General features: G+C 70.4%; 49 protein-coding genes (2 of these 49 running past the window's edge). 20 read left to right on the forward strand and 29 right to left on the reverse strand.

The window, feature by feature from the left end; genetic code table 11:
* The 8 genes from KY661_RS02450 to KY661_RS02485 all read right to left on the reverse strand — a co-directional run.
* Nucleotides 1–867: the 5' portion of a hypothetical protein gene (locus KY661_RS02450; protein ID WP_225408647.1), read on the reverse strand. Its footprint begins 1326 nt before the window's first position; the window shows 867 of its 2193 coding nt (coding positions 1–867); it begins with the start codon at nt 865–867; its stop codon lies off the left edge, out of view.
* Between the two features lie 99 nt (nt 868–966).
* On the reverse strand, nt 967–1782 hold the full coding sequence (locus tag KY661_RS02455; protein WP_225408648.1) for a glucodextranase DOMON-like domain-containing protein: 816 nt from the start codon (nt 1780–1782) through the stop codon (nt 967–969).
* Nucleotides 1783–1813: 31 nt separating this feature from the next.
* On the reverse strand, nt 1814–2692 hold the full coding sequence (locus KY661_RS02460) for a sugar ABC transporter permease (protein ID WP_075010259.1): 879 nt from the start codon (nt 2690–2692) through the stop codon (nt 1814–1816).
* On the reverse strand, nt 2692–4656 hold the full coding sequence (locus tag KY661_RS02465; protein WP_225408649.1) for a carbohydrate ABC transporter permease: 1965 nt from the start codon (nt 4654–4656) through the stop codon (nt 2692–2694). Before KY661_RS02465 ends, KY661_RS02460 begins: the two co-directional genes overlap by 1 nt.
* Before the next feature lie 74 nt (nt 4657–4730).
* Complete coding sequence (locus KY661_RS02470; RefSeq protein ID WP_075010257.1) at nt 4731–5954, reverse strand: extracellular solute-binding protein; 1224 nt, start codon at nt 5952–5954, stop codon at nt 4731–4733.
* Nucleotides 5955–5968: 14 nt separating this feature from the next.
* Entirely contained in the window at nt 5969–7063 is a 1095-nt protein-coding gene (locus KY661_RS02475; RefSeq protein ID WP_225408650.1) for an ABC transporter ATP-binding protein, read from the reverse strand.
* Between the two features lie 57 nt (nt 7064–7120).
* Nucleotides 7121–8638, reverse strand: coding sequence for an alpha-amylase family glycosyl hydrolase (locus tag KY661_RS02480; protein WP_225408651.1), 1518 nt, complete (start codon nt 8636–8638; stop codon nt 7121–7123).
* A 230-nt stretch (nt 8639–8868) separates the two neighbouring features.
* Nucleotides 8869–9306 (reverse strand): hypothetical protein, encoded by a 438-nt coding sequence (locus KY661_RS02485; protein WP_225408652.1) that lies wholly within the window; start codon nt 9304–9306, stop codon nt 8869–8871.
* Between the two features lie 342 nt (nt 9307–9648).
* Here KY661_RS02485 and pulA point away from each other — a divergent pair, with 342 nt between their 5' ends.
* The gene (gene pulA, locus KY661_RS02490; protein ID WP_225408653.1) at nt 9649–13047 is read left to right on the forward strand and encodes a pullulanase-type alpha-1,6-glucosidase; all 3399 of its coding nucleotides are present in this window, start codon (nt 9649–9651) and stop codon (nt 13045–13047) included.
* Between the two features lie 127 nt (nt 13048–13174).
* Entirely contained in the window at nt 13175–14464 is a 1290-nt protein-coding gene (gene fliB, locus KY661_RS02495; protein ID WP_225408654.1) for a flagellin lysine-N-methylase, read from the forward strand.
* Between the two features lie 16 nt (nt 14465–14480).
* On the opposite strand, the gene KY661_RS02500 is transcribed toward fliB, so the two are convergent.
* The gene (locus KY661_RS02500) at nt 14481–15263 is read right to left on the reverse strand and encodes an alpha/beta fold hydrolase (protein ID WP_225408655.1); all 783 of its coding nucleotides are present in this window, start codon (nt 15261–15263) and stop codon (nt 14481–14483) included.
* Between the two features lie 86 nt (nt 15264–15349).
* Between KY661_RS02500 and KY661_RS02505 the strand changes: the two genes are divergently transcribed.
* The 6 genes from KY661_RS02505 (at nt 15350) to queD (ending at nt 21587) form a co-directional block, all read left to right on the forward strand.
* Nucleotides 15350–15832, forward strand: coding sequence for a nuclear transport factor 2 family protein (locus tag KY661_RS02505; RefSeq protein ID WP_225408656.1), 483 nt, complete (start codon nt 15350–15352; stop codon nt 15830–15832).
* A gap of 322 nt (nt 15833–16154) precedes the next feature.
* Entirely contained in the window at nt 16155–16703 is a 549-nt protein-coding gene (locus KY661_RS02510; protein ID WP_225408657.1) for a chalcone isomerase family protein, read from the forward strand.
* A 102-nt stretch (nt 16704–16805) separates the two neighbouring features.
* Complete coding sequence (locus KY661_RS02515; protein ID WP_075010250.1) at nt 16806–17627, forward strand: OmpA/MotB family protein; 822 nt, start codon at nt 16806–16808, stop codon at nt 17625–17627.
* Nucleotides 17628–17660: 33 nt separating this feature from the next.
* Nucleotides 17661–20276: a TonB-dependent receptor gene (locus tag KY661_RS02520; RefSeq protein WP_225408658.1), complete on the forward strand. Its 2616-nt coding sequence runs from the start codon at nt 17661–17663 to the stop codon at nt 20274–20276.
* 1 nt (nt 20277) lies between these two features.
* Entirely contained in the window at nt 20278–21144 is an 867-nt protein-coding gene (locus KY661_RS02525; protein ID WP_225408659.1) for a hypothetical protein, read from the forward strand.
* Between the two features lie 59 nt (nt 21145–21203).
* Nucleotides 21204–21587, forward strand: a complete 384-nt coding sequence (queD, locus tag KY661_RS02530) for a 6-carboxytetrahydropterin synthase QueD (RefSeq protein WP_075010247.1) — start codon at nt 21204–21206, stop codon at nt 21585–21587.
* Between the two features lie 7 nt (nt 21588–21594).
* Here queD and KY661_RS02535 read toward each other — a convergent pair whose 3' ends face one another.
* The 4 genes from KY661_RS02535 to KY661_RS02550 all read right to left on the reverse strand — a co-directional run bounded on the left by KY661_RS02535 (nt 21595) and on the right by KY661_RS02550 (nt 24264).
* Nucleotides 21595–22302, reverse strand: coding sequence for an SDR family NAD(P)-dependent oxidoreductase (locus KY661_RS02535; protein WP_225408660.1), 708 nt, complete (start codon nt 22300–22302; stop codon nt 21595–21597).
* Nucleotides 22295–22792: a 6-pyruvoyl trahydropterin synthase family protein gene (locus KY661_RS02540; protein ID WP_225408661.1), complete on the reverse strand. Its 498-nt coding sequence runs from the start codon at nt 22790–22792 to the stop codon at nt 22295–22297. The genes KY661_RS02535 and KY661_RS02540 overlap by 8 nt, the downstream gene beginning before the upstream one ends.
* 73 nt (nt 22793–22865) lie before the next feature.
* Nucleotides 22866–23663, reverse strand: coding sequence for a methyltransferase domain-containing protein (locus KY661_RS02545; protein ID WP_075010244.1), 798 nt, complete (start codon nt 23661–23663; stop codon nt 22866–22868).
* Between the two features lie 16 nt (nt 23664–23679).
* Complete coding sequence (locus KY661_RS02550) at nt 23680–24264, reverse strand: hypothetical protein (protein ID WP_225408662.1); 585 nt, start codon at nt 24262–24264, stop codon at nt 23680–23682.
* Nucleotides 24265–24408: 144 nt separating this feature from the next.
* On the opposite strand from KY661_RS02550, the gene KY661_RS02555 reads away from it, so the two are divergent.
* Nucleotides 24409–26010, forward strand: a complete 1602-nt coding sequence (locus tag KY661_RS02555; protein WP_317987203.1) for a DEAD/DEAH box helicase — start codon at nt 24409–24411, stop codon at nt 26008–26010.
* Between the two features lie 111 nt (nt 26011–26121).
* A complete protein-coding gene (locus tag KY661_RS02560; protein WP_225408663.1) occupies nt 26122–27192 on the forward strand; it encodes an RCC1 domain-containing protein in 1071 nt (356 codons plus the stop codon).
* Nucleotides 27193–27207: 15 nt separating this feature from the next.
* Here KY661_RS02560 and KY661_RS02565 read toward each other — a convergent pair whose 3' ends face one another.
* From KY661_RS02565 to KY661_RS02580, 4 genes are all read right to left on the reverse strand, one after another.
* The gene (locus KY661_RS02565) at nt 27208–29598 is read right to left on the reverse strand and encodes a sensor histidine kinase (RefSeq protein WP_225408664.1); all 2391 of its coding nucleotides are present in this window, start codon (nt 29596–29598) and stop codon (nt 27208–27210) included.
* Between the two features lie 135 nt (nt 29599–29733).
* Nucleotides 29734–31170 (reverse strand): hypothetical protein, encoded by a 1437-nt coding sequence (locus tag KY661_RS02570; RefSeq protein WP_225408665.1) that lies wholly within the window; start codon nt 31168–31170, stop codon nt 29734–29736.
* Between the two features lie 29 nt (nt 31171–31199).
* Nucleotides 31200–33029, reverse strand: coding sequence for a hypothetical protein (locus tag KY661_RS02575; RefSeq protein ID WP_225408666.1), 1830 nt, complete (start codon nt 33027–33029; stop codon nt 31200–31202).
* Complete coding sequence (locus KY661_RS02580) at nt 33026–34288, reverse strand: Hsp70 family protein (RefSeq protein ID WP_225408667.1); 1263 nt, start codon at nt 34286–34288, stop codon at nt 33026–33028. Before KY661_RS02580 ends, KY661_RS02575 begins: the two co-directional genes overlap by 4 nt.
* Before the next feature lie 156 nt (nt 34289–34444).
* Between KY661_RS02580 and KY661_RS02585 the strand changes: the two genes are divergently transcribed.
* Nucleotides 34445–35167: a hypothetical protein gene (locus KY661_RS02585; protein ID WP_225408668.1), complete on the forward strand. Its 723-nt coding sequence runs from the start codon at nt 34445–34447 to the stop codon at nt 35165–35167.
* Between the two features lie 3 nt (nt 35168–35170).
* Here the strand turns inward: KY661_RS02585 and KY661_RS02590 are convergent, their stop codons facing one another.
* The 6 genes from KY661_RS02590 to KY661_RS02615 form a co-directional block, all read right to left on the reverse strand.
* Nucleotides 35171–36061 carry a CHAD domain-containing protein gene (locus KY661_RS02590; protein WP_225408669.1) on the reverse strand — a complete coding sequence of 297 codons (891 nt, stop codon included), beginning with the start codon at nt 36059–36061 and terminating at the stop codon, nt 35171–35173.
* A 6-nt stretch (nt 36062–36067) separates the two neighbouring features.
* Complete coding sequence (locus KY661_RS02595; protein WP_225408670.1) at nt 36068–36595, reverse strand: inorganic diphosphatase; 528 nt, start codon at nt 36593–36595, stop codon at nt 36068–36070.
* A gap of 108 nt (nt 36596–36703) precedes the next feature.
* Complete coding sequence (locus KY661_RS02600) at nt 36704–38170, reverse strand: protein adenylyltransferase SelO (RefSeq protein ID WP_225408671.1); 1467 nt, start codon at nt 38168–38170, stop codon at nt 36704–36706.
* A gap of 6 nt (nt 38171–38176) precedes the next feature.
* The gene (locus tag KY661_RS02605; protein ID WP_225408672.1) at nt 38177–38800 is read right to left on the reverse strand and encodes a glutathione S-transferase N-terminal domain-containing protein; all 624 of its coding nucleotides are present in this window, start codon (nt 38798–38800) and stop codon (nt 38177–38179) included.
* A 100-nt stretch (nt 38801–38900) separates the two neighbouring features.
* Nucleotides 38901–39440, reverse strand: a complete 540-nt coding sequence (gene dps / locus KY661_RS02610) for a DNA starvation/stationary phase protection protein Dps (protein WP_225408673.1) — start codon at nt 39438–39440, stop codon at nt 38901–38903.
* Nucleotides 39441–39573: 133 nt separating this feature from the next.
* Nucleotides 39574–40704: an esterase/lipase family protein gene (locus tag KY661_RS02615; RefSeq protein WP_075010231.1), complete on the reverse strand. Its 1131-nt coding sequence runs from the start codon at nt 40702–40704 to the stop codon at nt 39574–39576.
* Between the two features lie 290 nt (nt 40705–40994).
* Between KY661_RS02615 and KY661_RS02620 the strand changes: the two genes are divergently transcribed.
* Nucleotides 40995–41597, forward strand: coding sequence for an adenylate/guanylate cyclase domain-containing protein (locus KY661_RS02620; protein WP_225408674.1), 603 nt, complete (start codon nt 40995–40997; stop codon nt 41595–41597).
* 32 nt (nt 41598–41629) lie between these two features.
* Nucleotides 41630–42283: a glutathione S-transferase family protein gene (locus KY661_RS02625; RefSeq protein WP_225408675.1), complete on the forward strand. Its 654-nt coding sequence runs from the start codon at nt 41630–41632 to the stop codon at nt 42281–42283.
* Between the two features lie 3 nt (nt 42284–42286).
* On the opposite strand, the gene KY661_RS02630 is transcribed toward KY661_RS02625, so the two are convergent.
* From KY661_RS02630 to KY661_RS02640, 3 genes are all read right to left on the reverse strand, one after another.
* Complete coding sequence (locus KY661_RS02630) at nt 42287–42892, reverse strand: HAD family hydrolase (protein ID WP_398577127.1); 606 nt, start codon at nt 42890–42892, stop codon at nt 42287–42289.
* A 9-nt stretch (nt 42893–42901) separates the two neighbouring features.
* Nucleotides 42902–44803, reverse strand: a complete 1902-nt coding sequence (locus KY661_RS02635) for a methyl-accepting chemotaxis protein (protein WP_225408676.1) — start codon at nt 44801–44803, stop codon at nt 42902–42904.
* 118 nt (nt 44804–44921) lie between these two features.
* Complete coding sequence (locus KY661_RS02640; RefSeq protein WP_225408677.1) at nt 44922–45356, reverse strand: host attachment protein; 435 nt, start codon at nt 45354–45356, stop codon at nt 44922–44924.
* A gap of 214 nt (nt 45357–45570) precedes the next feature.
* Between KY661_RS02640 and KY661_RS02645 the strand changes: the two genes are divergently transcribed.
* The 5 genes from KY661_RS02645 to KY661_RS02665 all read left to right on the forward strand — a co-directional run bounded on the left by KY661_RS02645 (nt 45571) and on the right by KY661_RS02665 (nt 50641).
* Nucleotides 45571–46692, forward strand: coding sequence for a M20/M25/M40 family metallo-hydrolase (locus tag KY661_RS02645; RefSeq protein ID WP_225408678.1), 1122 nt, complete (start codon nt 45571–45573; stop codon nt 46690–46692).
* 39 nt (nt 46693–46731) lie between these two features.
* Nucleotides 46732–47952 (forward strand): PEGA domain-containing protein, encoded by a 1221-nt coding sequence (locus tag KY661_RS02650; RefSeq protein ID WP_225408679.1) that lies wholly within the window; start codon nt 46732–46734, stop codon nt 47950–47952.
* Between the two features lie 2 nt (nt 47953–47954).
* Nucleotides 47955–48215: a hypothetical protein gene (locus KY661_RS02655; RefSeq protein WP_075010224.1), complete on the forward strand. Its 261-nt coding sequence runs from the start codon at nt 47955–47957 to the stop codon at nt 48213–48215.
* A gap of 271 nt (nt 48216–48486) precedes the next feature.
* Nucleotides 48487–49932, forward strand: coding sequence for a serine/threonine-protein kinase (locus KY661_RS02660; RefSeq protein ID WP_225408680.1), 1446 nt, complete (start codon nt 48487–48489; stop codon nt 49930–49932).
* Nucleotides 49904–50641, forward strand: a complete 738-nt coding sequence (locus tag KY661_RS02665; protein ID WP_225408681.1) for a tetratricopeptide repeat protein — start codon at nt 49904–49906, stop codon at nt 50639–50641. The genes KY661_RS02660 and KY661_RS02665 overlap by 29 nt, the downstream gene beginning before the upstream one ends.
* Before the next feature lie 37 nt (nt 50642–50678).
* Here the strand turns inward: KY661_RS02665 and KY661_RS02670 are convergent, their stop codons facing one another.
* The 3 genes from KY661_RS02670 to KY661_RS02680 all read right to left on the reverse strand — a co-directional run bounded on the left by KY661_RS02670 (nt 50679) and on the right by KY661_RS02680 (nt 53825).
* On the reverse strand, nt 50679–51224 hold the full coding sequence (locus KY661_RS02670; RefSeq protein ID WP_225408682.1) for an FHA domain-containing protein: 546 nt from the start codon (nt 51222–51224) through the stop codon (nt 50679–50681).
* Nucleotides 51225–51334: 110 nt separating this feature from the next.
* On the reverse strand, nt 51335–52189 hold the full coding sequence (locus tag KY661_RS02675) for an ATP-grasp domain-containing protein (RefSeq protein ID WP_317987204.1): 855 nt from the start codon (nt 52187–52189) through the stop codon (nt 51335–51337).
* Nucleotides 52190–52211: 22 nt separating this feature from the next.
* The gene (locus KY661_RS02680; RefSeq protein ID WP_225408683.1) at nt 52212–53825 is read right to left on the reverse strand and encodes a serine/threonine-protein kinase; all 1614 of its coding nucleotides are present in this window, start codon (nt 53823–53825) and stop codon (nt 52212–52214) included.
* Between the two features lie 256 nt (nt 53826–54081).
* Here KY661_RS02680 and KY661_RS02685 point away from each other — a divergent pair, with 256 nt between their 5' ends.
* Nucleotides 54082–54675: a hypothetical protein gene (locus KY661_RS02685; RefSeq protein ID WP_225409175.1), complete on the forward strand. Its 594-nt coding sequence runs from the start codon at nt 54082–54084 to the stop codon at nt 54673–54675.
* A 165-nt stretch (nt 54676–54840) separates the two neighbouring features.
* On the forward strand, nt 54841–55947 hold the 5' portion of the coding sequence (locus tag KY661_RS02690; RefSeq protein WP_225408684.1) for a Gfo/Idh/MocA family protein. It continues 6 nt past the right edge of the window; the window shows 1107 of its 1113 coding nt (coding positions 1–1107); its start codon is at nt 54841–54843; its stop codon lies off the right edge, out of view.

Below are 55947 nucleotides of genomic sequence, written 5' to 3' on the forward strand. Positions count from 1 at the left end.
GTGGTAGAGCGCGCCGCGCACATCCAGCGTGTCGCCCACGCGCAGGTTCGCCTTCAGGCCACCCACGCCGTTGCGGAAGCGCGGCGTCAAATCCCTCCCATTGTCGATGTTGTTGTCCACCGACGGGGGGGCGACCTCCGCGTCATTCACGTAGTTGAAGATGCCGCCCACATCGAGCGCGTCCGACAGGGACCACTTCGTCTGGAAGCCGTACGCGGCGTCCGAGGCGTGGAACAGGCCGGTGCTGAACGAGGGGCCCGCCCACAGCCGGGGCAGGCTGATGCGCGTGGCATCCCAGGTGATCCTCCGGTCGAAGCCCGAGCCCTGGAGGAGGATGCCGTGCGCGTTGTCCCGGTCGATGTAGCGGATGCGGCCGATGACGAACGGATCGAACTGGCCGAAGTCGTTGGCGCCGATGGTGGCCGAGTCGATGAGGTAGCCGGGCGTGAGCGTCACCGCCATGCCGCGCAGCTTGATGTACTGGTTGGAGCGTGGATCAAACTCGCCGCAGTCTCCGTTCACGCACGGCTTGTTGGGGTCTCCGCCGAAGCCGCCGAAGTTCGTCCAGAAGTTCTGGCTGAAGCGGCTGTGGATGCGGCCGCGGATCTCCACCTGGTTGGAGAGCCGGGCGTTGAGCAGCAGTTCCAGCTCCGTGCCCTGGCCGTTGTCGCCATAGCCTTCACCGGGAATCGTGGTGAAGTTGTACAGGGCGCCCTGGTCGCGCAGGTTGCCCCAGAGCCACTTCGTATAGGTGGTTCCGCCAATCTGCAGCCGGGGGCCGTCCTGGGCCTCCGCGGGCAGTGCGGGCAAAAGGGTAGCGGTCGCGGTGAGCGCCAGCGCGCCCCGCAGTAGGAACTTCTTCGGCATGATGTGAAACCCTCCTCCAGGGCCAGACGGGCGCCGCGGGATGGGGGCCCGCGGCGGTCCAGCCGTGTCCTCGTGAGACAGGTGTTACATGAGACGGTGTTACTTGCCCTGACGAATCATTGTCAGGGTTGCGGGCGATTTGGTGCTGCCGTCCTCGGCGCACTCGTACTTCAGCATGTCGTGCTGGGCCTTCGCCTCGGAGGCGTCGCCCTTGGCGCTGCCCGCCAGGGTGTCGAGGACGTGCGGATCACACTCCCCGTCGTGGCCGCCGCCGAAGCGGTGCTGGCCCTCGTACTCGTTGACCTTGCGCGTCATCAGGTCATTGCCGGCGGGGAAGCCCTCGTTGGACTGCACCACCACCTGGAAGCCCCACTGGCTGGGGTCGCCCTCGCCCAGCTCCGAGGCCTTCACGGAGCCGGTGAGCTTGCGGCCCGAGCCCTTGGTGCGCGAGGGCACCACGACGTCGTCCTTCAGCGAGGCGGCCTTGTTGCCAACCTCGGACTTCAGGCGGGGGGCGGCCTGCGGCGAGAGGAGGACGACCTTCTCCCAGGCGGCCTCAGGGGCGAACTGGATGTTCAGGCCCGGCAGGCCCTCGGTGTGGCCGCTGCCCGCCTTGCCGTCCTTGTCGATGAAGATGAAAACCATCTGGAGGGAGAATCCGCTGCCCATCTTCCAGGGGTCTTCCAGGTTGGCGCCGAGGCTGGCGGTGAACTCCACGTTGTCACCCTTCTTCTCCACGGTGACTTCGGTGAGATCGAACGTGCCCTTCTTGTAGACGGTGTCCGTCGGGTAGACGTACTTGCCCGGGCCGTTGTCATCGCCCGTGGGGTCCTTGAAGGTGAGCTTGCCGGCAGCCGCGGCGGGGAGCCCCAGCAGCGAGGCGGCCAGGGTGAGGGTGGCGAGGCGGGTCTTCATGCGGCTTCTCCTATCGGGGGGGGGAAAGACGTCAGCCCTTGACGCCGCCGGCGGTGAGGCCGGAGACGAGGTACTTCTGGAGGAACAGGAACAGGAGCACCACGGGGATGGAGACGATGATGGAGCCCGCGGCGAAGTAGCCCCATTGCTGGGAGTAGCCGCCCACGAAGAAGCGCAGCCCCACGGGCGCCGTGTACATCGTGTCCTGCTCCATGAAGGTGGCCGCGAGGATGAACTCGTTCCACGACGTCATGAAGGAGAAGAGCGCCGTCACGGCCAGCGCGGGCTTGGCCAGCGGCAGCACGATGGTCCAGAACACGCGCCCCACCGAGGCGCCCTCCATGATGGCCGCCTCCTCCAGCTCCTTCGGGATGGTGTCGAAGTAGCCCTTGAGCATCCACACGCTGAAGGGGATGGAGGTGGTGGCGTAGACGATGATGAGGCCCAGGCGCGAGTTGCCCAGCTTCAGCCACTGCACCAGGATGATGAACAGCGGGATGAGCATCAGCGTGCCCGGGAACATCTGGGACACGAGGAAGGACATCAGCCCCGCGCGCCGGCCCGGGAACTCGAAGCGGCTGAAGGCGTACGCCGCCGTGCACGCCAGGAACATCCCCACCACGGTGGTGCCCATCGCGATGATGGCGCTGTTGAAGATCCACCGCGCGAACGGCTGATCCGTCATCACCGAGCTGAAGTTGGAGAAGGACCACACCTCGGGCCATGGGGTGACGGCGCGCAGCCGGTCCGCCCACGTGGCCTGCTCGGGCAGGGTGGTGATGGCCAGGCTCTGGCGTCCCGAGAAGGCAATCGAGATGACCCAGAGGATGGGGTAGAGGGTGAATACCGTGAAGCCCAGCAGCACCGCGTGCAGCGGCAGGTGCGAGAGGCCCTCGCGTTGCGTTGCCATCAGGTGGCCTCCGTGGCGCGGGTGATGCGGTTCTGCACCACGCTGTAGAGCAGCAGGATGCCGAAGATGACGGTGGAGTACGCGGCCGCGTAGCCGTAGCGGTAGCGCTGGAAGGCGTACTTGTACGCCTGGGTGACGAGGATCTCGGTGGAGTTGCCCGGCTCACCTTCCGTCACCAGGAAGATGATGTTGAACATGTTGAAGGTCCACACCACCGAGAGGATGACGGCGGGCATCAGCGCGGGCTTGAGCGAGGGCAGGGTGATGGCCCGGAACTGCTCCCAGCGCGAGGCCCCGTCCACGCGCGCCGCCTCGTAGAGCTCCGCGGGGATGGACTGCAGCGCGCCCAGCGACACCACCATCATGAACGGGAAGCTCAGCCAGCCGTTGGTGGCCAGCGCCGTGAAGAAGCTGGTGAAGGGCGACTCGAACCAGCTCAGTCCCTGCCCGCCGAACATGCGGATGACATGGTTCACCACGCCGAACTGCTGGTGGAACATGCCCTTCCAGATGAGCGCGGTGATGTAGTTGGGCATGGCCCACGGCAGGATGAGCAGCACCCGGTAGATGGGGCGCAGCGCCAGCTTGGGCGTGTTGAGGATAAGCGCCAGCGTGAGCCCCACCGTCACGCCGATGGTGACGTTGGTGACGGTCCACACCACCGTGAACATCAACGTCCAGTAGAAGTTCAGGTAGTTGAACACCCACTGGCCCTCCTCGCCCCGGTGGGCGATGGAGAAGTCCCCGAGGATGTCCTGGTAGTTGCGCAGGCCGATCCAGATGTCCGCCAGCGCCTGGTTGCTGTTGTAGAGGTTGGCGTCCGTGAAGGACAGCGTGATGCCGTAGAAGAATGGGAAGAAGATGAGCACCAGCATGCCCAGCATCGCCGGTGCGATGTACGCGTAGGCCTGGCGGTTCTCCTTCACGGTGTGGGCCAGGCGGTGCACGCCGCCCAGTCCAATGAGCAGCACCAGCGCTAGCCCCACCCCGCCCAGGCCGAACAAGGCCTGCTGGGCCTCGCCGCGCTGCCGCTCCACGCGCGCATCGACCATGGGCGTGTTCACCTGGCCCTGCGCGGTGAGCAGCCCCAGGGGCCGGCGAAACAGGTCCGCGTCCCAGGTGCCCGGGGTGAGCGGCGGCTCGGCCGGCAGGCCCTGCGCCTCCATCACCGTCCGGGCGCGGCCCGTCATCGCCTCCAGCTGATCCGCCACGGCCTGCTGCGAGCCGCGCACCGCGTCCTCCAGCGAGGTGATCGAGTGGGCAGCATAGGCCCCCATGCCGCCGAGGAACGCCACCGCCGCCACGGCGGTGAGCTGCCACTGGCGCCGCAGCGGGGCGAAGCCCACCGCCGCGACGAGCAGCAGCGGCAGCAGGAAGGCGAGCAGCGCGGGCACCAGGCCCGGTGGCTCGACCTTGGGCAGGGGCGGGGTGGCCAGCTCCACCATGCCCACCACGGTGCCCTCCACCTCCACCGGCGCGGAGATCAGCCGGCCGCCGCCGGGCAGTCCCTCGGCCTCCAGCTCCTGCTTGCGGGCGCCGCTCTCCTCGCGGTTGGTCTCCACCGAGGTGCGCAGCCGCTGTCCCCGGTCATAGAGAGGCTTCTCCTCGCGCGCGAGCCGGCGCGGGGCAGCCTTGTCGCCCTGGTCCTCCGGGAAGGTGGAGGCCTCCAGGCGGATGCCGGAGAAGGCCACCACCCGCACGGCGCTGCCCGCGGGCAGCTGGTCCTGCCAGGAGGCCACGGCCGCGCGCACCCCATCGCCACTGCCCCCCGCCCGCTGCACCAGCTCCGTGAGCGCGCGCAGGGAGATGAGGGCCCGGCGCTGCTCGCGTTCGAGCGAGGCATCCTCCCGCGCCCGGGCCAGCAGTCCATGGGCAACGAACAGCCCCAGCGCCAGCGCCAGCGCCAGTCCCACGAGCACGCGGGGCCGGCGCAGGCCGGAGGAAGTCTTCTCGGGAGGGTTCAAGTCGGGCCCTACGGCGTGGGGGGAAGCAGGAGAGCGGGGGGCCTGGGCGGGCCCCCCCTGGGGCGCGGCGGTGCTCACTTCTTCCGGAGCCCCGCGATGTCCTTGGCGACGGCCTTCTGCGCGGTGTCCAGCGCCGCCTTCGGCGTGGCCGTCTTCTTGAGGATGGAGTTCATCGCGGTGGTGGCCGGCGACCAGATCATCGTCATCTCGGGCGCGTTGGGCATGGGCACCGCGGTGTCCACCTGGTCACGGAAGGGCTTGAGCTGCGGATCCTTGGAGACCTGGGCGTCGGTGTACACCTGGGCGTTGCCCGGGCTCTGGCGGCCCTCGAGCGCCAGCACCTTGGCGGACGCGGTGTCGGTGAGGAACTTGGCGAAGTCGAAGGCGGCCTCCTTGTTCTGCGAGGGCGCCGTCACGTACACGCCCTCCACCGTCATCCACGGGCGCATGGGCTTGCCGTCCGCCTCATCCAGCGTGGGCAGCGGCGCCAGGCCGTACTCGATGCCCTTGGCGATCTCCCCCAGGAACCAGGGGCCGGAGATGACCATGCCCGTCTTGCCGTCGTTGAACAGCGAGGTGACGAGCGCCGTGGAGGGCTCGGCCGGGAGGATGCCGTCCTTGTCGATCCACTTCATCAGCAGGTCGATGGACTTCACGTTCGCCGGCGAGTTCATCGTGGGGGTGAACTTGGCGTCGAACACGCCGCCGCCGAAGCCGTTCATCAGCGCCGCGTGGTAGTAGAAGTCGCCGTAGGCGTATGCGAGGCCGAACTTGCCGGCGCCCTTGTTGGTGATCTTCTTGGCGATCTGCACCAGCTCCGCGGACGTCTTGGGCGGGGTGGGCACCAGCTTCTTGTTGTAGATGAGCGTGGTGACCTTGTAGTTCAGCGGCAGGCCGTAGAGCGTGCCCCGGTACGTCATCGCGTCCAGCGTGGTGGGGATGAAGCGCTTCTTGAGCGTGTCATCCACGAAGAAGTCGATGGGCTCGATGGTGTTGCCCGCTTCGATCCAGCCGCCCAGCCGGTCCTGCGCGAAGATGAAGAGGTCCGGCCCCTTGCCGCGCGGCACCGTGGCGGTGATCTTGTCGGCGAAGGCGTCATACGGCACCGGCAGCGCCTTCACCGTGATGCCCTTGGCGGCGTTGGCCGCGTTGTACTGGGCCACCAGCTTGTCCATCGCCGCCTTCTCCTCGGCGCGGTAGGAGTGCCAGAGGACCAGCTCGGCGGCGGAGGCGGACAGGGGCAGCAGGCCGAGGGCACAGAAGCACACGGCCGCGGTCAGCAATCTCAAGGTCTTCATGGAGGGCTCCGGAATCAGGCGGTGAGGCGTTGCTCGGTTTGGGCGTCGAAGAGGTGCAGCGAGTCCAGCTCCACGCCCACCGCCAGCAGCTGGCCCGGCTCGGGCGTCTGCGTCGGGGGGAGCCGGTAGACGAGGGCGTTGGAGCCCTGGCTGGAGTGGACGATGATTTCATTGCCCAGGGGCTCGACGATCTCCACCTTCGTCTGGAGCGGGGCCGTCTCGCCGCGCGTGGACAGGCCGGGGGCCAGCAGGTTGTCGGGGCGGATGCCCACCTTCACCTTGAGGTTGCCCTTGCCGGCGGTGACGGGGCGCAGGCTCTGGGGCACCGGCAGGGTGAAGCCTTCGCCCACCAGCGTGGTGGCCTGGGCATCCAGGGTGGCATCCAGGAAGTTCATCGGCGGGGTGCCGATGAACTGGGCCACGAAGACGTTGGCGGGGCGCTCGTACACCTCCAGCGGCGTGCCGAGCTGCTGCAGCCTGCCCTCCTTCATCACCGCGATGCGGTGGCCCATCGTCATGGCTTCGATCTGGTCGTGCGTCACGTAGACGCTCGTCACCCGGAGCCGCTGCTGGAGCTTTTTGATCTCCGCGCGCATGGCCACGCGCAGCTTGGCATCCAGGTTGGACAGCGGCTCGTCGAAGAGGAACACGGCCGGCTTGCGCACGATGGCGCGGCCCAGGGCCACGCGCTGGCGCTGGCCGCCGGAGAGCTGCTTGGGCTTGCGGTCCAGCAGGTGGGTGATGGCCAGCACCTCGGCCGCTTCGTTCACCAGCTTGTCCATCTCCGGGCGCGGCGTCTTGCGAATCTTGAGGCCGAACTCGAGGTTCTCCCGCACGGACATGTGCGGATAGAGCGCGTAGTTCTGGAACACCATCGCCACGTCGCGATCCTTGGGCGGCAGGCCATTCACCACGCGGCCGCCGATGGAGACGGTGCCGCCGGTGATCTCCTCCAGGCCGGCGATCATCCGCAGCGCGGTGGACTTGCCGCAGCCGGAGGGGCCCACGAGCACCAGGAACTCGTGGTCCTGGATGTCGAGGTTCAGCCCCTCGATGATGGACACCGCGCCGTACCGCTTCGCCACGTTCTTGAACGTTACCTCGGCCATCCAGCCCTCTTCCCTGTGAGCAGGGTGTCTGTGGGTTTGCGTATTTCCAGGGACGTCTTAGCCCGGTTTGCCCAGGATTCGCGCCGAGAGTGGCTCGACGGTGAGCTCCAGGGCAGGGCCTTCCAGCCTCCCCCCGTTCAGCAGGTCCTCCGCGGCCGTGGCCCCCCAGGGTTCCGGCCACGGCAGGGAGACGGTGGCCGGGGTCTGCCCGCGGTTGATGGCCACCATCACCACGTCCCCGGACGCCGCCTCGTGGCGCAAGAACACGTACAGGTCGCCGTCGGTGGACAGGCCCCGGTGCGTGCCGCGCGAGAGCGCCGGGTGCGCGCGGCGAATCGAGATGAGCTTCTGGTAAGTCTTGCGAAGCGCCTCGTCGCGAGGCTTGCCGGCCCCGGGCTTCACGTCTCTTGGACCCCAGGGCATGTCGTCCCGGTTGGCGGGCCAGTCACCGCCCGGCCGGGCCACCTCTTCCCCGTAATAAATGGTGGGGATGCCGCCGGTGGTGAGCTGGAGCACCGCCGCGAGCTGGAAGCGGACCTTGTCCCCGCCGAGCTGGAACAGGGCCCCGGGCACGTCGTGCGAGGACAGGAAGTGCGACAGGTGATAGCCGGGGCGAATCTTGCCGCGCGACTGGAGGTAGCGGTCGAAGGCCACCGTGCGCCCGCGCCCCATCAGGAACGCCAGGGTGCTGCCCTGGAAGCTGAAGTCGAATCCGGCATCCACCTCGTCGTTGACGAAGTACTTGTCGAGCGAGGCCAGCTCGCCGCCCCACAGCTCCCCCAGCAGGAAGAAGTCCGGGCCGAGCGCCGCGCGCGTCTGGCGGCGGTGCTCCTGCCAGAAGCCGTGCTCCAGGTGCTTGAGGGTGTCCAGCCGGAAGCCATCCACGCCGGAGCGCTTGGCCCAGGCGATCTGCGCGTCCAGCAGGTACTGGGCCACCTCGGGGCGCTCGGTCTTGAAGTCCGGCAGGCCCGCCACGCACGAGGTGATGTTGTTGTCCTGGCCGCAGTTGCCCAGCTCCTCCGAGCGCAGCCAGTCCTTCGTCTCCGCCATGCGCTGGTAGCGCGTGCCGTAGCCGGCGTGGTTGTAGACGACGTCCAGCAGCACGCGGATGCCCCGCGCGTGGGCCTCCCGCACCAGCGTCCGCAGTTGCTCCTCGGTGCCGAAGCGCGGATCCATCGTGTGGAAGTCATCCGCCCAGTACCCGTGGTAGGCCCAGTCCGGGAAGCCCGAGCCGGTGACGAAGCCCTCCACGTTCTTCACCACCGGGGTGATCCACAGCGCGGTGATGCCCAGCGACGTCAGCTCATCCAACTGCTGGATGAGCCCCTGGAGGTCCCCGCCATGGAAGGTCCCCGGCGCGGAGGTGTCCCCCGGGACGTTGTTCGTGGGGTCCCCATCCGCGAAGCGGTCCACGACGACGAAATAGAGGATCTCGTCGGCCCAGGGACGGGGCGCGGGGGCGGGTGCCTCAGGCGCCGGAGCGGGGGCCGAGGCCACCTCGGGCGCGGGGGGCGCGGCCGGGGGCGCGTGGGCACAACCGGCCAGGCAGAGCGTGGGGAGCAGCGCCCACGCCATGGCCCTGCGAAGCAGCGCGCGTGGAAGGTCACCAAGGCGGGGACGAAGAGGGGACTGCATTCGTGCGCGACTTTTTCACAGATTTACGATTCGGTGAACAGTGCAATCGTTCTCACGATTGACCTGTGTGGTCGGATTCACCTGCCGCAAAACCATGATGCGCCGCGTCGTTTCCCGAGGGAAAAGCGAGAAGAACGCAGAGCTTTTCTCGATTCTCCCTGAATCCTACTTCACGGGTCGCGGCGGTAGGGGGACGGGTCCTCGGGCCACGCGTTCGGTTCGGAGGGGGAGACGGTGTCCAGGATGATGACTTCCTGGGCGACGCGCTCCTTGTTGTTGTAGTCGAACGAGGCGCGGACCACGGCGCCCGGTGCCAGGTACTCGCGCGCGGTGAGCTCGCCGTCCTCCCCCATCCGGTAGACGGTGTCCTCCTGGATGCGCAAGGCGCGCTGGAGCCCATCGGGGTCCTCGATGAGGAGACTGTCCTGGGTGTCGGCCACCACGGTGCCTTCCACCAGCAAGCCGCCCTCACCGGCCGCGAGGTTGGGATTCTGGGCAATCCGCGCGGGCGAGGCGGTTTGAGAGGAATAGCCGGACACGGCTTTGTCTGTCTGGCACCCCATCCAGCACGCCGCACCCATCACCGCCAAGCCAAGCAAGCGCTTCATCCGTCACCCCGGGAAAGGACCGTGCCACGCCTCACCCAAGCAGGGTGGCGATGGCCCCGGTCCGCTCGCAACCCCAGACGGGCCCCGGGCCCTTTCCTCGCGGGGCAAGCAGGCAGATGCGGAGAAACATGTTTTACGGCGCGTGCTGGCATGTCTGGTGAGACACACTGGAGGGGAGGGGAACCCTGGACGCTTGCTCACCGTCCCCTGTTAGGCTGCGCGGGCCCGTATGCCGCGACGGGTTCGAAGGCCCTGGCCTGCGTCCGTCGCGAGTTGCGCGCACCACCGCGTCACAACTTCTGGAGGTGTGTTCTGAGAGTCCCCATTCTTTCTTCATTGGCCGTGCGCCCGCTCGTGCTCGGCGCGTGGCTGGCCGTGCCGGGCCTGGCCGCCGCGCAGGTGCCCACGAGCGTGACGGTCATCGGTGATTTCCAGAGCGAGGTGGGCTGTGCGAGCGATTGGGACCCGGCCTGTGCCGCCACCCAGATCACGCGCGGTCCGGGCGACGGCATCTGGCGAAAGGGCTTCGAGGTCCCCGCGGGCACCTGGAAGTACAAGGTGGCCCTCAACGGCTCCCTGTCGGAGACCTATGGCGGGCCGGGCGGGGCGGACATCACGCTCACCCTGGCGAGTGCTTCGCAGGTGAAGTTCTACTTTGATCCGGCCACCCAGTGGGTGACGAGCGACAAGAACACCACCATCGTGACGGCCGCGGGCTCCTTCCAGTCGGAGCTGGGCTGCCCCGGTGACTGGCAGCCGGACTGTCTCAAGACGTGGCTCCGTCCAGAGGGCAACGGCGTCTACACCTTGCGCACGACGGCGCTGCAGCCGGGCAACTATGAGATGAAGGCCGCCCTCAACGAGGGATGGACCGAGAGCTACGGCCAGGACGGAGGCTCGTCCAACGTGACCTTCTCCGTGCCGGCGGCGGGGACCGAGATGATCTTCACCTGGAACGCCACCACCAAGAAGCCCACCGTCCGCGCGGCGGGGGCTCCCACCGGGGACATCGTGCAGGCCCGCGCGCTGTGGGTGGCCCCGGACACGCTGGCCTGGAGCCCCGAGTCCGCCCCCGAGGGCTCCACTTTCCGGCTCCACCACCAGCCGGACGGGGCCATGCGGCTGACGGGCACCGGCATCCAGGGCGGCGCCTCCTTCACGCTCACCGTGGACCCGGCGGGCCTGAGCGCCGAGCTGAAGGAGCGCTTCCCCCTCGTGAAGAACGCGCTCGCCCTGAAGGTGCCGCAGGCGGAGCTGGCCCGCGTGCCCGAGTACCTCAAGGGGCAGCTCGTCGTCTCGGTCACGCCGCCCGGGGCCGCCGTCCTGGCGGATGCCACGGGCGTGCAGACGGCCGGGGCGCTGGATGCGCTCTTCGCGTACTCGGGGCCGCTGGGCGTCGCGTTCGAGACGGGCGTGGTGGGCCCCACGCTGCGGCTGTGGGCGCCCACGGCCCGGAAGGTGGACCTGCTCGTCTTCGACAGCTCTACGGCGGCCCAGCCCTCCGCCCGCGTCCCCATGCAGCCGGGCGCCCAGGGCGTTTGGAGCGTGTCGGGGGACGCCTCGTGGAAGGACAAGTTCTACCTCTACGAGGTAGAGGTCTACGTGCGCCGGGAGCAGGCGGTGAAGCTCAATCAGGTGACCGACCCGTACTCGGTGAGCCTGGCGATGAACAGCACCCGCAGCCAGATCGTCGACTTGAGGGACCTGGCGCTGGCGCCTACCGGCTGGGACACGCTGCAGAAGCCCGCGTTGGAGGCGCCCGAGGACATCGTCCTCTACGAGCTGCACGTGCGCGACTTCAGCATCTCCGACACCACGGTGCCGGAGGCCGAGCGCGGCACCTTCAAGGCCTTCACCCGGGACTCCAACGGCACCCGGCACCTGGCGCGCATCGCCAAGGCCGGCGTGACGCACGTGCACCTGCTGCCGGTGTTCGACATCGCCACCATCCAGGAGGACCGCGCCGCCCAGGCCCAGCCGGCCGGGGACCTATCCTCCTTCGCCCCGGACTCGGAAGAGCCGCAGGCCGCCATCAACGCGGTGCGCGACGCGGACGGCTTCAACTGGGGCTATGACCCGTACCACTACACCGTTCCCGAGGGCAGCTACTCCACCCAGCCGGACGGCCCCACCCGCATCGCCGAGTTCCGCGAGATGGTGCAGGCGCTCAACCAGCGCGGCCTGCGCGTGGTGATGGACGTGGTCTACAACCACACCACCGCCTCCGGGCAGTCGCCCCAGTCGGTGCTCGACCGGGTGGTTCCGGACTACTACCACCGGCTCAGCGGCACCGGCGGCGTGGAGACCTCCACGTGCTGCCAGAACACCGCCACCGAGAACGTGATGATGGAGAAGCTGATGGTGGACTCCATCGTCACCTGGGCGCGGGACTACAAGGTGGATGGCTTCCGGTTCGATCTGATGGGCCACCACCTGAAGGCCAACATGCTCAAGGTGCGCCAGGCCCTGGACGCGCTCACGCTGGAGAAGGACGGCGTGGACGGCAAGGCCATCTACGTCTACGGCGAGGGCTGGGACTTTGGCGAGGTGGCGGGCAACGCCCGGGGCGTGAACGCCACGCAGCTCAACATGCCGGGCACGGGCATCGGCACCTTCAGCGACCGGCTCCGCGACGCGGCGCGCGGCGGCGGCCCCTTCGACGACACGCGCTACCAGGGCTTCATCAGCGGCCTGGCCTATGACCCCAATGGGTTCCCCCAGGGCACGGACGACCCCCAGAAGCTGCTCCTGCAGCACATGGACCGCATCCGCGTGGGGCTGGCGGGCAACCTCCGGGACTACGCGTTCACCAGCGTCGAGGACAAGACCGTGAAGGGCTCGGAGGTGAGCTACAACGGCGCCCCGGCCGGCTACACGTTGGATCCGCAGGAAGTCATCACCTACGTCTCGGCGCACGACAACGAGACGCTGTTCGACGCCGTGCAGCTCAAGGCCCCACGTGAGGCCACGATGGACACGCGCGTGCGGATGCACAACATGGGCATCAGCCTGGTGGCACTGGCCCAGGGCATTCCCTTCTTCCACGCGGGCGACGAGCTGCTGCGCTCCAAGTCCCTGGACCGCAACAGCTACAACTCGGGCGACTGGTTCAACCGGCTGGACTTCACCTACCAGTCCAACAACTGGGGCGTGGGCCTGCCGCCGTACGACGACAACAAGGACAACTGGCCGTACTTCAAGACGCTGCTGGCCGACCCCGCGCTCAAGCCGGAGCCGGCCCACATCGCCCAGGCGCTCGCCCACTTCGAGGAGGTGGTGCGCATCCGCAAGAGCTCGCGCCTGTTTCGCCTCCGCACCGCGGAGGACATCCAGCAGCGCGTGCGCTTCGAGAACACCGGTTCGGAGCAGACGCCCGGCCTCATCGTCATGAGCATCCAAGGCGACTCGCCCGCGGCGGAGGGGGAGTTCGAGCGCGCGGTGGTGCTCTTCAACGCCACGGGCACGGAGCAGCGCTTCACGGCGGAGGCCTTCAAGGCGCAGCCGCTCGTGCTCCACCCGGTGCAGCGTGAGTCGGCGGACCCCACGGTGCGCACGGCCTCCTTCGACCGCGCGGCGGGCACGTTCGTTGTCCCGGCGCGCTCCACCGTGGTGTTCGTCAATGGAGAGGGGGAGGACGACGACGGGGGATGTGACTGCGCGAGCACCAACGGCACGGCGTTCGGCGCCCTGGGCCTGCTGCTGGGCCTGAGCCTGCTGCGGCGCCGTTCGCACGCCCGGTAGCCCTCCAGGGCTTCGGGGCGAGTCCCCGGCGTCCGCTCCTCCCCAGGGGGAGCGGACGCCTCCCCACGAGGGGACGTACAGGGGAGCCTCGGGCGCGCTATGCTCCGGGGGATTGAGGCCCACTGCCATGGATGCGCTTCCCCGTTTCGCCCGAAGCGTCTTGGAGTTTCAGTGCCTCGCCGACCGGTGCGAGGACACCTGCTGTATCGGGCTCCGGGTTCCCGTCAGCGAGGAGCGGTTGGCGCGGCTGCGTGAAGGGGTGGCGGGAACGCCCGATGCGCAGCGGGTGGAGGCGCTCGTAGTGTCCCAGCCGGAGGGGCCTCCCGCCGAGCGGGCCTTCATCCAGATGGGCACCGGCGGCGCCTGTCCTTTCCTCGATACGCAGAAGTTCTGCTCCCTGCACAGGAAGTATGGAGAGCGGGTGCTGCCCGATGGCTGCGCCACCTTTCCGCGCATCGTCTCGAAGGTGGGCGAGCAGGTGGAGGTGGCTGGCTCCCTGGCCTGTCCGGAGATGGCGCGGCGGCTCCTGCTGATGCCGGATGCCCTGGAGCAGGTGCCTGGCCCCTGGGAGGCGGTCCCCCGTCCGGAGGTGGCGCGGCCGTTTCCCGGTGCGCCCGGGGACGTGTACGTCGCCCACGCGGAGCGCATTCGCGCCACCGCGCTGGGGCTGCTGCGCCAGCAGGGGTTCCCGCTTGCCTCCCGGCTCGGGTTCCTGGGGCAGCTGGCGTTCCAGCTCGACTCCGTCTTCCGGGCCGAGGCGCCGTTCGCGGGGACGCCGGAGCAGGTGGAGCAGATTCTGGAGGCGTGGCTTCCCCCGTTCGAGGCGCAGGACCGGCTGGAGGCCATGCACCGGGACTTCTCCGCGCTGGAGGTGCCCGGCGGGGCCAGCGCGGAGCTGCTGGCCTCGATGCTCAAGGCCCGGCGGGCGGTGGCGCGGGGCGAGCGCTTCAAGCCCTTCTCCGATGGCGTGCTGGGCTCGCTGTGGGGCTCCGCGGAGGCGGAGGGCTCCTCCGATGCGGCCTGGCGCGAGGCCACCGCGCGCTGGGAGTGGCTGGAGGCCACGCACGGCGCCCGCGTGCAGCAGTACTTCGTGAACTACACGGTGAACCAGTGGCTGCGGGCCCCGTTCACGGAAGCGCCGAACCTGCTGGGCTATGTGTTCCGGCTGGCCGTGCGCGTGGCGATGATGCGGATGACGCTGGCGGGGCACCCGGCCGTGGCGGCGCTGCGCGCGCAGGCCCCGGGCCTCCCGCCCGAAGCGTCCCAGGCCGCGCTGGACCAGGCGGCGGTGGAGTGCTTCTACCTGGTGTCCCGGCACGTGGAGCAGGCGCCCGACATTCTCGCCATCGTGTGGAACATGGCGGGGGGGGGCGGGGCGGAGACCCTGGGCAAGCTCATCCTGTTCTCCAAGTTCTGAGCCGCCCGGCCGCGCCTCAGTGCGCCTGGAGCAGCCACTGGAGCAGCGCCGGGAGCGCCTCCACGTGGACGAAGTGGCCCGCCTCGGGCAGCGTGGCCACCGGGCAGCCCGCGCGCTCCATGCGCGCCAGGTCCTCGTCCGGCACATAGCGCGCGCGCCCGCCCCGGATGCAGCGGACCTTCGCTCCGGGGCGCTCCACCGCCGCCCAGAGGTCCCGTTGGTTGACGCGCCCGTGCAGCTCCGCGAGCGCCTTCCGGCCGAAGCGCCAGCGCACCCCGCCCTCGGGCGTGGACTCCAGGTTCATCACCAGCCAGTCCGCCAGCCCCGCCGAGAGCCCCCGGCCCATCAGGTCCGCGCGCATCTCCTTGCGGCTGGGGGCGGTGTCCGGCGCCTGCATCAGGAGGTTGAGCACCATGCCGCTCTCCAGGAGGTTCACCGGCACGGGGCTGGGCGTGATGTCCAGGAGCGTGACGCGGGCCACCTCCGAGGGGAACAGGAGGCTCGCCGCGAGCGACACGCGCCCGCCCAGCGAATGGCCCACCCAGTCCACAGGCCCCGTGAAGCCCTTGGCGCGGGCCGTCTCGTGGACATCCCGCGCCAGCGTGTCCAGGTCCGCCCCGGGGGGCAGGGCAGGCGAGGTGCCGTGGCCCGTCAGGTCCGGCAACAGGAAGCGGCGCTGGGGCTCCGCCTCGCTCCAGGCCACCGCCAGCGAGCGCAGGTTGCGCCCCGAGCCGAGGAAGCCGTGCAGCAACACCGTGGGCACCTCGCCCTCACCCACCTGGAAGCTTTCGAGCACCACGTGCACCGCCTTGTTCCGGGGACGCTTGACCCGCGCCCGCGCCGTCGCGCTTCATACCGCGAACCCTCGCGTTCTGGAGCCCTCCCGTGTTTCTCACCTCCCTGCTGTGCCTGTCGCTCGTGTCCGCCGCCCCGGAGGTACCGAAGAAGGCCGCCGCGCCCGCCGCCGTGCTCGATGACTGGCACAAGGCCGCCGCCGAGGCGGACGAGGCGCGCTACTTTGGCCACTTCACCGCCGATGCCGTGTTCCTGGGCACGGATGCCACCGAGCGGTGGAACCGGGACGCGTTCCGCGCCTGGGCCAAGCCCTACTTCTCGCAGGGCAAGGCGTGGAGCTTCCGCGTGGTGTCCCGCAACCTCTTCTTCTCCAAGGAGGGGACGGTGGCCTGGTTCGACGAGGTGCTCGACACGCCGAACATGGGCCCCGCTCGGGGCTCGGGGGTGCTCGTGAAGGAGGGCGGCCGCTGGAAGATTTCCCAGTACAACCTCTCGGTCTCCATCCCCAACGCGCTGCTGACGGACTTCAAGGACCGCATCGAGGCGCACCTGAAGGCGCCCCCGGCGAAGTAGGCCTACGGCCTTCGTGCCGCCACAAGGTGGGAAAGGCTCCGGGGGGATGCCACATGCCTCTGTCGGTAGGGCGACAGGCCGGCAGAGGAACCGCCTGTCCGCAGGGCAGGGAGTGCGTGCATCGCCCGCACTGCCCGTTATCCTTCGGACCATGAGCCGCCCTCCAGAGAGGCCCGGGATGTTGGATGCCGAGCACTGCGGTGATCCACGTGCTGGTGGCCCCGCGGGGGTGTGTCCAGGTTTCCTACCACTCGGGCAGTTCACGGCGGGGAACCCGGAACGGAGGGTGCCCGCCAGGGCTCAGGATGGTTGGGGGTGGCGGATGGTGCGAGGCGAATGGAAGGTGGGGGCGCGGTGCCTGGTGCTGAGTGCGATGCTCGCGGCGGGTCTCTCGGAGGCGAAGGAGGTGGGCGGCGTGAAGATGCCGGACACCCTTCAGCTCCAGGGCCGGCAGCTGGAGCTGGCCCACATGGCCCTCAAGGAGAAGCTCTTCTTCAATGTGTACGTGTGGGGGCTCTACATGGAGCAGGTCCCCCGGGTGGAGTCCGAGGCCATCGCGGCCAACTCCGTCAAGCAGCTGCACTTCCGCTTCCTGCGCAAGGTGCGCCGCGACCAGCTCCTGGATGCGTTCCGGCAGGGGCTCTCCAGCAACGCGGCCCTGCGCTCCGGCCCGCTGCAGCAGAACCTGGAGACGCTGCTGACGTCCTTGAAGGACGTGAGCAAGGGCGACAACCTGGTCATCACCTATGTGCCGGACACGGGGCTCCAGGTGTCCGGTGAGGCCTCCGGCGGCGTTGTCATCCCCGGCAAGCCCTTCGCGGATGCGCTCTTCTCCGCCTGGCTGCACCGGCACCCCGTCTTCTCGCGCTGAGCCGGAAGTTCCTTCTTTGTCGGAAGACTCCTGACGCGGGCGGTCTTGAGCGGTAGTCTCTGCTGCTCAAACTTTGACCCGATGTCAGGAGGATTCCTACACATGCGTTTCAAGTTGGCTCTGGCTGCGCTCACCGTTCTCACCACCACGTCTGGCTGCGTGGGCAAGGGCAAGTACAACGCGCTGGCCGCGGAGGCGGAGAACCTCGATACCCGGCTGAAGGAGGAGAAGAGCGCCCGGGAGGCCCAGGAAGCCAAGGTGAAGGAGCTGGAGGAGCAGCGGGCCACCCTGGAGCAGGAGAAGGAGGCGCTCTCCACGCGCCTGGCCACCTCCGAGTCCCGCCTCACCGCCTCCGCCGCCGAGCGCTCGGCGCTGGAGCGCAAGAACGAGGAGCTGAAGGCCCTCAATGACGAGCTGGCCAAGAACTCCCGCCGGCTCGCCGAGGCCAAGGAGGCCCTGGAGAAGCGCAGCTCCGAGTACGAGAACCTCGCCCAGAGCCTCAAGCAGGAGATCTCCGACGGCAAGATTCAGCTCTCCGAGCTGCAGGGCCGCATGACGGTGCAGCTCAAGGACAAGATCCTCTTCGCCTCGGGCTCCACCCGCGTGGGCAAGGAGGGCCAGGAGGCGCTCGTGAAGATCGCCGATGCCCTCAAGTCGGTGCAGGGCCGCATCATCCGCGTGGAAGGCCACACGGACGACGTCCCCACGGACAAGAACGGCCCGTTCCCCTCCAACTGGGAGCTGAGCCTGGCGCGCGCCATGGCCGTGGTGCGGGCCCTCCAGGATGCCGGGGTGGACCCCACGGTGCTCTCGGCCGCGGGCTATGGGCAGTACCAGCCGATCGCCGCCAATGACAGTGCGGAAAACCGCAGTCTGAACCGCCGCATCGAAATCGTGCTCGCGGCGAAGGCAGCCGCCCGCTAGACGGGAGGGGCGCGGGCCTCCCGCGCCCCTCTCATGCGAACCCTCGCCCCTGTTCTCGCCCTCCTGCTGGCCTCCGGCGCCGGGGCCCAGGCCCCGGATGCCGGGACGCCGCCCTCCGCCGATGCGGGCGCCCCCCCGGGCGTGCTCACCCGCCCCCCCGAGCTCAAGCGCCAGGTGGAGGCCCCGTACCCGCCGGAAGCCCTCGCCCAGCAGCTCGAGGGCACGGTGGTCATGCTCATCGACATCTCCGAGGCGGGGGCCGTCACGGACGTGCAGGTGACGGAGCCCGCGGGGCACGGCTTCGACGAGGCCGCCGTGGCGGCGGTGCGGCAGTTCGAGTTCGAGCCCGCCGAGGTGGACGGCGCCCCCGCCCCGGTGCGCATCCAGTACGCCTACCAGTTCGTCTGGCGCGCGCCGCCCCCGGCCGAGGGCAGCGCGGATGCGCCCATCGAAGCCCCGGTGAACTTCAGCGGCCGGGCGCTGCAGCGCGGCACCCGCGACCCCCTGGTGGGGGCAGAGGTGGCGCTGCCGGCGCTGGCGCTGTCCACCACCACCGACGCGCAGGGCCGCTTCTCGTTCCGGGGCGTGCCGCTGGGCTCGCACGAGGTGCTCGTCCTCCAGAGCGGCTACGAGCGCTTCCGCACCCAGGAGGCCTTCACCGAGGGCCAGCAGACGCAGGCCACCTATTACGTGCGCAAGCGCATCTTCGGCGCGTACGAGACGGTGGTGCGCAGCGAGCGCGAGCGCAAGGAAGTCACCCGCACCACGCTCCAGGCCGCGGAGATCCAGAAGGTTCCTGGCACGCAAGGTGACACGCTGAAGGTGGTGCAGAACCTGCCCGGCGTGGCCCGGCCCGCCTTCAACGGCGGACAGATCGTCATCCGCGGCACCAGCCCCAACGACTCGGGCATCTTCCTGGATGGGCAGCGGATTCCGCTGCTCTACCACTTTGGCGGGCTCACCTCCGTGTACAACTCGGAGCTGCTCGACTCGCTGGACTACTTGCCGGGCACCTTCTCCGCCTACTACGGCAACGTCACCGGCGGCGTCATCAACGTGCGCAGCCGCGCGCCGAGGATGGACCGCTTCCACGGCACCGTGGGCGTGAGCCTCATCGAGAGCAACGCCGTGCTGGAGGGGCCACTGACCGAGAACCTGGGCATCGTGGTGGCGGGCCGGCGCTCCTACATCGACCTGGTGCTCAAGGCCGTCCCCGAGAACGAGGACGGCCCCAGCATCCAGGTGGCCCCGCGCTACTACGATGCCCAGCTCAAGCTGCACTGGACGCCCAGCTCGCGGCACACGCTGACGCTCCAGGGGCTCGTCTCCAATGACGTGCTGGGGCTGGTGTTCGACCGGCCCGCGGACGACGACCCGAGCGTCAACGGCGCGTTCGAAATCACCACCGGCTTCAAGCAGGTGCGGCTGGGGCACCAGTACCGGGCGGGCCGCTTCACCCTGGACAGCCAGGCGCTCGTGGGCAACACCCTCATCGAGTTCCTCATCGGAGACCGCAACCTGCGCATCTCCTCCCTGGACTTGGGGCTGCGCTCCACCGCCGAGTACGTCCTCTCGGAGCCGCTCACCGTGGCGGGCGGCGTGGACATCGACTTCGCGCAGGCGGATGTGCGGGCGCGGATCCAGAGCCTGCCCCGCGAGGGCGAGCCGCCCTCCCCGCTGGTGCTGGAGGAGATCCTCGTCCTGGATGGGCAGTTCCTCCAGTACTTCCCGGGCGTGTGGGCGGAGCTTCGCTGGAAGCCGGTGAAGAACCTGCTGGTGGTGCCGGGCCTGCGCAGCGAGAGCTACGTGTTCGAGAGCCAGAAGGTGCGCAAGCGCTCGCTCAACCCCCGGCTGGCGGTCCGCTATGCGCTCACGGAGACGGTGGCCCTCAAGGGCGGCGCGGGGCTCTACCACTCCCCGCCCATTCAGGATGAGCCCAGCCTCACCTTCGGCAACCCGGAGCTGAAGGCCAAGCGCTCCCAGCAGTACAGCGTGGGCACCGAGTGGCAGCCCACGCCCGAGTACTTCCTGAGCGCCGAGGTCTTCTACAACCGCCTGAGCCGCCTCATCGTCCGCTCGGACCGGCAGGTGGAGCGCGACGGGGAGCAGGTGCCCGAGCGGCTCGCCAACCTGGGCACGGGCCGCATCTACGGCTTCGAGGTGCTGGCGCGGCGGCTGCTCACCGAGCGCCTCTTCGGGTGGGTGTCCTATACCTTCAGCCGCAGCGAGCGCCGGGACCGGCCGGGGGAGGCGCTGCGCCTGTTCGACAACGACCAGACCCACGTGCTGACGGCCATCGCCAGCTACAAGCTGCCGGCCGGGTGGGAGCTGGGCGCGCGCATGCGCTTTGCCACCGGCAACCCGCTCACCCCCATCACCGGCGCGGTGAGGGACGACGGCACGGATGTCTTCATCCCCACCTTCGGCCGGGTGAACTCCGAGCGGCTGCCCGCCTTCCACCAGCTGGACATCCGCGTGGACAAGAACTTCGTCTTCGAGCGGTGGAACCTGAACGTGTACCTGGACCTGACCAACGCCTACAACAACCCGGCCAAGGAAGGCGTCCTCTACAACTACAACTACACCGAGAGCGCGTACCTGGAGGGGCTGCCCCTGCTGCCCGTCCTCGGCGCCAAGGGGAGCTTCTGACATGCGGATGCCCATTCTCCTCGCGCTGGCCGGGGCCCTGGCGGCGTGTGGCCCGGAGTTCGAGCTGCAGAGCGAGCTTCGCCGCGTGCGCGTGCTGGCCATCAAGGCCGAGCCGGCCGAGCTGGCGCTGAGCCCGGATGCCTCCTCCGCGCCCCCGCCCGTGCAGCTCTCCACCCTGGCGGTGGCGCCCGGCGAGCGTCCCGTGAGCGTGGACCTGGCGCTGTGCCGCTCGGCCGATGCGTACAGCGGCGAGGTGCAGTGCCCCGGCGAGGACGGGGCGCCCCTGCCGGGGGGCTCGCTGTCCCTGGAGGACCCCAACGTGCAAGCGGTGCTGGCGTCCCTGGCGGGCGAGGCCACCGGGGGCCGGCCGGTGGATCCGAATGACCCGGCCCTGAGGGCCGTGCTGGAGAAGGGCCTTCCGCTGTTCATCGGCTACCTGGCTCAGGATGGGGGCGAGGCCCCGGAGAACCAGGAGCGCGGGGTGCGCCAGCTGACGCTGCGGCTCACGGACACGCCCAACCAGAACCCGCGCCTGACGGACCTGCTGCGGGACGATGCGCCCCTCGCGGGGCCCCTGCCGCTGGACACGGAGGTGGTGCTGCGCCCCGTGCTCGCAGACGGCAGCCTGGAGCGCTACGAGACGGACGAGGGCCCCCGCACGGAGCAGGTCTTCTACAGCTGGTTCGCCACCGGCGAGGGCGAGGTGAAGCAGCTGCGCTCCCTGGAGCCCGTGGATGGAAGGCCGGGAGACCCGACCATCACGTACCTCACGCCCGCCACGCCCGGCGAAGTCACCTTCTACGTGGTGGCGCGGGACGGGCGAGGGGGCGTGGACTGGCTTTCACGCACCGTGGCGGTGGGGCCCTGAGCGGGGGCGCGGGGGTTGGCTCGACGGGCGCGGCGGAATGAAGGTAGAAGGCCGCCTCCATGAGCAAGCCCGTCCTCATCACCGAGATCTCGAAGGAATTCACCTTCGAGGCCGCCCACCGCCTCCCCAACGTTCCCCCCGGGCACAAGTGCTCGCGGGTCCACGGCCACAGCTACCGCGTCGAGTTCACCCTGCGCGGCCCGGTGCACCCCACGTTCGGCTGGGTGGTGGACTTCGCGGACCTCACCGCGGCCTGGCAGCCCCTGCATGCTCAGCTCGACCACCGGCTGCTCAACGAGGTGCCGGGCCTGGAGAACCCCACGAGCGAGCTGCTGGCCGCGTGGCTCTTCGAGCGCATGAACGTGCCGGGCACGCAGGTGTCGAAGGTGCGCGTGGCCGAGACGTGCACGTCCTCGTGCACCGTGTTCGCCGCCGGGAGCTGACGGCCCGTCAGGTTTCGATCTGCCCCAGGTTCGCGTGGACGAGCGAGCCGTGCAGCACGGGCGTCAGGGCGCACTGGAAGAGCACGCCGGCGATTTCCTCGGGGGTGATGAGCCGGCCAAACGTCGTCCTCCCCGCCACGCCCGTGCGCACCTCCGTGGTGTCGCCGATGTGCTCGCGCAGCATCTCCGTGTCCGTGAAGCCCGGACAGACGCAGACGGTGTGCACCTGGGTGCCCACCAGGTCCTGGCAGGTGGCCCGCATCAGCCCGGCGATCGCGTGCTTGGAGGTGACGTAGGAGGCCGCGCCCCGGACGGCTTTTTCCGACAGGGTCGAGCCCACATAGAGGATGGAGGAGCCCGGGCTCAGGTAGCCCCGCACGAGCCGGTTGAGCTGCGCGGGGGCCACGATGTTGACCTCCAGGACCCGCCGCAGGTGCTCCGCGGAGAGCGACAGCGCGTCGTCATGCGCGTAGAGGGCCGCGTTGTGGATGAGGCAGACCCGGCCCGGTGCGGCGCCCAGCGTCTCCCGCAGGGTGCGCTCCACGCGCGGCTCCCAGCCCGGCTCGCCCAGGTCCACGCGCACGGGGAGCACCCCGGCCACGGGACAGTCCTGGCGCGACAGGCTGAGGACGCGCCAGCCCTCCTTCAGAAAGCGCGCGGCCGCCTCCCGGCCGATGCCCCGGCTGGCGCCCGTGACGATCGCCCAGTCAGACATGGTGGCCCCACTCCCACGAGGACCACTGGCCGGGCCCGGAGGCGCACTTCACCATCAGCCGCTGGATGTGCAGCTGCTCCATGAGGGAGCCATCGCCCACCAGCCCCTCGCCGAACAGCCGCGCCAGCTCCTCCAGCGTGATGTTCTCCGCGGGCAGCACCGTCACGTCCCGGGCGAGGAAGTGCAGCTCCTCTCCATTGAAATGCGCGAGGACGTTGCCCCGCGCGTCGCGCTCAATCCGCAGGTGCCGCGAGTTGCCCGGCAGCAGGAACGTCTCGTTCCAGGCGCGGCAGCGGTCGATGATGGCGGTCTTCAGGGGCCGGTAGTCCGAGAGGATGCCGTCCTCCAGCACCTCGCCCGTGAGCGCGACGTAGACGGTGAAGTTGTGGCCGTGCAGGTTCTCCCGGTGCGTGGCGGAGAAGATGGTGAAGTGCCCCGCGGAGAACTTCATCTCTTCCTTGTGCAGCTCGATTGTCGTCGTGCGCGCCATGAGAGAGGAAAGCCCTAGCACGAAGGCCCCCGCCTTCTCAACGAGGGCCCCCCCCCCTGGGCAACGCAGGGCCTCAGGCGGCGGGCTTCCGCGCCGTGAAGAGCAGCGCGAGGTTCGGCCCGCCCAGGTCCTCCACCACGAGGCCCGCCTGGGTGAGCCACTGCCGGAGCTCCTCCTCGTCGAAGGGGCGGACGCCGCCGTTGCGGGCGAAGGTCGACTGGAAGTACCCGTAGAGCGGCTCGCGGGTCCGGCGGTAGGTGAAGCAGGTGAAGACGCCCCCGGGCCGCAGGCAGCGGGCCACCTCGCGGAGGGCCTGCGGCGGATCTGGCAGGAGCTGGAGCGAGTTCCAGCAGCTCACCGCCCCCAGCGAGGCGTCCGCCAGCGGCAGTTGCTGGGCGTTGCCCCGGACGAAGAACGCGTTGGGCAGCGCCTCCTTCGCCGCATCGAGCATCGCGCGGCTGAGGTCCAGCGCGATGAGGCGCTCCAGGCCCACGAGCTCGGCCAGGGTGCGCGTCCAGCGGCCGGCGCCGCAGGCCAGGTCGAGCACGGGCCCGTCCACCGGGCGCAGGTGCTTCTGGAGGTAGGCGTCCTCGAGCTCGGGGGTGAGCGCGCCGTTGAAGTTGCGCGCCATCAGCCGCACGAAGTTGACGCGAATCAGCGGCTCGTAGAGGGCGACGAACATGGGGTTTTCCAGGATGGCCTGGCTGACGTTCGTCGAGGCGTTGAGCTCGGGTGCGAAGTCGACGACGCCGTCCTGCACCGGGAACGCGGTGCCACACTGGCTGCAGGTGGGCTCGGCACCCTCGCGCAGCTTCGCGCGGCAGCGCGGGCAGACGAAGGCAGGGGCATGGGCTTGAAGGGGGGAAGTCATGGGGGCGGTGTCCTTGCTATGACTCGAGGGTGTGGACCGCCTGGGCTCCGAGCAGGCCGTAGGCCGAGCGCGTCTCGGACGTGGGGGCCGGGGGACTCAGCGCGATGTCGATCATCCACTCCAACGCGGGCGTCATGAGGGGCCGGAGCAGGGGGGTGAGCGCCTCGCGGTCCTCATGCAGGTGGAAGACGAGGTAGATGAGCGTGGCGGCTTGCGCGGGGTTCCGCTCGGAGCGGCGCAGCAGCTCCAGGTAGACGGGCAGGCCCGCCCGCACCGCCGCGAACGAGGCCTGCGCCTGCGCCGCGGACTCAGGGGGGCCGTAGGTGACGGCCTCCGAGATGAGGCCGAGCAGCAGACAGAGGTCCGCCGCCACGGGAGACTCCGGGAGCAGTTCCACCAGGAAGGGGACCGCCTGCGCCGTGGCGTCGAAGACCTGGCCCTGGTGCCACAGGTGCTCGCGCAGCCGGGTCACGGCCGCCTTGCGCTCCGAGGCCGTGCCCGAGGCGGCCTGGCGAATCAGTGAGGGAAGCTCCGCTCCGCTGCGGGGCCCTTGGCGGCCGGTCAGTTCACTCCAGCGGACAGCATCGAGGCGTTCAAGCATGTCATCTCCCAGACTTCGTGGGCAGGACCGCATCCCTCCCGCCCCTGCGAAGACGATGGTACCAGCCAGGCTGACATGGCCTGGGCCCCTGCCAGGCGATGTTGTGGATCGCCCTGCGCGTCCGGGTGTGTTAGCCCCTGACCCGTGAGCACTTCCTTCAAGCACCTTGGCCTCTCCCCTGAAACCCTCGATGCGGTGCGGCGCGCCCGCTTCGCCTCGCCCACGCCCATTCAAGCCCAGGCCATTCCGCCGGCGCTCGCGGGGCGGGACGTGATTGGCTGCGCGGTCACCGGCACGGGCAAGACCGCGGCCTACCTGTTGCCGCTGGTGGAGCGCCTGGCCGGGGAGCGGGGCCCCGCGGGGCTGGTGCTCGCCCCCACGCGCGAGCTGGTGGTGCAGATTGCCCAGGAGGCCGCCTTCTTCGGGGAGCCGCGGGGGCTCACCCAGGCGGTGGTCACCGGGGGCACGGACATGGGCGCGCAGGTGGAGGCGCTCCGGCAGAAGCCCTCCCTGGTGCTCGCCACCCCGGGCCGGCTGGCCGACCTGCTGAAGGAGGGCGTGGCGAACCTCTCGGCGGTGCGCATGCTCGTGCTGGATGAGGCGGACCGGACGCTGGAGATGGGCTTCATGCCCGAGCTGCAGCAGATCCTCGCCGCCTTGCCCCGGGAGCGTCAGACGCTCCTGTTCTCCGCCACCCTGGGCCACAACGTGACGCGCTTCTCCCAGGAGGTGCTGCGCAAGCCCGTCAAGGTGGAGGTGACGCCGAGCGGGACGCCCGCCGCGCGCGCCGTGCAGCGGCTGTACGAGGTGGAGGGCAACGAGAAGTACCCGCTGCTGCTCAGCCTGCTCGCCAAGGACCAGTTGAGCGTGCTCGTCTTCACCCGCACCCGGGAGCGCGCCGAGAAGGTGCAGGAGGTCCTCAAGCGCGCGGGCCACAAGACTGCGGTCATCCACTCGGACCGGACCCAGGGCCAGCGGAGGCAGGCACTGGAGGGGTTCCGGCGGGGGCAGTACCGCTGCCTGGTGGCCACCGACATCGCGTCGCGCGGGCTGGACGTGGAGGACATTGGCCACGTCATCAACTTCGACCTGCCGCACTCGCCGGAGGATTACGTCCACCGGATTGGCCGCACGGCCCGGGCAGGGGCCAGTGGGCGTGCCTCGACGTTCGTCACCGAGCGGGATGAGGAGACGGTGCGCGCCATCGAGCGCATCACCCAGATGAGCCTGCCGCGCGCCGAGGTTCCCCGGGAGGACGCCGTCTTCCGCGAGGAACTGGAGGAGTTCCAGGCCCGGAAGGAGGAGTCGGGCCAGGACACGTTCCGCGAGCTGCCCCGTCCCGCCGGTGTGAGCGCGAAGGGCAAGGGCAAGGGCCGTGGGGAGGGCCGTCCCCGTGCGGCGGGCGAGCGCCCGGGCCCCCGTGCCCGGCCCGCGAAGGAGGGGAAGGGCGAGGCCCGGGGCAAGGGCCGCCCAGGGGAGCGTGAGGAGCGCCGGGGCGCGGGCCGCCCGGGGGAGCGTGAGGAGCGCCGGGGCAAGGGCACCCGCCGCGGTGAGGCGCCAAGCCGGGGGAGCGGTCTGCGCCGGGCCGCCAAGGACTCGCGGGGGAAGAAGTCTGGACCGGAGCGGGGCCCCCCTCGGGGGGCGAAGCGTCCGGGGAGCAAGGGCGCAGGACCGCGGGGCAAGCCCGCCCGTGGCCCGGGCCGCTCGCCGCGAGGCCCGGGCGGAGGAGGCCGGCGGGGCCGGTAGTCCCCCGGCGCCCAAGTAGCTCCAGGATTCTGGAGGTGCGCGGGGAAGAAACAGGCTCCGCCGCGTTGGAAGGGTGCCCAGTCCCGTGGACGCGGCGTCAGGAGCTGGAAGATGCACCGAGTCTTGGCAGTGTGCCTGTGTGTGTGGTTGGGGCTGGGCTGTGGGCCCTCGGACGAGGCGCCCACGGTGAGCATCGTGGCGGGCGACTCGCACGCCTTGACCCTTCGTGCCGACGGCACGGTCTGGGCCATGGGAGTCAATACCTCGGGCCAGCTGGGGGACGGAACCTACCGCTCCCGGAACGGTCAGGAGCGGGTGTCCGGGTTGAGTGGAGCCGTGGCCATCGCCGCGGGGGGCACGCAATCCATGGCCTTGCTGGAGGATGGCTCGCTCTGGGTCTGGGGCTACGACTTGTTCGGAGGCTCGCCGATCTACCAGCCGTCCCCCATTCGGATCGCGGGACTGACCCAGATCAAAACCCTGGTCATGGGGGCGACGCACGCGCTGGCGCTGCGCGAGGACGGCACGGTCTGGGCGTGGGGTCTCAACAACGTGGGCCAGCTCGGGAATGGGACGCGGGTCTCGCTGGGCACCTGGGTTCGGGTCTCCGGTTTGATGGACGTGACCGCCGTGGCCGCGGGCAACAGCTACTCGCTGGCGGTGCGAAGCGATGGCACCGTCTGGACCTGGGGCCTCATTGTCTATGACGCGTCTGGGGAGGTCTCGCTGGAGGAGGAGCTCGTTCCGGTGCAGGTGTCCGGGCTGACGGACGTGACCGCTGTGGCCGCGGGCAGCTATCACGCGTTGGCGCTGCGTGCCGACGGGACCGTCTGGGCCTGGGGCGGCAATCGCTATGGCGATCTCGGGGATGGAACGCTCCAGCGCCGGTCCGTCCCGAGGCAGGTGCCCGGGCTGATGGACGTCACCCAGGTGATCGCGGGCTACTATCACTCGCTGGCACAGCGCGCCGATGGCTCCCTCTGGGCCTGGGGCTACAACCAGTCCGGGCAGCTCGGAGATGGCACCGCTTTTCCGCAACAGGTGCCCGTGCAGGCCCACGGGGGGACGCATGCGTCCGCTCTGGCCGCGGGGGTCTTCCACACGGTGGTGGTGGACCGTGAGGGCCATGTCCTGCTCTGGGGAGAGATGAGGGACCCGAAGCTCCCTGGAGGGGATCGATAGCGCCGTCCAGGGGCCTCAGTGGCGGGGCAGCCGGACGGTGAAGGCCGTGCCCTCGCCCGCGCTGGAGCGGACCTCGATCCGTCCTCTGTGCGCCTGCACGATGTGATTCACGATGTAGAGCCCCAGGCCGATGCTGCGGCTGGCCGAGGTCACCTTGTCCGCTCCCCGCCTCAGGGGCTCGAACAGGCGCGGCATCAGCTCGGGCGGGATGGGCTCTCCCGCGTTGTGCACGGAGAGCAGGACGGCGTCCTCCTCTCCCTGGGTCTCGACGCGCACGGAGCTGTCCGGGGGGCTGTAGGCCAGGGCGTTGTTCACCAGGTTGGTGATGACCTGGGCCAGCCGGTCCGCATCCCACGCCCCCTGGCCCGGGCCGCTCGCGGTGAGGTGGACGTCCCGGTCGGGATGGGCGAGCCGCACCTCCTCCACCGCTTGCTGGGTGAGCAGATGAAAGTCGCAGGGCGCGCGCCGCACGGGGATGCCCTCGCCAAGCCGGGCCCGGGTGAAGTCGAGCAGGTCGCGGATCATCCGGGTGGCACGCTCCGCGGAGGCCTGGATGCGCGAGACGCCCTTGGCCTGCCGCTCGTTCAGGTCGTCGTTCCGCATGAGCGCCGCCACGGACAGGGTGATGGCGTTGAGGGGATTGCGCAGATCGTGGGAGACGATGCCGATGAGCTGCTCCTCGAACTCCGTCTGCGTGCGCGCCAGCGCTTCCTGGCGCTTCCGCTCCGAGATGTCCTGAAAGATGCCGATGAAGCGCACGGCCCGCGTCCCCTCGAAGAAGGCGCGGCCCGAGGAGCGGAGCCACCGCTCGCCCCGGGGACCCGGGGCCACCGTCCGGTACTCGGCGCGGTACTCGCCCTGGTTCTCCCCCGCGAGTGCGCGCTGCACCGCGACGTGGATCCGGTCCCGGTCCTCCGGGTGGATCCGCGCCAGGACGCGCTCGTAGCTCGGCTCGGTCTCCGGGGGCATGCCGAAGAGGCGCTTGGCCCGGTCATCCATGCGCATCGCCCCCGTGACCGGCCGCAAATCCCAGGTGCCCAGCTCCGCGGCCTCCGCCGCCACCCGGAGCCGGTCTTCGCTCTCCTGGAGCGCCGCGCCCGCCAGCTTCTTCGCGGTGATGTCCTGCATGGCCCCCACCATCCGCACCCCCTTGCCATCCGGGCCGCGCTCGACGCGCCCCTGGTCGATGACGTGGATGTAGCTGCCGTTCTGGTGGCGGAAACGGTACTCGGCCCTCCAGTGTGTTCCTTCCCCGTCGATGACCTCGTGGATGGAGTGGAGGACCTGCTCGCGCTCCTCGGGGTGGATGTTGCCGTACCAACTGGAGGCCGTCTCGCCCAGTTGCTTCGGGCCGTACCCGAAGAGCTTCTGGAGGCCCGGACTCCAGGAGACGGCGTTCGTCCGGAGGTCCCAGTCCCAGATGACGTCGCTGATGGCCTCGGCCGCCATCCGGTAGAGCGTCTCGGAGGCGCGCAGCCGCTGGAGCAGGAGCGCCTTGTCGATGATGCCGGAGAGGTACTCCACCAGCGTCTCGAGGTAGCGCTTGGTCTGGGGGTCGAAGATCCGCGTTTCTTGGACGCCGATGTACAGCACCCCGAGCAGCCTGCCGTGGGGCCACAGCCGCAGGCCGAGCAGGGAGCGCAGGCCGCTGCGGCGGATGCCCTCGGCCACCCGGGCGTGCGGATCCGTCGCGTCCGGCAGGGTGAGGGGCTCCTCCGACCGGCTGAGCTGGCTCACGAAGGAGTCCGGGGCGTCCGTGGGCTCGGCGTACGCCTGGCCGCTCCATCGCCCCGTGTACGTGGTGGGGACGAACCCCGTGCCGTCCGGCGCCAGGAGCAGGAGTGCGGCCGCATCCGCGTTCAGGGCCTGTTGCACGGTCTCGACCAGCGCCTCCAGCCGTTCGTGGAGGAAGACGGGCGTCTCGAGGGTATCGAAGAGTCCGGAGGCAATCGTCTCGAACTGGCGGAGGAACCGCTTCTCGCGCTGCCGGTCCTCCAGGCTGTAGCCGGTGAACGTGACGATGACCTGGTTCATCGCGTCCTGGAGCGCCTCGGCCAGCAGCGCCTTGTCCGTATGGGAGGGCTGCTCGTGCTGGGGCAGGTGCTCCCAGAGCGAGGTGATGAGGCGGCCCACGAGCACGTACTCGCCCGTTGTCTCCTCCTGGTTGTAGCCGGAGCGCAGGCGGAGGCCGATGTGCGTCTCCTCCAGGCGCTTCTTCGTCACCGAGGGGTCTCCCCGGTGTCCCTGGCGGGAGATGGCCGCGAGCGTCCCGAGGTACTCGGGCAAGGTATCGATGACCTGATCCGGCGTGAGTCCCCGGGCGGGCTCCAGCTTGCTGGCTTCTTCCAGGTAGCGCTGGACGATGAGGCCGCGGTTGTTCTCGATGAAGTCGGCCACCTGGGGCATGAAAATCCGGTCTCCGGCACTTGGGCGGTCCGCCCCACGGCGGCGTACTCGAACAAGGTATGGACCGTCATGCCCCGGAGGGAGTGTCCCCTCCGGGGGTGTTGCCCACCCAGCGTTCCGGTGAAGCCGGAGGCCTCAGAAGCGGGCCTGGAGCAGCAGGGAGAACCCCACCGAGGAGGCGGGCTCGAAGACAGGCCCGGCAACCCCCTCGGGGCCCTCCTGGAACGTGGTCCGGTTGGGATCGCGCGCATAGAACACTTCGCCGAGGGCCGCGGCGCGGGTGCCCAGGTCCCAGCGTGCCGTGGCCTTGGCCAGCAGCAGCGGCCGGCGGCCGCGTCCCTCGGGCAGGATGGAGACGGACGTGGGCCCTCGCAGCACCGCGGTCAGCCCCGGCGTGAGCCCGCCGCCCTCCAGGGCCCCCCCGCTCTGGAAGGCCGCGGGCCAGACGGCCCGCATGAGGAACCCGGGCGTGAGGCCCAACGCCGGCAGGTGGTAGTCCACGCCCGCGGTCAGCGACGTGTCCGCCTGCACCGAGTCCGAGGCCAGGGCCCTGAAGGCCGGGAAGCCGGGCACCTCGGACACGAGGAAGGCCGCGGTGCGGTAGAGCGCCAGCGCGTGGATGCGCAGCCGGTCCATCTTGAGCCGCCCCTGGAGCGCGAGCGCCGTCGAGCCCACGGCGTCCGTTTGTCCCGGTGTGCTGTTGCCGGGCGCCACGAGGTCCTGCGCCAGGTGGGTCCCCTCCAGGGACACACGGGCCGCGAGGCCTCCCGGATAGGCCTCGGGGGCGAAGAGCGTCTCGTAGACGGCTGGGTCCTGCTGGTAGAGCGTGAAGTCGACGCTCGGCCCAATGGCCACACCCTGGTGGTAGAGCAGGCGCCCCGACACGCCGAGCGTCCGGGAGTGGCCTTCGACGCCCACGGCCGCGAACCCGGGAATCTGGCCATGCCCGGCGAGGGCGCCGGCCGCTTCGAGCCGCAGCTGGGGCAGCACGTCCACGCCGGCGCCGGCCAGGCCCATCGCGAGGCGCTCGGCCTCCAGGCTCAGCGCGTTCGTCTCCAGGCCGCTCTTGGCCGCGGCGAAGGCGTACCCCCAGGGCCGGGTCAGCCGCAGCTCCACCCCGGGCACGCCGCTGCTCCCGCTGGCGTTCGCCCGGAAGGTGTAGAGGAAGCGGCCCCACGTGGCGGGGAACTCGTAGCCCAGGTGCAGCCGCGTCGAGGACAGGGGCAACACGGTGAGCGCGAGCCCCGAGCCTTCGGCCCAGGACTCCGGCTGCCAGGACAGCCGCACGAAGCTGGCGTTGTCCCGCAGGGAGAGGCCCCCTTGCGCGCTCGCGGCCACGAACAGCGACAGCTCCGCTTCGGCGCGCAGTCCCGGCACGAGCTCGGGCGAGCGCACGGACAGCCCCAGGTGAAGCCCCGTGGAGAAGTCCGTCGTATCGACGTCGCCGTCCAGGGCGAGGAGGGTCAGCCGCGAGGAGACCCTCTGCGGCTCTTCGGCCTGGGCCGTTCCGGCATGCCCGGCGCCACCCAGCAGCGCCAGTCCGAGGAAGAGGTGCTTCCGGTTCCCTTTCATTCAAACCTCACGGTGGGGTCTTCCCAGAATCATGGCACCTGCGGCCTGGGGTAGATGCGGCCGCGGAGCTTCTCGGTCTTCCGGCGCCGGTGCGCGTTGCCCTCATCGAGCAGCGTGGCCAGCGAGTACTGCCGCAGGGCCGGGAGCAGGTGTCCCTCGCGCACCAGCGCATCACCGCGCTGGTCCGCCAGCTCCGCCAGCCGTTCGCGTGAGGCTTCGTCCGGAAGCTGCTCCGCCGCCGTGTACGCGCGCACACAGCGCCAGCGGTGCAGGGCCCGCTGCGCCTGGTCCTCCCGGATCTCCTGCTCGAAGCGCTGGAGATGGGCCGCCGGGTCCAGGGCGAGGGTGGCCGCCTTGCTCTCGGGGCAGCGCGGATCCTCCGTGGGGGTCAGCCCGTTGAGCATGAAGAAGGACCCTCCGATGGAGTGGTAGTTCCCCATGAGCTTCTGGAAGCCCGCCAGGTGTCCGCTGGGGCCGTGCGCGTCCAGCAGGATGCACGGGCCCTCCGAGAGGAGGTAGTCCTCCAGCGCCGGGTAGTTGTTCGCGTGGTGGGCCACGGCGTAGTCCGCCAGCCCCGCCACGTCGATGATCTCCGCGTCGCGGAGCACCATCGCCTGGCCTCCCAGGTCCGGGTAGCCCAGCAGCGGGTGGACCTGGCCCAGCGCCTGGGTCTGGGTGCGCACCCTCCGGAAGTTGCCCGCGATGAGCGTGTAGGGCAGCTCCGGGTTGGCCTGCACCTCGGGCGCCCGCGCGATGCTCGCGCGCAAGCCGGGCACGCCCACGGTCAGCGCCGCCCCGGTGACCGCCACCAGGCTCAGCCGCGCGGGCATCCGTCCCCGCCCTTGGGCCACCCACCGCGCGCTCATCGCCCGCGCCCCCGAGAGGCCCACCGCCATCGCCGCGCCCAGGAGCGGCACCAGGGGCGCGAAGAAGCGCCACTCGCGCATCCAGTCCCCCTTGGCGCTCCACACGAAATAGAGGCCGCAGCCCATGTAGAGCAGGGCCAGCACCGTCTGGCGGGCCACCGCCCCCCGTCCCGCGAGCCCGAACAGCCACCCGGCCGCCGCCAGGACGCACAGCGGCTTATAGGTGAGCCAGAAGTTCCGGAAGTACGCCGCCGCGTTGAACTCCCAGAATTGCTTCGCGTAGTAGGTGTTGGGCAGCCAGTCCGCGAAGTAGCACCAGCGCACCCCCAGCCAGCCGCCCACCAGCGCGAGCAGCCACAGGAAGATGCGCAGCTCCTGCCGCCCGGGCCACCGCCGCTCCAGGGCCCGGCTCCCCACCCAGAGCGCGCCCGCCGCCGTGGTGAAGAGCGCGCCCTCGGGCCGGGTGAGGCACAAGAGCCCCAGCGCCCAGCCCACGTGCGCCGTCCGCCCGGTGCGCAGCTCCCGCAGGAGGAAGAACCCCGAGAGGCCCAGCAGGAAAGCCTCCAGGCCCGTCTCCATGCCGCTGGAGATCCAATAGGCGTAGGTCGGGTTGAGCGCCGCGACGCACGGCGCCACCGCGTCCTCCAGGCGCCACCGGCGTCCCTCCGCCGCGGGCCCCCACGCGGCGACGGCCGGCAGCGCCAGCACCCCGAACACGATGCCCAGCCCGTGGGTGAAGGGGACGGGCTTCAGGTGCAGCGGGTGGCTCAGCCCCAGCAGCAACGTCCACAGGGGATTGGAGAAGCCCTCCACGGGCTGGGAGGCGGGGGTGACGCGCAGCCCCTCGCCCGAGAAGAAGGTGAGGCCATAGGCCAGCGAGATGGCCGCGTCGTCCACGATGGGAACGGCGAGGTAGTGGCAGTGGTACGCCAGCCCCGCCATCGCGACGAGGAGCACGCCCGCCGTGAGCCATGGCTCCACCCGCGGGTTCATGACCTCTGGGCGAGCGCGGCGGAGGCCCGGCCAAGTCCTTCGGCCACCGAGGTGAACGCATCCGCGGTGCGCACCCGGCCCTCGCCGAAGCGGTTGACGTAGAGCTGGCGCACGGCGGGGATCTGCGAGGAGCCGCCCGTGAGGAACACCGCGTCGATCTCTCCCGAGCCCGCGCACCGGTCCAGCAGCCCCTGCGTGCACTGGTCCAGCTCGGTGAGCAGCGGCTGGCAGAACGTGTCGAACTCCTCGCGGGTGATGCGCTCGTGCAGGGTGATGCGCGCCTCCTCGAAGTCCAGCGTTGCCTCCGTCTCCTGGGAGAGCTTGACCTTGACCGCCTCGATGGCCCGGAACAGCCGGTAGCCCAGGTTCTCCATCACCAAGTCATACAGCGCCTCGGCCGTCTGGGGCTGGTCGCTCGTCTCCAGCATCATCTCCAGCAGCTCCTGGGTGGACTTCTCCCGGATGAAGGACATCTCGTGCCAGGACAGCAGCTTGGCCATGACGTGCTGGGGCACCTTCAGCCGCTTGTCCGTGAGCCCGCGGACGCGGTACGTGGTGCCCGCGCCGAAGCGGGGCAGCAGCTTGTGGCGCATGATCTCCGCGTCGAAGCGGTCACCGCCAATGCGCACACCCGTGGAGCCCACCACGTCCGCGCGCCGGTCCAGCTGCTCCCGCCGCGAGGGCCCCAGCCGCATCAGCGTCAGGTCCGTGGTGCCGGCGCCGAAGTCCGCCACCAGCACCAGCTCGTCCCGCGTGAGCTGGGCCTCGTAGGCGAGCGCCGCGGCGATGGGCTCGATGAGGAACTGGATGCGGGTGAAGCCCGCGAGCTCCGCCGCCTTGCGCAGCCGCTGCTCGGCGAGCGCGTCCGCTTCCGCGTCCTCGGTGAAGACGGCGGGCCGGCCCATCATCACGGCCTCGGGGGCACTGCCCAGGTGGGCGCCCATGGCCTCGCGCACGCGGCGCAGGAGCAGCGCCACCAGGTCCTCGATGGTCATGGTGCGGCCGTTGACCTGGGTGGCCCGGAACGAGCGGCTGTGCAGGAAGGACTTCACCGACTGGATGAAGCGCCCGGCGTTGTCTTCCAGATACCGGTTAATCGCGGGAGTCCCGGCGTACACGGAGCGCTCTTCCTCGGGGAAGAAGAGGACGGAGCGGAAGAGGCGCTGCTCGCGGGTTTCCAGGGCAATGGGCAGCACCGTGCCATCCGGCAGGGCCGCCGCGGTGTTACTGGTTCCAAAGTCGAGACCACAAACGTGCATCCTCGCCGCTTACCGCTGAACCCGGCTCAACGGTAGAGGCATCTCGCGGGCACACCGGGGGAGCAGGCGGACGCAGCTCCCGGGTTGCCTGGAGACGGGTTGGCGTCCGGCGCCCGAGCGTCATCTTTCCCGTGTCCACCTCACAACGGAGAGACCATGAAACGGGGCGCCATCGGGGTATCGGCTGGCATCGCCGCACTGCTGTTGAGCACAGGGTGCGACCAGAACAAGACCTTATCGGCCCGGCAAGAAGGCGAGCAGACCTCTGCCTCCCAGGTCGTCGCTCAGGCGCATGAGCGCACGGAGAAGGCCTTCGGCCAGGCAGAGGACGCGCAGAAGGAGGCCAACCAGCAGCAGGATCAGGCCACGCGGGCGCAGGCATCTGTCGAGGATGCACGCGAGGAGCTGGCGGATGCCCAGAACCGGGCCCAGCAGGAGATCCGGGAGGCGCAGCAGGCCCAGCAGCAGGCCCAGCAGGCGGAGCAGACCGTCGCGGCGGCTCAGTCGAGCGCGCTGGAGGCCCAGCGCCAGCAGCAGACGGAGCTGTCCCAGCAGGCCCAGCAGCCCGTGGCCCCCGCCGCCACCCAGGGCGCGCAGTTCATCGACGGAGAGGTGCTGACGGTCAACGCCCAGGAGGTGCTGGTGAGCGTGCGCGGCGAGCCCCAGGTCCGGCTCCAGCTCGCCCCCACCACCCAGGTGCTCGTGGATGGGCGGCAGGCCCGCGCCACGGACATCGAGGAGGGCAGCCAGATCCGAGCCTCCTATCAGGACGTGGGCGGGGAGCCCCGGGCCGTGCGCGTCGAGGTGACGTCCCAGCCGGCCGGGTACCCAGCCGTGCCCGAGAGTGGCGAGTCCACGCCCGGGGCCGTGGGGCCGTAAGGCTCAGCGCAGCAGCCGGCGCAGTCCGCGGATGATCTGCTCTGACTGCCAGCGCTGGAGCTCCCGGGCGATCTCCGCCGCGCGCTTGGCGCGCTCCTGCCGCACCGTCTCCAGGAGCTTCCGGGCCGCTTCCCGCTCCGGGGAGGTGGCCTCGGCGGCGGTGTGCTCCAGCAGCTCCAGCCGCACGTCCGCGTCGTGCAGCTCGCCCAGGCCATCCTGGAGGGGGACGAGGACCTCCAGGAGCGCGTCCATGGTGCGGCGCAAGGCGGGCTGGAAGATCTCCAGCGCGTAGCGCAGCCGCTTCAGCTCCTTGCGCAGCTCGTGCGCGGAGGCCGCGCCGGGCGCCGTGCCGTACTGCGCCATGCGCTTCTCCACCCGCTTGAGGCGCTGGCGCAGGTGGCGGCGGACCGAGCCTCCTCCATAAGCGCGGGAGTCCTCCAACTGCCCCATCCGCAGGAGCAGCGAGGGCACGGTGCGCTCCGTCCAGCGCTTCAGCGCCTGTTTCAGCCGCTTCGACTTGCCGCCGAGCTGCCCTTGCCGCCGCGCGTGGAGGGACTTGAGGCCCGCACGGTGCTTGGACGGCTGTTGGCGCATGGCCTGGTCCAGCCAGTCTTGCTGGACGTGCAGGTCTCTCACCTCGCCGAGCGCATCCTGGAGTTGCTTCACCCGGCGCTCCACCCTCTTCAGCCGGCCCGCCGGGCGGAAGACCTGGAGGGCCGCGCGCAGGCGGCGGGTGGCCACGCGCATGTCGTGGACGCCCTTCATGGAGAACTCGCCCGAGAGGCTGGCCTCGGGGTGGCGCACGTCGGCCAGGCGGGCCGCGAGGATGCGCCGCGCGGCCTCGTCCAACCGGCTCGCGGGGCTCAGCCCGCGCACGGGCGTGGGATGGGACATGGTGGCTCAGCCCCCCGTGCTTTCTTTCACCAGCCGCTCCGCCTCCTCCGGCCCCTGCCACCCGAGGATGCGCGCGTCCTTGTCCGCGAAGGCCACGACGGTGAGGAAGAAGTGCTCCAACTCCTCCCGCTCGCGCTGGGACACGTCCTCATGGCTGTGCAGGTGCTCGGAGCGCGCCGCGGACACGGGCACCATCAGCAGCCGGTCATTGCGCTCGCGGCCCTGGCCTCCGGATTTCTTCTGCTCCACCTGGAGGACGCCCAGCGCCCGGCAGGGCAACACCACGCCCGGCCAGGTGGCCACGTCCCAGTACACCAGGGCGTCCAGCGGGTCCCCATCGGGCCCCCGGGTGCCGGGGATGAAGCCCCAGTCGAAGGGGTAGCGCAGCCCCCGCGTCAGCGGCCGGCTGATGGTGAAGGCCCGCAGCTTCGGCTCGTACTTCAGCTTCACGGTGGAGCCGCGGGGGGACTCGACCACGACGTGGATCGCGCCTTGCTCGCCCCGGGCGGGCAGCTGGGTGAAGTCGGAGACCATTCTCCGAAGGGTTGGCTGCCTCACCGGGGCCGGCAAGCAGTCTCGCTCCCGGAGGCCGCCGATTGACGCAAAGTGCACGGCGAGAACTCCCGGTCAGGCCGGGAACCGTCAGGAACTGCAGCTCACCTCGAGGCACCGGCCCCAGTGCGGCGGGGGCTCGGCGTAGGCCTCCGCGCCCGGCTGGTCCTCGTAGGGGCGCGAGAGCACCGCGCGCAGGCGGTCCACCTCGCTGAAGTCCCCTTGCTGGGCCCGGGCGATGGCCGTCTGGGCCAGGTAGTTGCGCAGCACGTACTTGGGGTTGACGCGCGCCATGCGCTCGCGGCGCTCGGCGTCCACGCTCCCCTCGGCGGCCAGCCGCGTGCGGTACAGGGCGGCCCACGCATCGAAGCCCTCCGGAGCGGCGAACATCGCCCGCAGGGAGGCGTTGTCCGCCTGGGGCGAGGCGTCGAAGTGCCCCAGGGCCCGGAAGAAGCGGGTGTAGTCCGTGCGGGACTCCGCCATCCGCGCCAGCAGCGTCTCCAGCAGGCCCCGGTCCTCCTCCCGCGTCTCGCGCAGGCCCAGCTTCTGCCGCATCCGGGCCTGCCACTGGGCGGAGTAGGTGGGGGCGAACGTCTCCAGCGCCGCGCGCAGCGCCGCCTCCGGCACGAGCGACAGGAGCGCCTGGGCCAGGCACGCCAGGTTCCACAGGGCGATGCGGGGCTGCTGGTCGAAGGCGTAGCGCCCCGTGTGGTCCGAGTGGTTGCAGATGAAGCCCGGCTCGAAGTCGTCCAGGAAGCCGTAGGGGCCGTAGTCCAGGGTGAGGCCCAGGATGGACATGTTGTCCGTGTTCATCACCCCGTGGGCAAAGCCCACCGCCTGCCACTGCGCGATGAGGCGCGCGGTGCGGTCCACCACCTCCGAGAACAGCCGGGTGTGCCGGTCCGCCGCCCCCTCCAGGTGGGGAAAGTGCCGGGCGATGACGTGGTCCGCGAGCAGGGCCACGTGCTCCGTCTGCCCGGTGTGGGCGAAGTACTCGAAGGTGCCGAAGCGCACGTGCGAGGGGGCCATCCGCACCAGCAGGGCGCCCGTCTCCACCTCCTCGCGGTAGACGGCCTCGGGGCTGCCGAGGATGCACAGGGCGCGGGTGGTGGGAATGCCCAGCGCGTGCATGGCCTCGCTGCAGAGGTACTCGCGGATGGTGGAGCGCAGCACCGCGCGCCCATCGCCCATGCGCGAGAAGGGCGTCGGGCCCGAGCCCTTGAGCTGCACCTCCCAGCGCTCGCCTGCCGCGTTGCGCACCTCGCCCAGGAGCAGCGCGCGCCCATCGCCCAGCCGGGGCACGTACACGCCGAACTGGTGCCCGGCGTACACGGTGGCCACCGGCTCCATGCCCGGCAGCAGCCGCGCGCCGTTCATCACTTCCCCGAACTCCGGGCGCCGGGCCTCGGCCTCATCCAGGTCCAGCAGCCGGAGCGCCTCCGGGCTGACGCTCACCACCCGCGCCTCCGCCAGCGGCGCGGGCCGCACCCGGACGGCGAACTCAGGGGGCAGGGAGGCGTAGGGGTTCTGGAAGGCGAGCTGTTCGAGGGAAGCCATGGGAATTCAACGCGCGAGCGGGGGGACCTTCATCCCCCGCTGGACCGCGGGACGGGCTCCCACGCGCTCCATCCACTGGGGAATCCCGGTCAGGGGCCGGAAGAGCTCCGGGTAGAAGTTCCGGGCCGCCGCCAGCCAGGGGTACAGGGCGATGTCCGCCACGGAGTACGCGCGCGCCACGTAGTCCCGGCCGCTCAGGTGCCGGTCCAGGACGCCCAGAATCCGGCTGCTCTCGTTGCGGTAGCGCTCGATGGCCAGGGGGATTTTCGTGGGGGCGTAGCGGGTGAAGAAGCCGAGCTGCCCCAGCATCGGGCCCACGCCGCCCATCTGGAACATCAGCCACTGCGTCACCTCGGCCTTGCCCGCCGGGTCCGTGGGCAAGAGCCGCCCCGTCTTCTCCGCCAGGTACAGCAGGATGGCGCCGGACTCGAAGAGCTTCAGCCCTCCGGGCACCGAGTGGTCCACGATGGCGGGAATCTTGTTGTTGGGGTTGATGGCCAGGAACTCCGGCCGGAACTGCTCGCCCTGGGCGATGTTCACCATGTGCACGGTGTAGGGCAGCTCCAGCTCTTCCAGAGCGATGGAGGCCTTCTGCCCGTTGGGCGTGGTGAACGTATAGAGATCGATCATGTGAGGACCCTCATGGGGGTGGCCATGGGGGTCCTCTTATATGGCCCGGACGGGCCCCGCGCTTGACGAAAGCGGGGGCCATCCTCCCGGGCGCGCCTCATCAGGCATTGCCGGGCAGCTGCACGTCGTCGCGGCGGGAGCGGTTGGCGGTGGTGCGCGCATCGCCCTGCAGGTGGCTCTCCAGGAACCACAGGTCGAGCTCCACCACGCCCAGGGTTTGCGTGAGCAGGTCCACCGTCACGGGGTCCTCCAGCGCCTCGGAGCGTTGGATGCCATCACGGATGCTCGCCGCGTACCGCGCGAAGCGGTCCACCAGGGCCGAGAGGTGGGCATCCCCATCCACGGCCTGCAAGTCGTACTCGGGCAGCTGGCTGTTCTTGGCCGCCAGGCGGATGGTGCCCTCGGCGTAGCCGCCCAGGGTGCCCGCGCGCTCGGCCATGGCGTCCGCCTGGGTGCGCAGGTGGTCGGCCAGGCTGTCGAACAACTGGTGGCGGCTGATGAAGTGCTTGCCGCGGATGTTCCAGTGCGCCTGCTTCACCTGCCAGTGCAGGTCCACGGCGTTGGCCAGGTTGACGTTCAGAACATCAATGAGATCCTCGCGCGCCTCGGCGGGAAGATTGACGTGACTCGTAAATTTCATGTCCGCGTTCCCCAGCGTCATGCCACGCGGCGGAATGGCCTGCGGGCCTCAGTAGATTGGAGATGGTGAGGACATCCGCCAACCCGTTGTTCCCCGGCCGGAGGGCAAGGGGGCAGGCGAGCCATGCCGCGCGTCACTCGTTCAGCAGGAAGCCGGACACGTCCTTCCAGAGCTTCTCGAACTGGGGCCTGCGGAAGCCGGAGCCGGAGATGAGCCAGTCCACGTGGGGCGGGTGGTGCGTGGGCTGGTCGAAGTGGCCGATGGCATCCAGGTGGTCGGCCCGCACCGCGCCAATCACCTGGCCGTAGACCTGGGAGCGCGTGGGGACGATGCCGTCACAGGCCTCGGCGTGGGGCAGGGCCCCGTAGGCCTGCACCAGCGCGGCCGTCTGCTCCGCGGTGTGCAGCGGAATGCGGTTGAGCGGCATGTTCCGCGTCTGGCCGTAGAAGAACGCGTATACCGTGTGGGTGAGCTGCGCGTAGGGATCCAACCCCGTGGACAGCCGGGTGCGCAGGGACGGGGGCCGGGCCTGGGTAATCACCGAGCCGTAGCGCACGGTGGGCCGGTCCGAGCAGGCCGCGTTGAACAGGTCGATTCCCTCGGGGGTGAGCTGGGGGATGAGCGAGGTGTCCTTGCCCACGTCTCCCAGGAACCGCGACACCGCCTCGCGGCGGTCCGAGGAGAAGTCGCCCAGGAGTTGGTCGAAGAGCTGGTCGAGCAGCGTCGCCTTCCACCCGAGCTGATCATCCGCGCGCGCCAGCACGTGGCCCAGCCGGAACATCACCCGCAGCGGCAGCCGCCCGAAGCGCAGCACGTACACGGTGAAGAGCGACAGGAGCCGCAGGAGCTGCTGGCCGAAGAGCCCCAGGAAGAAGGAGGCCAGGGGCGTGCCCGCGTGGGGCGTGGACACCGTCACCACGGAGCGCACGCGGCTGGCGTACAGCTCCAGCGCCAGCCCCTCGCGCAGCGAGGCCCCGGGGCTGACGAACAGCCGCGAGTCCAGCCCGCCGGTGGAGTGGCCGATGAAGTGGATGGGCCCCTCGTCCTCGCTGGCCGTCTCCTGCACGGCCTTGAGCAGGTCCGCCGTGCGCTGCCGGATGGAGGCGGTGGGGTGGGACAGGATGGCCACCACCTCGGCCTCTACCCCGCGCCGGGCGAACTCCGCCTGGAGGAAGTCGCGGACGTGGCCGAAGTACAGCAGCTCCCCCAGGTTGGTGAAGCCGAAGAAGCCTGGGACCAGGTAGATGTGCTGCTTGGGGGGCATTCCGTCCCACCTTCCGGCCTCTTGGGCTTCGACTCAAGCCCCATGCACGGCGCTTCGCCCGGGGATTTCCCTCCGGTTCACGGCCAGTGTGAGGCACGCGACGCGGCGTTGGCGCATTGCGTCGAGAAGGACGCACTTGCGGGGAGTCCGGAGGGACAGGCCCCTGGGGTGGGGATTACCCTCCGGGGTCAGGTGGCCCTTTTGGGGTCTTCAGGGCGAGTACAGGCTGGAAATCTGTCTTCACGCTAACATTCTCAGCTGAGCCGGGGGGGAAGGGGAGGCGTCACGCCATGGTGGAAGCACCGCAGGCCGAGATTCGCAGTGTCACGGCGGTCATGTTCACGGCGATGGTTTCACGGGAGGCCCGGGTTCCGCAGGAGGAGGCACTGGAAGGAGAGCTGAGGGCGGAGCATGCCCGCCTCGTCCGGGAGCTGCTGCCCCGCCAGGGTGGGCGGGAGGTGAAGGCGACGGAGGATGGCTTCCTGCTCGCGTTCGACGGAGGGCTGCCGGCGGTGCGATTTGGCGTGGCGCTCCAGGACGCGCTGCGCTGTTACAACCAACAGGCCCCCGCCGAGCGGCAAATGGCGCTGCGCATCGGCGTCCATGTGGGCCCGGTGGTCTCCCACGAGGGGGATTTGTTCGGTGAGGGCGTGAACCTGGCGGCGCGCATCGAGGCGCTCGCCCGGCCGGGCACGCTCTACGTCAGCGAGGCGGTGATGCGGCAGGTGGATGGCCACGCGCTGCCGCCCGCCCTGCGCTTCCGGCGCAATGCCCTCAAGGGGCTGCGGCTGCCCGTGGAGGTGTTCCGCATCGAACCGCGCGAGGCCCCGCCCCGGCCGCGGCTGTTGGCCCGCGTCCGTTCGCTCCTCGCCCCCAAGCGCGCCAGGGGTTGAACCGCGCCCGCCGGGCGGTAGGGTTGCCGCCCATGGCCGAACTCACGCTCATCGTCGCGTCGAAGAACTACTCTTCCTGGTCGCTGCGCCCCTACCTCGCCCTGGCCCACGTGGGGCAGCCGTTCCGCGAGGTGGTGGTGCCGCTCGGTGAGGCGGACACCGCGCGCAGCGTCGCCCGGTACTCGCCCAGCGGGCGTCTGCCCACGCTGCAGCACGGGGAGCTCGTCATCTGGGACTCGCTGGCCATCTGCGAGTACCTGGCGGAGACGTTCCCCCAGGCCCGCTTGTGGCCCCAGGCGGCCGCGGCCCGCGCGCATGCGCGCTCCGTGGTGGCCGAGATGCACTCGGGCTTCCAGGCGCTGCGCGAGCACATGCCCATGAACATCCGCGCCCGGAAGCCGGGCCGGGCGCGCCCGCCCGCCGTGGACGAGAACATCGCCCGCATCCAGGCGGTGTGGGCCGAGTGCCGGGGCCGCTTCGGGCAGGGTGGGCCGTTTCTCTATGGGCACTTCACCATCGCGGACGCCTTCTTCGCGCCCGTCGTCACCCGCTTCGTCACCTACGGCGTGGCGCTGGAGCCGGTGAGCCAGGCGTACGCGGACGCGGTGCTCGCCCTGCCGGCGTTCCAGGCCTGGGCGGAGGCGGGCAAGGCCGAGCCGCTCATCGCCCGCTACGAGCAGCCGTAGGCCTCAGAGCCCCAGCGCCGCGAGCTGCGCGGCGAAGGCGGGCGCGGTGGTGAAGAGGTGGCCGCGGATGCCCAGCGCGTTCGCGGCCTCCACGTACTCGGGCAGGTCATCGAAGAAGGCGGCCTCGTGCGGCGCGCAGCCGGCGCGCTCCAGGGCGAGCTGGAAGAAGGCGGGCTCGGGCTTCACGAGGCCCACCTCGCAGCTCATCAGCACCGCGTCGAAGCGCTGGAGCAGGGGCAGCCGGGGCCGCAGGTACGCCACGTGGAGCACGTTGGTGTTGGACAGCAGCACCCGCTTCACCCGGCCCTCCAGCGCCTCCACCAGGGGCAGCACCGCCTCGTGCACGGTGAAGTGGCTGCTCCACAGCGGGGCGAACTCCTCCATGGGCAGCTCCACCCCCAGCGCCCCGCACACGTCCTGGCGGATGCCCTCCGCGTCCAGCTGCCCCCGGTTGGCCGCCGTCCAGCCCGCGCCGGTGAGCCGCTGCACCACCTCCTGCGGGGGCAGGCCCGCGCGGGCCCCCAGCCGGTGGAAGAGCAGGCCGTTGTCGTGGAAGACCAGGACGTTGCCCAGGTCGAAGATGAGGGCGCGCGGCGGGGGCAGGGGCATGGGGCCCTTCTACACCCGGTAGCTGCGGGCCACGTGCTCCATCTGCTCGGCGACTTCCTGCAGGGTGCGCGCCGCGTTGCTCGTGGACTGGAGGCTCGTCACCGTCTCGTTCATCATCGTGGACAGGTCCGTCACCGCGCCGAAAATCTGGGAGATGCCCGCGTTCTGCTGGCTCACCGCGGCGGCGATCTGCCGCACGGCCGCGGCGTTGTCGTGGACGATGGTGGACAGCTCGCGGAGGTTCTCGCCGCTGGCGCGCACCTGCCCCAGGCCCTCCTCCATCCGCGTGTAGCCCTGCTCCGTCATCTTCGCCGTGGAGAGGATGGCCTGGCTGATGTCCCCCAGGATGTCCCGCACGCGCTCGGTGGCCTGGATGGACTGGTCGGCCAGGGAGCGGATTTCGCGGGCCACCACGCCGAAGCCCTTGCCGTGCTCGCCGCTGCGCACCGCCTCGATGGCGGCATTCAGCGCCAGCATGTTGGACTGGTCGGCCAGGTCCTTCACCGTCTGGGTAATGCCGCCGATCTGCTGGGTGCGCTCGTTGAGCCGGGCGATGCTCTGCGCCATCTGGGCCACCTGCTCCTGGAGGCCCTCGAAGCCCCCGAGGCTGCTGCTGATGGCGGCCTCGCCCGAGCGCCCCACGTCCTCTGCCCGGGAGGCCACGCTGAGCACCGTGTCGGCCTTCTCCGCGGCCAGCAGGGAGGTCTGCTTGATTTCCTGCGCCGTCACCTGCGTCTGCTGGAGCGCGGCGGCCTGGCGCGCGATGTTGCGCTCCTGGTGGCGCGAGGCCTGGTTGAGCTCGCTCACCGTGTTGTTGAGCACCCGCATGCCGTTCTGCAGGCTGGCGGTGGTGTCCCGGAGGTGGCCCAGCATGAGCGCGAACGCGCTGGCCAGCTGCCCCACCTCGTCGTTCGAGGCCTGCACGGGCAGGGGCTGGCTCAGGTCCCGGTCGTGGATGATGCGGCCCACCATGCCGCTGAGCGCCACGAGCGGCCGGGTGACGATGCGGGCCACCAGGAAGGTGCCCATGGCCGCCACCATCATGGCCAGGCCCGTCACGGAGAAGTTCACCAGCAGCGTGCGGGACTCGTCCGCGTAGGCCTCCTCGGGATCCACCTGCGCCACGAAGCGCCAGCCGTCGCCCACGTCGCGGATCCGGCGGTCGTTCTCCATGACGACGGTCAGCGGCTTGGAGCCCGGGCGCGGCGGGGCGCCCCGCGCCTCGAAGAGGCTCGTGCCATCCTCGCGCCGCACCGACAGCGCGAAGCTCAAGTGGGAGCGCAGGCGGGCCCGCTCCAGCGTGGGGGCCACCACCCGGGCCAGGTGCTCCCAGTCATACGCCGCCATCAGCACGCCCAGCGGGGGGGCCTCCGGCTCGCCCACCACGGGCGCCGCCAGGGGCAGCACGCGCTTGCGGAAGATGGAGGAGGCCTGGGGGCTCAGCCCCTTGTCCGTCATCCGCCCCTCGCGCGCGGCGCGGAACCAGGGGCTCTCCAGCACCTCGTCCTGCTGGTCCGAGTAGGCATGGAGCAGGCCCGGGGGGCTGGCCGCGATGGCCTGGCCCTCCAGGTTGAAGAGCACCAGGCCACTGAAGGTGGGCGCGTGGCGCAGCACGGCGGCCAGCTCCGGGGCGGCCACCGCCGGGGTGGGGCCCTCGAGCGCCGCGCGCAGGCTGGGGTCCTCCGCCCAGGTGCGCACGTTCGCCTCGCGCTCGGCGAGCATGGCCTCCACCAAATCCCGCAGGCCCGAGGCTTCCAGGGAGAGCGTGTCCTGAACCTGGAGCCGCACCCGCTCCCGCGAGTCCATGAACTGGAGCCACCCCAGCGCCGCCAGCGGCACCACGTAGAGCAGGGTGGTGTACAGCGTCAGGCGCCCGCGAAGCTTGAGGGTGCCAAGAAGGGGCAGGGTCATGTCGCTCTGGCCAGGAGGAGTACCAGCGACGGGCTGCTTCCCAGGCCGTAGGTCTGAGGGCAGCCCGTCCTGCCTACGAGCGTATCAGAGCCGCAGGGGCTTCCAGAGCGTTCCGTCCCTAAAGGATGGGCACACGGTTGGGCAGCTCACGGGCGGGCAGATTGGAATAGTCCGCATCCAGGTCCAGCACCAGCCGCTGGAGTGCCCGCTTGCTCAGCGTCTTGCGCAGCAGGCCCAGGAAGCTGGGCGGGGCGGCGATGACCAGGCGCTCGAACATGTGGTGGTCCACGCCCCGGTCCAAGTGCGCGCACAGCTCGCGCGCGAACCGCTCGTGCTCCAGGTTCTTCCGGCCGTTGGGCTCCTGCTCGGCCACGGGGCCATGGAGGGTACCGGCGTTGGGGTTGTCCTGCTGCTCCAGCAGGTCCGTGTTGCGCGCCCGGCTGTCGTCGTGGCGGAACTCCTCCAGCAGCTTCCAGTCATCCCCTTGATCGTTCGCGGAGAACAGCCGCACCCGGCTCGCGTTGCCCACCAGAATCCAGAGCTTGTCGGACATTCTTTGATCCTCCCTTGTATAGAGAGGGATGCGGATGGGGAGCGCACCCGGCAAGCTTCCGGCCAGCCCTGGTACCCCCGCCGGGCGCCAGGGGAGCAAGCACACAAGGGGACTTTGCGTGTTGCCGGGGCTGACGTATGCCCCCGGCCCGGGAGGCCTCATGCGCGAGTTGGGAGAAGCGGCTGCCAGGTGGTTGGAGCACAGGACGGGGGAGATGGACGAGGCGCTTGGCGCGCTGGTGCGGGTGAACTCCTACACGGAGAACCCGGCCGGGGGCCGGACGCTGGCGGGCCTGCTGCGCGAGGGCTTCGCGGTGCCTGGACTCTCCGCCGAGCTGGTGCTCAGCGCCCGCTTCGCCGATCATCTCGTGTTCCGCTCCGCGGGGAGGGCCGGCGTGCGGCCCGTGGCCCTGGTGGGACATTTGGATACTGTCTACCCCCCGGGCCGGTTCGAGGGCTACCGGAAGGAGGGGGGGCTGCGGCGGGGGCCCGGCGCGTTGGATCCGAAGGGCGGGCTCATCGTCATGGCCTGGGCGCTCCGGGCGCTGGCGGCCTCGGGGGGGCTGCAGGCGCTGCCGCCGCTGCGGCTGGTGGTGGTCTCGGACGAGGAGGTGGGCTCTCCGGAGGGACAGGGCGTCATCCGCGAGGCGATTGGCGGGGCCCAGGCCTGTCTCGTCTTCGGGGCGGGGCGGCCGGGGGATGCCATCATCACCCAGCGCAAGGGCACGGGGACGCTCAAGGTGGTGGCCCAGGGCCGGGCCGCCCACGCGGGCGAAGCGTACGCGGACGGGGCCAACGCGCTCTGGGCGCTCGCGCGCTTCGTGGACGGGGCGCAGCAGCTCACCGACGCGGAGCGCGGGCTCACGGTCAACGTGGGGCGGGTGGTGGGCGGACAGGGGAAGAACACCGTGCCGGACCGCGCCGAGGCGGACGTGGACCTGCGCTTCTGCTCCCGCGAGGACGGCGAGGCGCTGGTCGCGCGCCTCCAGCACCTGGCCACCCAGGCCTGCCAGGGCATTCCGGGCACCCGGCTGGAGGTGGTGGGCGGGGTGGCGCGCGCGCCCCTGGAGCGCACCGAGGCCTCCGCGGCGCTGATGGCCGCCTACGGCCGGTGCGCCCAGGCCTCGGGGCTGGGCCATGCGGAGTCGCCCCGGGTGGGGGGCGGCTCGGATGCCAGCACCTCCTTTGGGTTGGGCATCCCGTCGATTGACGGACTGGGCCCCCGGGGCCAGGGCTCGCACACGGTGGAGGAGTCCATCGAGGTGGACTCGCTGCGCACCAAGGCCCAGGCGCTGGCGCGCTTCCTGGTCTCGGGACCTGTGCTCTTGCCCTTCTAATCCATTCCGTGTTGGGAGGCGGCGCGGTAAGAAGGGGATATGCGTACTTCCGCCGTTGGCTTCGCCCTCTTGCTGATGCTGGCGCTGGCTTCCGCCGCCCAGGCCCAGGGTATGGGGCTGGATCTGTCCGGCTCCGAGCCCCCTCCCACCGATTCCGACAGCGAGGACACGGGAGATCCCGGCGCCGTCGGCATGGACCTCTCGGCCGATACGGCAGGCGCGGAGCTGTTGCCGCGCGCCGTCATCCTGGGCCTGGACACCCCCGAGCGCGCCGGTGCCGCCGTCGCGGGCCGCTGGCTCCGCGGCCTGTACGGCGCTGTGCGCGGTGTAGGAGGGGTGGCGCTGGGCGCCTCCCTCAAGGAGACCAAGGAGCGGCTGTCGGACGGCTACGAGACGGCGCTCAAGTGCACCTCGGCCTCGTGCCTGGCCGAGCCCTCGGAGACGCTGGATGCGAACCTGCTCGTCACCGCGCGGCTGGCGCTGGAGGACGACGGGTGGACGTTCCGGCTGTGGACGTATGACCACGACCGCGGCGTGGTGGAGACCGACTCGCTGACGGGCCGCAACCCGAAGGACGCGAAGTTCCAGCAGGGCGGCGCGCGGCTGCTGGCCGACCGGCTCAAGTCCCTGGCCAAGCCCCGCTCGGTGCTCAAGGTGAACGTCAACGTGTCCCAGGCGGTGGTGCGCCTGGGCGAGAAGACGCTGGGGGTGGGCAGCCTCGAGGCGCGCGTGCCGCCCGTGGAGTCCACGCTCACGGTCGAGGCGGAGGAGTACTCCACCTATACGAAGAAGCTGAGCCTCAAGCCCGGGGAGACCTCCTCGGTGGACGTGTACCTGGAGTCCTCGGGCCCCGCGCCCGAGGGGCCGGGGGACGAGGTGGCCTCCTCGCGCAAGAAGAAGAGCGGCCCGTCGGGCCCCTCCATCTTCAAGCGGCCCGCGCTCTACACCGCGGTGGCGGGGCTGGTGGCGGTGGGCGTGGGCGCCTTCCTGGGCAGCGATGCCAAGAAGGTGGGCGACCGCGCCGTGGACGCCGACAACAATGGTGTCATCGATATCTCCCGCGGCGAGCGCATCGACGCGCAGAGCCAGGCGAACCTGGCCACGGCGCTGATGGTGGGAGGTGCCGCGGTCACGGCCGGCAGCGTGGTGTGGCTGGTGGTGGTCCCCACGAAGAGCGCGCCGCCCCCGGTGGCGCCGGGGACTGACACCGCGCCGGCCTCCTCCACCGGCCTTCACGTCGTCTTCGGTGGGAGCTTCTGACCATGAATTCCGTTTCTTTCCTGAAGCTGTCGCTGTGCGCCGCCCTCGTCGGACTGTCCTCCGGCTGCAGTGTCGATTTCCCGGACGACAAGCCCTACGCCTGCACCGCCGATGGGGACTGCGGCGGCGATGGCTACGTGTGCGCCACGCTGGGCACCCTGCAGTACTGCTGCCTGCCCGAGCCGGAAGTGTGCGGCAACGGCATCGACGACAACTGCGATGGCAAGGTGGACGAGAGCGGCCCGAACGGTGAGGGCTGCTGAACGGTTCCCGCGCGGGTCCGTGTCCGAGGCAACACGAGTCGTTGTTGCTCAATAGGACTGTACCCACGGCGCAGAAGGCCGGCGGCGGAAGCGGGGGCGGGTGATCCGCTCCCGCTGGCCGGGCCTCCAGGTAGTCCCAGGTGGGATTGCCTTGTAGAGCAGGAAGAGTGTCCGGAGGTGGACGGCCTATCCACGCGGATCGCTCTTTGAGAGAACGTGAAGGGCGCAGATGGGTTGCTAGGGCTCCCTCCAATGGAAAGGTTTCTCTCCCATGGCTGGTGAAGACCTCATCGCACAGACCGTGCTGTCCAGCATGTCCTCCGCCAACGACACAGGCAGGAGCGGTAGTGAGATCCAGGAAGGGGATGTCCTGGGCAACTACCAGCTCGAACGGCTCCTGGGCGAAGGCTCCATGGGCCGGGTGTTCCAGGCGCGCCACGTGCGGCTGGGCCGGCAGGTGGCGCTCAAGGTGCTCCGCCCGGAGCATGCCCGGGACAGTGGCTTCGTCCGGCGCTTCTTCCAGGAGGCGCGCTCCGTCAACCAGATCAACCACGAGCACATCGTCGAGATCTTCGACTTCGTGGAGGAGCCGGAGAAGGGGCGCGTCTACTGCGTGATGGAGCTGCTGCGCGGGCAGAGCCTCGCCGAGGTGCTCAAGGAGGACCGGCTGACGCTCGAGCGCATCCAGCGCATCGGCGTGCAGGTGTGCGCGGCGCTCGGCGCGGCGCACGCGCTCGGCGTGGTGCACCGGGACGTCAAGCCCGACAACCTCTTCCTGGCCCACCGCAGCGGCATGGTGGACTTCGTCAAGGTGCTCGACTTCGGGGTGGCCAAGATTCTCACCTCCGAGGGCACCAACGGCACGCTGGACGGCACCATCATCGGCACGCCCACGTACATGGCGCCCGAGCAGGCCGCGGGGCTGCCGGTGGATCACCGCGCGGACATCTATGCCGTGGGCAACCTGCTCTATGAGCTGCTCGCGGGCCGCCCGCCGTTCCAGGCGCCCGCCTTCGGGCAGCTCGTGGTGCAGATCATCACCCAGCCGCCGCCGGCCCTGCCGGCGAAGCTGGCCTCCGGCGAGCCCATGCCGGCCGCGCTGGCGCAGCTGGTGCTGCGCTGCCTCGCCAAGGAGCCCGAGGCCCGGCCCCAGCAGCTCTCCGAGGTGACGACGGCGCTGCTCCTGCTGGGCGGGGTGAAGCGCTCGGACGTGGCGCTGGAGGACGAAGAGGACGCCATCCCCACGCGCCGCATGAAGGCGGTGAGGAGCTCCCTGCTGCAGGGCCGGGCGCCGGTGCTCATCGGCGGCATGGCGCTGGCGATGCTGGCGGGCGGGCTCACCTGGCGGGGCGTGGAGCGGATGTGGCGTTCGGACGTGGCGGTGGCGGAAGCGCCCGTGGCCGCGCCCGCGCCCGCGCCCGTCCTGGCCCCGGTCACCCTCGATGTGCGCACGGTGCCCGCAGGGGCGCGCGTGGTGCGCGCGGACACGGGCGAGGCGCTCGGGGTGACGCCCCTGGTGAAGCAGTTGCCGAGATCAAACGAGCCCCTCGGGCTGCGGGTGGAGCTGGCGGGTCACGTCTCCCAGGAGCGTGAAGTGCGCCTGGACGCCAACGCCCTCCTCGAGGTGCCCCTGGTGAAGGTCCCGGCCGCGCCGCCGAAGGCCGCGCCCCGGAAGGACATCAAGCGCGATGAACTCATCGATCCGTTCGCGATGTGAGCGGCAGGGCCGGCTCCTCGGCCTCCTGTGGATGCTGGGGCTGGTTCTTCCGCTGGCCGCGAGCGCCGCGGCCCCCACGGAAGAGGCGAAGACCGCGGCCCGGGCGAAGTTCGCCGAGGGCAACGCCTTCTATGAGCAGGGGAACTTCCGTCAGGCCCTGTCCTCGTTCGACGCGGCCTACAACCTGGTGCCCCTGCCGGCCTTCCTCTTCAACGTGGCCCAGTGCCACCGCCAGCTCGGCAGCTACGAGCGCGCGGCCACCTTCTACCGGCGCTACCTGGCGCTCTCGCCGAAGGAGCCGCCCAACGCGCCCCTGGTGAAGGACCTCATCACGGAGATGGACTCCCGCGCGCAGGCGCAGGCGGAGGCCCAGCGCCGCACCGAGCGGGAGAAGACCGCCGCGAAGCCGAAGACGGATCGCCCCAAGGCCGTGGCGGCGCGGGAGTCCAACGCGCGCGCGGCGCCCAAACAGGAAGTCACGCTCAAGGAGGCCGAGCGCCAGGCCGTGGCCAACGCCAGCAAGCCCGCGGTGGCGCCGGCGGCCCTGGGCAAGGGCGCGGCGGGCAAAGAGGTGCGCGAGCCCCTCACCCACAAGTGGTGGGTCTGGGCGGGGGCGGGGGCGGCCTTGCTGCTGACGGGCGGGGTCGTCTACGCGGTGACGGCGCCGGATCCCCGGCCCACGTCGCTGGGCACCGTCTCCTCCCGCTGAGCCCGGGGCGCCCGGGCCGCGCGTGCGGCCGGTGCGCTCACACCACGCGGGCCTGGCCCATCTGCTCGGTCAGGCGGGCGGCGATGCGGCCCAGGCGCGCGGAGAATTCCTCCGGCCCCTGGAAGGTGAGCCGCGCATCCCCCAGCTCCAGGGGCACCTCCGGCTTCAACAGGTGCGGCTGGCCGGGCTGCAGCGGCACCCCGCCGAGCTTCACCGAGCCCGCCTTGGGGTGCGCCTCCACGCGCCACTGCCCCTGCGCGTCCACGGACAGGAGGATGTGCTCGCGCGACACGGTGGCGTCGTTGATGACGAACTCGTTGTGCGTGGCGCGGCCCACCCTCAGCACGGCCTGGGCGGAGGTGGGGGGCACCAGCTCGAAGCAGAGGGCGTCTCCCGGGGGCAGGCAGTCCCGGAGATCCGACACGGGCAGCCGGGTGGCCGCGACGTTCTGCATGTCCGTCTCCGGCACATTCCAGGCGCCCGCCTCCCAGATCAGCCACGGGTGGGGGTAGCGGGCTTGAAACCGCCCTTGAAGGGCCATGCGTTGACGGACGAGGAGCGAGAGCAGGAGTGAGCGCGCCATGGGAGACGGAATTAAACACCGATGGGGGCCCGGGCGCATGACTCCTGTGATCCAGGTGTCCACGACTCGGCGGAACGCGGGCCCCAACGTCCACCGGACCGCACTCGTGGCTACAGCTTCCGGGCCACGGCCTGGGCCAGGCGGAGCGGCGCCTGGGCGTCGAGCCCGAGGAAGAGCCGGGGCTCGGTCGCTTCCAGCTCTTGCAGGCAAGCACGCCCCGCGTTGTCGGTGGCGATGTCCACGCGGGCGTAGAGCAGCGGCTGCCCCACGGCGTCCAGGACATCCTGGGCGAGCCGCAGCTCCTCCGGCCGCGGGTCGATCCGGTGGGGCTCTTCAAAAGCGCGTGGGGTGTTCTCCAGGCCAGGAGGCCGGCGCACGGCGTGGCTGAAGGCGCCATCGAAGAAGATGTAGGAGCGCTCCCCGTCCGTGCCGAAGGTGGAGAGGTAGGGCTGCACCATCACCTCGTCCCCGGCGGCGAGCGGGTCCAGGTGCGCCTGGGCCTGATCCGCCTCCGCGGCCGTGAAGCGATACGTCTTCAGCGCGCCGGCGGACACCACCGGCTTGAGCACCACCTCGCTCCACCCCCGCTCGCGCATCAGCGCGCCCACGTCCAGCGAGCCCCCCTGGGGAACCCAGACGGTGGGGGTGAAGGCGATGCCCTGGGCCTCCAGCGTGCGCAGGTAGGACTTGTGGGTGTTCCAGCGCAGCACCTCGGGCGGGTTGTGGAGCTGGGTGCGCTCGCCCGTGCGGCGGGCCCAGTCCACGAAGGCCTCCCGCCGCAGGTGGGTGTCCCAGGCGGTGCGCACCACCGCCACCTGGGGCACGCTCCAGTCGATCCGGGGATCATCCCAGACACAGGGGCGGGCCTTCAGCCCCAGCGAGGCCAGCGCGGGGATGAGCAGGGCATCGTGGAGGTCGAGCTCCGGCAGGCCCGCGTAGGTGACGATGGCAACGTCCATGTTCATGCGCGTGTCCATGGGGGCCGGTTTACCCTGGGTGTGCCTGGAACCGCTGGTCGATCTCGGTGGACGGCTGGGCGGGGGAGAGCGCCTCGCTGCCCCGGTGCAGCTGGAGCAGGGCCTCCTGTATGGCCAGCGACAGCGCCGCCTGGCCGTGGGGATAGGGGGCCTCCTCTCCCGTGAGCTGGAGCAACTGCTGGCGCAGCTCCCCGCTGTGGGGGGTGCGCCGGCCCAGGTTGCGCTCCAGCAGCCGCATCACCACCGCGTCCAGCGCGGGGGAGACGCCGGGGCGGAAGTGGGAGGGCGGCTTCAGCTCCTGCTCCATGACGGCGAACATCAGGGCGGCCTCGCCCTCGCCCACGAGCAGGCGCTGGCCAGTGATGGCCTCGTGGAGGGTGAGCCCCAGGGCGAACAGGTCCGCGCGCCCATCCATCGGCTCGGCCCGCACCTGCTCCGGGGCCATGTAGCCCAGCTTGCCCCGCACGGTGCCCACCACGGTGAGCTGCGCGCGCGCGGCATCCCGGGCGATGCCGAAGTCCGACAGCTTCACCTCGCCCAGGCGCGAGAGCAGCACGTTGGGCGGGTTCAGGTCCCGGTGCACGAGGTGCAGGGGCTCGCCGGTGCGGTTGGTGCGCCGGTGCAGGTAGTCCAGCGCCGAGGCCAGCTCCGCCCCGAGGAAGGTGACCGCGGACAGGGGCAGCCGGCGCCCGCCCATCACCCGCAGCAGCGTGCTCAGGGGCAGGCCATCCACGTACTCCATGGCCAGGAAGTACGAGTTGGCATGCCGCCCCAGGTCGAACACCTGGACGATGTTGGGGTGGTGCAGGGTGGAGCACAGCTCCGCCTCCCGGCGGAAGAGGGTGACGAAGCCCGCGTCATCCGCGAAGTGGGGGAGGATGCGCTTGAGGGCCACCTGCTTCTCGAAGCCGCCCTCGGGGCAGTAGGTGGCGCGGTACACCTCCGCCATGCCGCCGGTGCCGATGCGCTCGTGCAGCAGGTACTTGCCCATGACTTCCTGCTCGCGCAGGGCCGCGAGCGCCTGGCCCGTCTTGCGCACGAAGTGCCGGGCGAGGATGGCGGTGGCCACGCCGGAGCTGAGCAGGAACACCGCGCGCATGATGATGAAGGGCGGGGTGAGGGTGAGCAGCGGCTCCTCGGGCAGCAGAGGGCGCACGAAGAAGAAGTAGAGCAGCAGGTACTCACCGGCCGCGAGCCCGCCGGCCATCAGCGCCAGCATGGGCTGGGTGCGCAGCGCCGCCAGCACCACCAGCGTGCCCCAGATGACGAGCGTGGGGGCGGTGAGCGCGTAGATGGGCCCCTGGAAGCGCAAGTCGAAGGCCAGCACCACCGAGGGGATGCTGACCTCGATGGCCACGTTGAGCCAGTGGATGACGGGGTGGAACCACCCCGCGCCCAGGGCCCGCCACAGCACCGTGTAATAGACGCACAGCAGGGCCACGAGCCCCAGCAGCGCCCGCGTCAGCCCCCAGCCGATGTAGGGCCCCAGGGCCCCCACCGCCACGAGGCAGGCCGCGGCCAGCCCCGCCATGTAGCCCGCCACGGACGTCTCCCGGGCTTGGGAATCCCGGCGAAGGTGGCTCTTGAGGAAACGGGAAACCGCGGTGGGGTGCGTCGTCGTCATGCTGACGGCACCATAGTGCTTTTGCGGTGAGAACTCGCGGGTTTACGGAGGCCAGGGAGGGCCCCAGGCCTCCCGGGAGGGCGCCCCAACGCCCATTCGCACCCGGCAAACAGATGCAACTTGATTGCGTTTGTATGTTTGTGGCATGTGTGAAGGCGTGGTGCGCGGAGGAGCAGCGCCTGGAGCCGCCGTGAGCGGCCGGCGGGGCTTCCCATGCGCCACATCCTCAGTCCCTCACCCAGGAGCCCCCGTGAAGATGACGCCGTTGTTCCAGAAGGTCCTTCTTGCCTCCAGCCTGTCGTTGCTCATGGGCTGCGGGCAGACCGAAGAGATGTCCGAGGAGACCGTCGAGCAGATGTCCGTTGCTCAGACGCAGGAGCAGGAGCTGCTGTGGGGCCTGCACACGTGTGAGGCCGAGGAGGTGGGCGAGCTCATCGAGCACGCGTGCTACCATGCCGAGTACGGCCCGTTTGTCTCCGTCAGCGCGGCGGCACCTGGCAGCACCACCCTCCCCAACGTCAACGCGCCCCACACCGCCTTCAACATCACGCTGCCGCAGGGCACGTCCTTCGGTTACTCGGGCTCCGTGACGTTCCGTCCCATGGAGTCCACCGAGTACGCGTTCCTCCTGTCCCGTCTCCGGGGGCTGAAGATCTACGACGGCAACACGCTCATCGCGCAGGAGTGCTCGTACCTCATCAGCGAGCCGGCATGCGGCAGCCTCCGCCGGTTGTTGAAGGCGGATCTGGAGGCGGGCAAGGTCTACCGCCTCGAGTTCCAGGCGCTGCTGCCCGCGAACGCCTCCTTCACCTTGCTGGTGGAAGAGGCCGCGCACGATCACGAGGAGTAGCCCTCGGTTCAGGGCAGGCCCCCTCCGGGTGGGGCCTGCCCAACCGCCTTCTCGACAAGCCGTTCCCTGGCTGCTTCCTTCCGGACTGGGCAGCCGAAGCGCGGGGGCCGCCCCGGGGAGCTGTCGTGCGTAGCGTTTTCTCAACGGCTTTCCCGGGAGAAACGCATGGCGCACAAGGTGAAGGGTCCCAAGGTCCGGTACGGCGTGGTGGGCGGCGGCTCCATCTCGCAGATGGCGTTCATGCCGGGGGTGGGCCAGACGCGCAATTCGCAGATGACGGCGCTCGTGACGGGAGACCCCGTCAAGGCAGACAAGCTGGCCAAGCTGTATGGTTTGAAGAGCTACCCCTATGACGACTACGCGCGCCTCTTGTCATCGGGCGAAGTCGATGCCGTCTACGTGGCCACCCCCAACTTCAACCACACGCCCTATGTGGTGCAGGCGCTCAAGGCGGGCATCCATGTGCTGCTGGAGAAGCCCATGGCGGCGAGCGAGGAGGATTGCTGGGCGATGCGGTCGGCGGCCAAGGAGTCGGGGGCCAGGCTGATGATCGCCTACCGGCTGCACTTCGAGCCGGGCACGGTGGAGCTCATCGAGCGCGTGAGGGCAGGGCACTTCGGCCGGGTCCACGCCTTCAACTCGGCGTTCAGTCAAATGGTGAAGCAGTCCAACCACCGGGCGAAGAGCGGCTACTGGGCAGGCCCCGTGCCGGACATGGGCCCCTATCCCATCAACGCCGCGCGCAACCTGTTCGGCACCGAGCCCATCGAGGTCCGCGCCACGGGCTTCCGGACCCCCGGCCGCAGCCTGAACTTCGATGACGTGGTGTCCGTGGTGCTGCGGTTCCCCGAGGACCGGATGGCGCAGTTTGTCGTCGACTACAGCGGCAGCACGGTGCAGCGCTACGAGCTCATCGGGGACAAGGGGACAGTGGAGGTCTCGCCCGCGTACATGTACGGCCCCGAGGCCTGCATCACCTACCGTGCGCAGATCGACGGGAAGTTCGAGGAGCGCCGGCATGCCGCAGTGGATCAGTTCGCGGGCGAGACGGATTACTTCTCCGAGTGCGTGCTCCAGGATCGCGAGCCGGAGGCGGACGGTGAGGAGGGCTGGCTGGATGTCCGGGTCGTGGCCGCCGTCGAGCGGGCCTTGCAGTCGGGGCAACCCCAGAAGCTCCCCGCCTACCAGCGCGGCAAGCGTATCGAGAAGCCCCAGGTGCGCACGCTGCCGCTCGCGAAGCCTCCGGAGCTGATCAACACCGAGGAGCCGAGC

This window comes from Allostigmatella hybrida, from assembly GCF_020103775.1.
Classification (GTDB): Bacteria; Myxococcota; Myxococcia; order Myxococcales; family Myxococcaceae; genus Hyalangium; species Hyalangium aurantiaca.

Bases quoted from the DNA above. Each gene is read 5' to 3' on its own strand.
- KY661_RS02455 (WP_225408648.1), bottom strand. From the start codon at position 1,782: ATGAAGACCCGCCTCGCCACCCTCACCCTGGCCGCCTCGCTGCTGGGG.
- KY661_RS02460 (WP_075010259.1), bottom strand. From the start codon at position 2,692: ATGGCAACGCAACGCGAGGGCCTCTCGCACCTGCCGCTGCACGCGGTG.
- KY661_RS02470 (WP_075010257.1), bottom strand. From the start codon at position 5,954: ATGAAGACCTTGAGATTGCTGACCGCGGCCGTGTGCTTCTGTGCCCTC.
- KY661_RS02475 (WP_225408650.1), bottom strand. From the start codon at position 7,063: ATGGCCGAGGTAACGTTCAAGAACGTGGCGAAGCGGTACGGCGCGGTG.
- KY661_RS02480 (WP_225408651.1), bottom strand. From the start codon at position 8,638: ATGGCGTGGGCGCTGCTCCCCACGCTCTGCCTGGCCGGTTGTGCCCAC.
- KY661_RS02485 (WP_225408652.1), bottom strand. From the start codon at position 9,306: ATGAAGCGCTTGCTTGGCTTGGCGGTGATGGGTGCGGCGTGCTGGATG.
- fliB (WP_225408654.1), top strand. From the start codon at position 13,175: ATGGATGCGCTTCCCCGTTTCGCCCGAAGCGTCTTGGAGTTTCAGTGC.
- KY661_RS02510 (WP_225408657.1), top strand. From the start codon at position 16,155: ATGGTGCGAGGCGAATGGAAGGTGGGGGCGCGGTGCCTGGTGCTGAGT.
- KY661_RS02515 (WP_075010250.1), top strand. From the start codon at position 16,806: ATGCGTTTCAAGTTGGCTCTGGCTGCGCTCACCGTTCTCACCACCACG.
- KY661_RS02520 (WP_225408658.1), top strand. From the start codon at position 17,661: ATGCGAACCCTCGCCCCTGTTCTCGCCCTCCTGCTGGCCTCCGGCGCC.
- KY661_RS02525 (WP_225408659.1), top strand. From the start codon at position 20,278: ATGCGGATGCCCATTCTCCTCGCGCTGGCCGGGGCCCTGGCGGCGTGT.
- queD (WP_075010247.1), top strand. From the start codon at position 21,204: ATGAGCAAGCCCGTCCTCATCACCGAGATCTCGAAGGAATTCACCTTC.
- KY661_RS02535 (WP_225408660.1), bottom strand. From the start codon at position 22,302: ATGTCTGACTGGGCGATCGTCACGGGCGCCAGCCGGGGCATCGGCCGG.
- KY661_RS02540 (WP_225408661.1), bottom strand. From the start codon at position 22,792: ATGGCGCGCACGACGACAATCGAGCTGCACAAGGAAGAGATGAAGTTC.
- KY661_RS02545 (WP_075010244.1), bottom strand. From the start codon at position 23,663: ATGACTTCCCCCCTTCAAGCCCATGCCCCTGCCTTCGTCTGCCCGCGC.
- KY661_RS02550 (WP_225408662.1), bottom strand. From the start codon at position 24,264: ATGCTTGAACGCCTCGATGCTGTCCGCTGGAGTGAACTGACCGGCCGC.
- KY661_RS02560 (WP_225408663.1), top strand. From the start codon at position 26,122: ATGCACCGAGTCTTGGCAGTGTGCCTGTGTGTGTGGTTGGGGCTGGGC.
- KY661_RS02565 (WP_225408664.1), bottom strand. From the start codon at position 29,598: ATGCCCCAGGTGGCCGACTTCATCGAGAACAACCGCGGCCTCATCGTC.
- KY661_RS02570 (WP_225408665.1), bottom strand. From the start codon at position 31,170: ATGAAAGGGAACCGGAAGCACCTCTTCCTCGGACTGGCGCTGCTGGGT.
- KY661_RS02575 (WP_225408666.1), bottom strand. From the start codon at position 33,029: ATGAACCCGCGGGTGGAGCCATGGCTCACGGCGGGCGTGCTCCTCGTC.
- KY661_RS02580 (WP_225408667.1), bottom strand. From the start codon at position 34,288: ATGCACGTTTGTGGTCTCGACTTTGGAACCAGTAACACCGCGGCGGCC.
- KY661_RS02585 (WP_225408668.1), top strand. From the start codon at position 34,445: ATGAAACGGGGCGCCATCGGGGTATCGGCTGGCATCGCCGCACTGCTG.
- KY661_RS02590 (WP_225408669.1), bottom strand. From the start codon at position 36,061: ATGTCCCATCCCACGCCCGTGCGCGGGCTGAGCCCCGCGAGCCGGTTG.
- KY661_RS02595 (WP_225408670.1), bottom strand. From the start codon at position 36,595: ATGGTCTCCGACTTCACCCAGCTGCCCGCCCGGGGCGAGCAAGGCGCG.
- KY661_RS02600 (WP_225408671.1), bottom strand. From the start codon at position 38,170: ATGGCTTCCCTCGAACAGCTCGCCTTCCAGAACCCCTACGCCTCCCTG.
- KY661_RS02605 (WP_225408672.1), bottom strand. From the start codon at position 38,800: ATGATCGATCTCTATACGTTCACCACGCCCAACGGGCAGAAGGCCTCC.
- dps (WP_225408673.1), bottom strand. From the start codon at position 39,440: ATGAAATTTACGAGTCACGTCAATCTTCCCGCCGAGGCGCGCGAGGAT.
- KY661_RS02615 (WP_075010231.1), bottom strand. From the start codon at position 40,704: ATGCCCCCCAAGCAGCACATCTACCTGGTCCCAGGCTTCTTCGGCTTC.
- KY661_RS02620 (WP_225408674.1), top strand. From the start codon at position 40,995: ATGGTGGAAGCACCGCAGGCCGAGATTCGCAGTGTCACGGCGGTCATG.
- KY661_RS02625 (WP_225408675.1), top strand. From the start codon at position 41,630: ATGGCCGAACTCACGCTCATCGTCGCGTCGAAGAACTACTCTTCCTGG.
- KY661_RS02630 (WP_398577127.1), bottom strand. From the start codon at position 42,892: ATGCCCCTGCCCCCGCCGCGCGCCCTCATCTTCGACCTGGGCAACGTC.
- KY661_RS02635 (WP_225408676.1), bottom strand. From the start codon at position 44,803: ATGACCCTGCCCCTTCTTGGCACCCTCAAGCTTCGCGGGCGCCTGACG.
- KY661_RS02640 (WP_225408677.1), bottom strand. From the start codon at position 45,356: ATGTCCGACAAGCTCTGGATTCTGGTGGGCAACGCGAGCCGGGTGCGG.
- KY661_RS02645 (WP_225408678.1), top strand. From the start codon at position 45,571: ATGGACGAGGCGCTTGGCGCGCTGGTGCGGGTGAACTCCTACACGGAG.
- KY661_RS02650 (WP_225408679.1), top strand. From the start codon at position 46,732: ATGCGTACTTCCGCCGTTGGCTTCGCCCTCTTGCTGATGCTGGCGCTG.
- KY661_RS02655 (WP_075010224.1), top strand. From the start codon at position 47,955: ATGAATTCCGTTTCTTTCCTGAAGCTGTCGCTGTGCGCCGCCCTCGTC.
- KY661_RS02660 (WP_225408680.1), top strand. From the start codon at position 48,487: ATGGCTGGTGAAGACCTCATCGCACAGACCGTGCTGTCCAGCATGTCC.
- KY661_RS02665 (WP_225408681.1), top strand. From the start codon at position 49,904: ATGAACTCATCGATCCGTTCGCGATGTGAGCGGCAGGGCCGGCTCCTC.
- KY661_RS02670 (WP_225408682.1), bottom strand. From the start codon at position 51,224: ATGGCGCGCTCACTCCTGCTCTCGCTCCTCGTCCGTCAACGCATGGCC.
- KY661_RS02675 (WP_317987204.1), bottom strand. From the start codon at position 52,189: ATGAACATGGACGTTGCCATCGTCACCTACGCGGGCCTGCCGGAGCTC.
- KY661_RS02680 (WP_225408683.1), bottom strand. From the start codon at position 53,825: ATGACGACGACGCACCCCACCGCGGTTTCCCGTTTCCTCAAGAGCCAC.
- KY661_RS02685 (WP_225409175.1), top strand. From the start codon at position 54,082: ATGACGCCGTTGTTCCAGAAGGTCCTTCTTGCCTCCAGCCTGTCGTTG.